The sequence below is a fragment of the Segatella buccae ATCC 33574 genome, assembly GCF_000184945.1.
In the GTDB taxonomy this organism is placed as follows: domain Bacteria; phylum Bacteroidota; class Bacteroidia; order Bacteroidales; family Bacteroidaceae; genus Prevotella; species Prevotella buccae.
In genome coordinates this window covers 657,097-714,767 of record NZ_GL586311.1, presented here as the reverse complement: position 1 = coordinate 714,767, position 57,671 = coordinate 657,097, and the positions used below count along the sequence as shown (strand labels likewise).

32 protein-coding genes (2 of these 32 only partly in view) are annotated in these 57,671 nt (G+C 54.2%); 14 read left to right on the top strand and 18 right to left on the bottom strand.

Annotation, left to right across the window (positions count from 1 at the left end):
* From HMPREF6485_RS02685 to HMPREF6485_RS02645, 9 genes are all read right to left on the bottom strand, one after another.
* On the bottom strand, positions 1–1,414 hold the beginning of the coding sequence (locus HMPREF6485_RS02685; RefSeq protein WP_004344496.1) for a hybrid sensor histidine kinase/response regulator transcription factor. The gene continues 2,483 nt to the left of window position 1, outside the view; 1,414 of the gene's 3,897 nt are visible here — the first part of the coding sequence; its start codon is at positions 1,412–1,414; its stop codon lies off the left edge, out of view.
* 187 nt (positions 1,415–1,601) lie between these two features.
* The gene (locus HMPREF6485_RS02680) at positions 1,602–3,638 is read right to left on the bottom strand and encodes a glycoside hydrolase family 127 protein (RefSeq protein WP_004344495.1); all 2,037 of its coding nucleotides are present in this window, start codon (positions 3,636–3,638) and stop codon (positions 1,602–1,604) included.
* A 417-nt stretch (positions 3,639–4,055) separates the two neighbouring features.
* On the bottom strand, positions 4,056–4,244 hold the full coding sequence (locus HMPREF6485_RS02675; RefSeq protein WP_004341419.1) for a hypothetical protein: 189 nt from the start codon (positions 4,242–4,244) through the stop codon (positions 4,056–4,058).
* 2 nt (positions 4,245–4,246) lie between these two features.
* On the bottom strand, positions 4,247–8,788 hold the full coding sequence (locus HMPREF6485_RS02670; RefSeq protein WP_004344494.1) for a LamG-like jellyroll fold domain-containing protein: 4,542 nt from the start codon (positions 8,786–8,788) through the stop codon (positions 4,247–4,249).
* A 230-nt stretch (positions 8,789–9,018) separates the two neighbouring features.
* Positions 9,019–9,894, bottom strand: coding sequence for a discoidin domain-containing protein (locus HMPREF6485_RS02665; protein WP_004344492.1), 876 nt, complete (start codon positions 9,892–9,894; stop codon positions 9,019–9,021).
* A 29-nt stretch (positions 9,895–9,923) separates the two neighbouring features.
* Entirely contained in the window at positions 9,924–11,627 is a 1,704-nt protein-coding gene (locus HMPREF6485_RS02660) for a RagB/SusD family nutrient uptake outer membrane protein (protein WP_004344491.1), read from the bottom strand.
* Between the two features lie 63 nt (positions 11,628–11,690).
* Entirely contained in the window at positions 11,691–14,678 is a 2,988-nt protein-coding gene (locus tag HMPREF6485_RS02655) for a SusC/RagA family TonB-linked outer membrane protein (RefSeq protein WP_004344490.1), read from the bottom strand.
* A 42-nt stretch (positions 14,679–14,720) separates the two neighbouring features.
* A complete protein-coding gene (locus HMPREF6485_RS02650; RefSeq protein ID WP_004344489.1) occupies positions 14,721–16,658 on the bottom strand; it encodes a RagB/SusD family nutrient uptake outer membrane protein in 1,938 nt (645 codons plus the stop codon).
* 40 nt (positions 16,659–16,698) lie between these two features.
* Entirely contained in the window at positions 16,699–19,812 is a 3,114-nt protein-coding gene (locus HMPREF6485_RS02645; RefSeq protein ID WP_004344488.1) for a SusC/RagA family TonB-linked outer membrane protein, read from the bottom strand.
* A gap of 220 nt (positions 19,813–20,032) precedes the next feature.
* Here HMPREF6485_RS02645 and HMPREF6485_RS14100 point away from each other — a divergent pair, with 220 nt between their 5' ends.
* Together HMPREF6485_RS14100 and HMPREF6485_RS02635 are read left to right on the top strand one after the other, a co-directional pair.
* Positions 20,033–20,248: a hypothetical protein gene (locus tag HMPREF6485_RS14100; RefSeq protein ID WP_004344487.1), complete on the top strand. Its 216-nt coding sequence runs from the start codon at positions 20,033–20,035 to the stop codon at positions 20,246–20,248.
* Between the two features lie 217 nt (positions 20,249–20,465).
* A complete protein-coding gene (locus HMPREF6485_RS02635; protein ID WP_004344485.1) occupies positions 20,466–21,110 on the top strand; it encodes a hypothetical protein in 645 nt (214 codons plus the stop codon).
* Positions 21,111–21,155: 45 nt separating this feature from the next.
* On the opposite strand, the gene HMPREF6485_RS02630 is transcribed toward HMPREF6485_RS02635, so the two are convergent.
* The 4 genes from HMPREF6485_RS02630 to HMPREF6485_RS02615 all read right to left on the bottom strand — a co-directional run bounded on the left by HMPREF6485_RS02630 (position 21,156) and on the right by HMPREF6485_RS02615 (position 26,454).
* Positions 21,156–22,436, bottom strand: coding sequence for a glycoside hydrolase family 88/105 protein (locus HMPREF6485_RS02630; protein ID WP_004344484.1), 1,281 nt, complete (start codon positions 22,434–22,436; stop codon positions 21,156–21,158).
* A gap of 25 nt (positions 22,437–22,461) precedes the next feature.
* Positions 22,462–23,724 carry a DUF2264 domain-containing protein gene (locus HMPREF6485_RS02625; RefSeq protein WP_004344480.1) on the bottom strand — a complete coding sequence of 421 codons (1,263 nt, stop codon included), beginning with the start codon at positions 23,722–23,724 and terminating at the stop codon, positions 22,462–22,464.
* 122 nt (positions 23,725–23,846) lie between these two features.
* Positions 23,847–24,947, bottom strand: coding sequence for a glycoside hydrolase family 43 protein (locus HMPREF6485_RS02620; protein WP_244912417.1), 1,101 nt, complete (start codon positions 24,945–24,947; stop codon positions 23,847–23,849).
* A gap of 262 nt (positions 24,948–25,209) precedes the next feature.
* The gene (locus HMPREF6485_RS02615) at positions 25,210–26,454 is read right to left on the bottom strand and encodes an esterase (protein ID WP_004344476.1); all 1,245 of its coding nucleotides are present in this window, start codon (positions 26,452–26,454) and stop codon (positions 25,210–25,212) included.
* 380 nt (positions 26,455–26,834) lie between these two features.
* Between HMPREF6485_RS02615 and xyl3A the strand changes: the two genes are divergently transcribed.
* From xyl3A to HMPREF6485_RS02575, 8 genes are all read left to right on the top strand, one after another.
* A complete protein-coding gene (gene xyl3A / locus HMPREF6485_RS02610; RefSeq protein ID WP_004344472.1) occupies positions 26,835–29,411 on the top strand; it encodes a xylan 1,4-beta-xylosidase in 2,577 nt (858 codons plus the stop codon).
* A 584-nt stretch (positions 29,412–29,995) separates the two neighbouring features.
* Positions 29,996–32,017 (top strand): cellulase family glycosylhydrolase, encoded by a 2,022-nt coding sequence (locus HMPREF6485_RS02605; protein ID WP_004344469.1) that lies wholly within the window; start codon positions 29,996–29,998, stop codon positions 32,015–32,017.
* A 108-nt stretch (positions 32,018–32,125) separates the two neighbouring features.
* Positions 32,126–35,254 (top strand): SusC/RagA family TonB-linked outer membrane protein, encoded by a 3,129-nt coding sequence (locus HMPREF6485_RS02600; protein WP_004344467.1) that lies wholly within the window; start codon positions 32,126–32,128, stop codon positions 35,252–35,254.
* A gap of 11 nt (positions 35,255–35,265) precedes the next feature.
* Complete coding sequence (locus tag HMPREF6485_RS02595) at positions 35,266–37,161, top strand: RagB/SusD family nutrient uptake outer membrane protein (RefSeq protein ID WP_004344465.1); 1,896 nt, start codon at positions 35,266–35,268, stop codon at positions 37,159–37,161.
* A gap of 104 nt (positions 37,162–37,265) precedes the next feature.
* Entirely contained in the window at positions 37,266–40,097 is a 2,832-nt protein-coding gene (locus HMPREF6485_RS02590; RefSeq protein ID WP_004344464.1) for a SusC/RagA family TonB-linked outer membrane protein, read from the top strand.
* Between the two features lie 11 nt (positions 40,098–40,108).
* The gene (locus HMPREF6485_RS02585) at positions 40,109–41,899 is read left to right on the top strand and encodes a RagB/SusD family nutrient uptake outer membrane protein (RefSeq protein ID WP_004341404.1); all 1,791 of its coding nucleotides are present in this window, start codon (positions 40,109–40,111) and stop codon (positions 41,897–41,899) included.
* A 273-nt stretch (positions 41,900–42,172) separates the two neighbouring features.
* Positions 42,173–43,279 (top strand): DUF5627 domain-containing protein, encoded by a 1,107-nt coding sequence (locus HMPREF6485_RS02580; RefSeq protein ID WP_052296828.1) that lies wholly within the window; start codon positions 42,173–42,175, stop codon positions 43,277–43,279.
* Between the two features lie 12 nt (positions 43,280–43,291).
* Complete coding sequence (locus HMPREF6485_RS02575) at positions 43,292–44,968, top strand: endo-1,4-beta-xylanase (protein ID WP_004344459.1); 1,677 nt, start codon at positions 43,292–43,294, stop codon at positions 44,966–44,968.
* A 531-nt stretch (positions 44,969–45,499) separates the two neighbouring features.
* Here HMPREF6485_RS02575 and HMPREF6485_RS02570 read toward each other — a convergent pair.
* Positions 45,500–46,711, bottom strand: a complete 1,212-nt coding sequence (locus HMPREF6485_RS02570; protein WP_004344457.1) for a pepsin/retropepsin-like aspartic protease family protein — start codon at positions 46,709–46,711, stop codon at positions 45,500–45,502.
* Between the two features lie 307 nt (positions 46,712–47,018).
* On the opposite strand from HMPREF6485_RS02570, the gene HMPREF6485_RS02565 reads away from it, so the two are divergent.
* Positions 47,019–48,704 carry a glycoside hydrolase family 43 protein gene (locus HMPREF6485_RS02565; protein WP_004344455.1) on the top strand — a complete coding sequence of 562 codons (1,686 nt, stop codon included), beginning with the start codon at positions 47,019–47,021 and terminating at the stop codon, positions 48,702–48,704.
* A 156-nt stretch (positions 48,705–48,860) separates the two neighbouring features.
* Positions 48,861–49,826 carry a tRNA dihydrouridine synthase DusB gene (gene dusB / locus HMPREF6485_RS02560; protein WP_004344454.1) on the top strand — a complete coding sequence of 322 codons (966 nt, stop codon included), beginning with the start codon at positions 48,861–48,863 and terminating at the stop codon, positions 49,824–49,826.
* Between the two features lie 63 nt (positions 49,827–49,889).
* On the opposite strand, the gene dprA is transcribed toward dusB, so the two are convergent.
* From dprA to HMPREF6485_RS02540, 4 genes are all read right to left on the bottom strand, one after another.
* Positions 49,890–51,017: a DNA-processing protein DprA gene (gene dprA, locus HMPREF6485_RS02555; protein WP_004344453.1), complete on the bottom strand. Its 1,128-nt coding sequence runs from the start codon at positions 51,015–51,017 to the stop codon at positions 49,890–49,892.
* Positions 51,018–51,163: 146 nt separating this feature from the next.
* Positions 51,164–51,574 carry an acyl-CoA thioesterase gene (locus tag HMPREF6485_RS02550; protein ID WP_004344452.1) on the bottom strand — a complete coding sequence of 137 codons (411 nt, stop codon included), beginning with the start codon at positions 51,572–51,574 and terminating at the stop codon, positions 51,164–51,166.
* A gap of 68 nt (positions 51,575–51,642) precedes the next feature.
* Complete coding sequence (locus tag HMPREF6485_RS02545) at positions 51,643–52,941, bottom strand: DUF2851 family protein (protein ID WP_211205714.1); 1,299 nt, start codon at positions 52,939–52,941, stop codon at positions 51,643–51,645.
* Positions 52,942–53,054: 113 nt separating this feature from the next.
* Positions 53,055–55,721, bottom strand: coding sequence for an ATP-binding protein (locus HMPREF6485_RS02540; protein ID WP_248622218.1), 2,667 nt, complete (start codon positions 55,719–55,721; stop codon positions 53,055–53,057).
* A 37-nt stretch (positions 55,722–55,758) separates the two neighbouring features.
* Between HMPREF6485_RS02540 and HMPREF6485_RS14320 the strand changes: the two genes are divergently transcribed.
* Positions 55,759–55,923: a hypothetical protein gene (locus HMPREF6485_RS14320; RefSeq protein WP_248622216.1), complete on the top strand. Its 165-nt coding sequence runs from the start codon at positions 55,759–55,761 to the stop codon at positions 55,921–55,923.
* Between the two features lie 1,431 nt (positions 55,924–57,354).
* Positions 57,355–57,671 carry the start of a TonB-dependent receptor gene (locus HMPREF6485_RS02535; protein ID WP_004344443.1) on the top strand. The gene runs 1,756 nt beyond the window's last position, so 317 of the gene's 2,073 nt are visible here — the first part of the coding sequence; the start codon lies at positions 57,355–57,357; its stop codon lies beyond the right edge, outside the window.

Genomic DNA, 57,671 nt, shown 5'->3' with positions numbered 1-57,671 from the left:
CCATCTTGCGGAATGTTTCGGGTGTGGCGAGAAAACGCCGTGACTGTTTGTCGAAAACCGCCAGATTGGGCCCGCCCACCCATATCCTTCCGCGCCCGTCGTCGCACACCACCCACACGTTGTTGCCCGTGGTTTCCTTTGTCGGCATGGGATATTGCGTGAATGCACCGGTGGACGGGGAGTATTCCACCAGCCCTTTGGTGTAGATGGCCATCCAGAGCGACCGTCCGTCGTTCACGATCGAGATGACATTGTTGCCCGGAAGGTTGCTGTTGGCCGTGTTCAGCGTGTAGGAGGAGCGGCTTGAGAGGTTGTAGAAGCACAGCCCACCGCCATCAAGCCCCATGTAGAGCCGGTCTCCATCACGCACCACGGCTGTTACGATGTCGTAGGGTATGGCACCGTTCTTGCGTGCAAGCAACTCAAACCGCTCGTTGTGGACGGGCAGGAAGTTCACGCCTCCGCGATAGGTTCCCACCCACAGATTGCCGTTGCTGTCGCTCATCAGCGCGTAGACGGCATCGTTGCTCAGATTGGAGTTGGCCGGTGAAAACTGCTGCATGTCGCCACCTCGCTGCATTATGATGCCCCCGCCGTCTATGCCGAAGACCACGGCCCCACGGCTGTCGGTTGTCGCCATCAGGTTGTCGGGCACCGGCGCGTCGGCAAGTCTCAGCCTCCCTTTGTCTATGGCCAGTGCCAGACTTTTGTGCCCTATGCCGTTGCCCACATACACCAATCTTGTCATCTTGCTGTACGACGCCGAGCATCTGAGTGTGGGCGTGAAGTCTATGCGGCAGCGGCTCATCACCCGCCGCCCGTCTGCCGAGAGCATCAGGGCTTCTCCGCGCCCTATTCCCACCACTGCCTGTTCACTGATCTTGCAGAGCGTGTAGAGCCGGTGGGGCAGGGCGGTGAAATAGGTGTCGCCGTCTTTCTTCACGAAACACCTGCCCTTGTGGTCGGCTGTCAGTATGTGGCCGCCCGCCTCCACCATTGCGTTCTGTTGCTCGGTCATGTCGTCGAGCCTGCCGTCGACCCATGCCCGGGCACGGTAGAATCGTCCGCTGTTGAAGGAATAAAACTGCAAGGCACTGTTGGAGGCCACCCACAGACCGTCTTTCATAGGCAGTAGGCAGTGTATGTTGTTGTCGGCCAGCGATGTGGAGTCGGAAGAGCGGTGAAGGAAGGTGGAAAACGAAAGGCCGTCGTAGCGACAGAGACCGCCGGCTGTGCCCATCCACACGAAGCCCTTGCCGTCTTGGCATATCGCGTTCACGGAGTTGTTGCACAGTCCCATGCTGTTGTCCACTACTCTGAACTTCTCCGCGACTCCGGGGGTCGCCGACAGAAGCCATGACAACAGCACGGCGCAGACGGTCTTAATGAATAGTTGTGTGTCAAAAGGTTTCATGCTACATTGGTATTTCCCTACAAACTTACGCAGAAAATTCCAATCGCACAAGCATTGGGGCAAAAAAAGTGGACGAGTAAACAAGTGGACGAGTAGACAAGTTGTTTGCCTGCATTCTTGAGGTTTGCATGAAAAGGGCCTTGCTATTAACTTGTCTACTCGTCCACTTGTTTACTCGTCCACTCCCTTACTTATCCAGCAACGACAAGTTCTGTACAAACCACACGTTCATCTGGTTGGCACCGCGATGGTTCCACGCGTAGTAAGGAATCAGCGTGAGGTCGAGCTTCTCCACCTCCATGCCACCGTCGGCAGACTCCCGGAGTATCTGGGCCGGCGTCTTGATGGCCTTCACGGTGAATGGGGCGGCATGAGCCTCGGTGTTGTCGATGCTGTAGTCGTTGACCACGGCAAAAGCGGGCTTTTTGTTGACTACGGCGTGGAGCACAGCTGCTCCCCCGTTGTCGGCCGCCTCGGCACAGTAGACCAGCGGACCGCGCTCCACAGCCACCTTGCCCCGGTCGTCGGCCACCCGGTCGCTGGCCACCACCGTGCGCACCGGCATGTCGAAATGTATGCGTATCACGTCTCCCTTGCGGATGCCCCTCACGGGCAGATACCCCTTGTTGGCATCGGGATCGCCCTCCACACGCTTGCCGTTGACAGTGACACTGTAGGCCGGCTTCTCATCGTCGCTATACCGATAGAGGTCGCTTGGCACCACCCGGTTGCGCACCCATCCCGGAATGCGGATCAGCAGATTGGCCACCTTGGCGCTGCTTTTGGCCACCTTGATGCTGATGTCGCCCTCCCAGGGATATTGGGTGGTCTCCTCCAGCACCACTTCCTTGCCGTTCACACTGATGGTGGATGTGTTGCCTGCAAAGAGATTGACATAGATGTCGTTGCCCTTCACGCCGTAGAGATAACCCGGCAGCGACGGTATGAAGCGGCTCAGGTTGCTCGGGCAGCAGGCGCAACCGAACCACGGCTGGCGCGTGGTGGTGCCGTCAGCGTTGAACTTGTACTTGCCGTCGCTCGACAAGGGGTTGGGGTAGAAGAAGCGGCCGCCGTCCATGCTCATGCCCGAGATGACCCCGTTGTAGAGTGTGCGCTCCAGACAGTCGATGTATTTGCTCTCACCGTGGAGGAGGAACATGCGCTCGTTGAGATAGACCTGTGCGATGGCAGCGCAAGTTTCGTTGTAGGCCGTCATGTTGGGCAGTTCATAGTCGGCCCCGAAAGCCTCTCCCGAGTGGCGTGCCCCCACACCGCCCGTGAGGTAATACTTCCTGCCCACGATGTTGTTCCATATCCGGTCGATGGCCTTGATATAGGCCGAGTCCTTGGTCAGAGCCGCCACATCGGCCATGCCGGCATACATGTAGCCCGCCCTCACGGCGTGTCCCCAAGCCTCCCGTTGCTCGGTCACGGGCTTGTCGCTCTGGCTGTAGAGGTCGCGTATGTGTGTCTTGCCTCGGTAGTCCAGAAAATATTTGGCCTCGTCAAGATAGCGTTTGTCGCCCGTGACGGTGTAGAGGCGGGCCAAAGCCATCTCCGCTATCTGGTGTCCTGGCACCACGGTGGCTTGTCCCTGTCCGGGGCCCACCTCGCGGATGACACAGTCGGCATACCGTTTGGCTATGTCGAGAAACTTGGTGCTGCCCGTGGCCTGATAGTGGGCGCAGGCCGCGTCCACCATGTGGCCGAGGTTGTAGAGCTCATGACTCAGCACTTCCACTTTCTCCCATCTCTTGGAGCCCGACCACTTGTGCGGTTTCTTGGGATTGATGGTGCGGGCGGTGTAGAGATAGCCGTCGGGCTCTTGGGCTGCCCCCACCACATCGAGTACGCTGTCGATATAAGCCTTCAGCCGTTTGTCCGGATAGGTCTGGAGAATATAGCTTGCCCCCTCGATGGTCTTGTAGACATCGGTGTCGTCGAAGGAGAAGCCCATGAATTTGCTCACGTCATATTTCTCGTCGGGCCGGGCCGCCTTGACAAAGTTGTCGTATCTCCCTTCGCTCTTGCACTTGCTGAAAGCCAAAGGCACCGTCACTTCGCGGGCAGCCTTCAACCGGTCGCCCCAAAAGGTGTTGGGTGCAATCCTCACACTCGTGAAAGGCACTTGGGTGAAGGGATAGCCGTAGTCTGATGTCTTTTGCGCCATGGCAGGCAAGGTCATGACGGCAGCCACGACCACTGTAGAAATGATTTTTCTCATAAGGTTACATGTATGTTAGTTTGTTGATTCAGTCGGTTTCAATTTCGCTGTAAAGGTAGCTAAAATATTCGATATTGCCAGCTCTCCGACCGACTTTTTCCGTATTTTCCCCTCTTTACGGCCCTGTCAGGTTGTTGTCCGGCCCCTTGGGTTTTACAGGAAGGATGCCCGTGGTTTGGTGCAAGGCCTTTGCACACTCCGCGCATGACTGCCGAACGGATGGTGCAAAGCCTCCGCACGGAGCGTGCAAAGGCCTTGCACGAAAGCAGGCGTGGCCTGCCGGAGAATCAATAAGCGTGCATTGCCCCTTTCTGGAAGGCCAATACACGCTTGAGAGTTGGGAGTTAGGAGTTATAACTTGGGAATTGATGGTTGGAGAGAGGGGCCGGAGCCCCGGCAGGTGTTCAGCCTCTTGCCTCAATCTTGCCACTCTCCCTCCCAAATGCTGCGACTCTGCTTGGCATCGCCCGAGGTTATGGGGGCTTCACCGTTGCCGGGGGCGGAAGTGGAACCGCCAGAAATGGGAGTCGACGGACTTGCCGCCAAGACTGTTTCCGGCTCCATACACTTCATTTTCATGCAGGGACTGATATACTTCTTTTCCATGATTATTTTCCTTTCACTTGTTTTTTACCGTTGATGATATATACTCCCTTGTGGGGCTTTTGCACTTTGATGCCGTCGATGGTGTAGGCCTTGGTGGCTTCGGCGGAACTTCTCGGTGTGTCGATGCCCGTCGTGCCGGTGTGGTCGATACTCATTTTCTTGGCACCTGTAGGCAAGGTCTGTGTGACGGCATCCAGACTCGGGAGGTAGGCCCGGTTGTTGCCGAGATTGAACTGAGCTTGGTTGTCCACCCTGTACCACACGTCGTTCCGCAGGATATAAGCCCCGTCGGCCACATCGCCCGCCTTGCTTTCAAACACACCTCGCAGTCCGTTGGCTCCGTCTGCGGGGGCTTCCGCCGGCAGTCCGCTCTCGCGGAACACAGCCAAGTCGCCTTCCGCCCTGAAGATGTAGGGCACACCGGCCGTCATTGTGGCCACGGGTGAGAGGTAGAGCACGCTCCGAGCCTCGTTGATGCCGCTGATGCTGTAGGCCGTCACACCCTCCGCGGGCATCGCTGCATGGGGCAGACAGATGGTGTTCCAGCTGCCGGGCCTGACGGTTCTTGCATATTGCGGGTCGATGGCCGGCTCCCTATCAACATAGAGAGCCTGTACATCGGTCTCGCTGAGAGCGCAATCGTAGATGCGGAAGTCGTCGTAGATGTGGTCGCAATAGGCATCGTTGGCCCACTGTGAGCGGCCGAGCCAGTTTTGTCGGGTAAGGCCCATGTCTTTGGGTTGGATTCCGGAGGCGTTAGTGCCCTTGCCCACTTCCTCGCCGTTGAGGTAGAAACGCACGTCGGTGCCGTTTTGGGTGATGGCCAGATGGTTCCACTCATCGGCCGACCACTTCATGGGCACGGTGATGTCGAAAGCCCCTTTGGCGCAAGTGATTTTATATCTCAGCCCTTCATTGTTGGCTGCGCCAATCATGAAGGTGCCCGTGCCGTTGCCGAAATCGAAGACACGGCCCTTGCCTCCCGGCAGTTTGAGCCATGTGGCAATGGTGAAGTCGGCCAGCCGGCTCACGGCTCCGGCAGGCAGTTCCATGTATGACCGGCTGCCTTTCGCCAGCTTCACGGCCCTTCCGCCGTTGCGCCCTTCGACAAACGAAGCTCCGTTGTGCAGTTCGGCATCGTAGCCGCCCCATTCGTCGTAGGCCGTGTGGCCCTCCTGTTCGTCGAAGGCAAGATGCAGATGTCGCCCGGCCGCCGGCGTGGCCGAGAGCACCGGAGACTCCTCTCCAAAGCCCGCCCCGTTGTAGGGCTGAACCTTATAATAATAGGTGAGTCCGTTTGTCAGACCGGTGTCCACGTAGCTTGTCGCTTCCACCTTGTCGGCCACGACGGTGTATTCACCATCGGCTCTTGTCGCCCGGGCCACTCTGTACTGCGCATCGTAGGCGAAGGCCCATCTCAGCGACACGCTGCCGGTTCCGCCCGAGATGTGCAGACCCGTTACGGGCTCCGGAATGGTGAGTGCTTTGGTGGAGACGGCAAGCACGGTCGATGCCGGGTGCTCGGCGGCAGTGTTGAGCGAATAGGCACGATAGTAGTAGTTGGTGGCCGGTTGCAGTTTCTCGTCTTGATAGGTCGTGGCGGTGAGATTGTCGGCGACAGTCCGATAGTCACCCGTCTCCGTCTCGGCACGCTCTATGCGGTAGGCTTTGGCCCCTTTCACCGCATCCCAAGAGAGCTTGATGATGGAGGTGGAGAGGGCCTCGCCCCGCAGCGTGGGGGCCGGCACGGCAGCGTCGCGGGTGAAGGCTTTCACGCGCGAGTAGATGGACTCCTTGTCCTTATAGCTCAACGCCTTGATGCGATATTCCACTTTGGACAGGCAGGGAATGGCTTCGGTGAATGTCACCGTCTCGCCGGCCCGGTAGTCTTGGCCGAACACAAATTCCTTGTAGGGCGCGAAATCGGCCTCGCCGTCCATCTTGCGTTCAAGGATATACTTCTTTCCCGTCTCTCCGTTGTGGTCATACCATTTGAGAGTGATGTTTCTGAACTCCCCGTCAATGGTCATCAAGGGGAAGGGCGGCGCTATCTTCCACACATGGTTGTAGGCATTGGCCTTGCGGTAGGCCAGTGCCGCCTTGTGCTCGCCATACAGTTTGCCGGCGGGAGTCGGTTTGCCACCGAGCATGAGTGCACGGCAGTCTTGCACCCAGTCGTATTCGAAATAGCGTTCGATGAGGTTGCATTGGTCGAGGGCGGGCAGGGCAGCAGCCATGTAGGCCCGCTGTTTCTCAGCATTCTCTGGTGAAAGCGGGCGGTTGACCGTCTTTGTGGAACCGTCTTCACCATAGATGATATTCATGTCGGCGTCGCGTCGTGGGCCTGAGGCCGTGGGCCAGTATTCGTTGGTCCAGTTGGCACCGTTGTTCCACTCAGTGATCCATACGGGCCGCCCCTTGCCTTTGTCAGAAAGCGTCTTAATGCGGCTCACGAGCGTGTTGGCATCCGTGCTCTCATAGATGTGGGCCACGGCAAAGTCAACCCGGTAGTTGAGCGAGTCGATGGTGTTGAAGAAAGCACCGTTCCATGCCCACACGGAAGAGGGGGCCGGAGAACCCACACGGTAGCCGCCCTTCATCATCTCGGGCCACATTTCCACTATCTGATCCACCGTGGCGTTCGACTGGTCGGGCCGGTCGGGCTCGTTGCAGCCCAGAAGGTGGGTCACTCCCGGCTTGTTGTTGATGTCGTTCCAGCCCGGCCAGTACAAGTTTTGGCGGATGGGCGAATACTCTATGTCGGGATCGGTGCTCATGCCGCCCACATTCCAGTCGTAATTGCAGGTGATGTTGAGTTGGTTTTTCTCTCCGTAACCGTTGGCCTTGCCTTTCTTGGAGACCCAGTTCCAGCGGAACACCCGCACGAACGAGACAAACTGCTCCATACCTTCGGGCAGCACCGGTACTTCGAGGTCGGCATCGTCGGCGATGAACACACGGCTGTAACCCGTACCGTTGGCATTGTTGGCCAATGTGGCCATGTAGCCTTTCTTGAGCTTGAAGGAGCGTATCTTGTTGTCCCACTCGCCCAAGTTGTTGTGATAGATGTTGATTTCAAACGTTTTCGACTTGCCGGTGAAGTTCTCTCCGTCGTAGGCCACGAGTGCCTTATGGTCGTAGACCTGTCCGTTGGGTATCACCACGGTGCCGTTGGCCCACACCGAGACGCGGCAGTTTTTCCCGTTCTCGGCTGCCGCCCCGTTGATTTTCACCGATGGAAGACACTCCTTGATGGTCTTGCTTGGCTTCACGTAGTCGAGATAAAGCCATGCATCTTCCCCTTTCAGGTCGATTGTTGTGTTGGAGAAAGGCGCGGGCCGGCCCGTGAAATGCAGGTTAGTGGTGCCGCTCACGTGCAGGTCGGAATTGAACAGATAGCCTTTGCTGACATCGCCTGCATTGTCCAGGTTGACCACGGTGGGCTCGCCGGAAGTCGTCTCGGGAGCGTAGCCCCCCGATTCGTCGTAAGTGACGGCGGCCACTTCCATGTCGGCTTCCCCTTCATAGTTCTTGCCGATGATGATCATCGGCTCGGCAGAAAGGCCGGCCTCGACCAGTTGGAGATTGGCTATGGCAAACAAGGCCCATGTACTGGAAAAGGAGATGTAGTACTTGCCGGCATGGGGGGTCGTGAAAGTGAACTCTCCGGGCACGAGCACTCTTTCCTTTGCGGTCTTGAAAACATGGCTTGCCAGTGTGGTGTTGAGCGTTTGGCTGTCCGAGACCTTGGCTGTGATGGTCGATGCGTGCCCGTTTGCCCAATAGGCACAGTCCATGGAAAACCTGTAAGTGGTGTTGGCCGCCAACTCCACTTCGTAGGCATAGTTGTAAGTCTTGTAGGAATTGGCATCCCATCTGATGAAGAGACAATTACCGTGATATTGGGTTCCGTCGCTGTTGTAGAGTGTGTTTTTAGGTGAAGATTCGAAGCGTACGTTTGCAGGCCATTCGTTCATGACCTTATTCTCATTGACCAAATACCAGCCTTTGGATGTAGGGGTGGGTTTGTTCTGGCCCCAATCACCTACCGGTATCACTTCGGGATTGATGTTGGGACCATCGGGATTCATCGCTTCTTTGATGGTCTCCAACGGGCGGGTGGCCACGAAATAACCGTCTTCATAGACAGTCACTTTCTTGTCGGCCACGGCGAAGCGGAGTGTGCGCAGTTTCGTGTTGTCGGTGGAAGATAGCGATGAGAGTGTAGCCAGCGGATTGTTCCAGTTGAGCGAGGCGGCATCCATGGCCACGCGGAAGCCCATGCCCGACGCGTCGTTGGCAGAGATATCCAATCCCCGGCCCGTGCCGGAATTGATCTTCCCCTTTACCTCTAAGGTGTATGTACTGCCCGGTTTGGGCGAGGTCAGTTTCGTGATACTGACTTCCCGGCCGTTGTATCGTCCGTTTTGAAGCAGCGTCACGGGCAACTCGTTTTTCTTGGGGAAGGCCGGTTGCTGTTGTGCAAAGGTTTTGTTGGCAACAAGGCATCCCCAGAGCAATAGTAAGGGTATTGCTTTTCTCATGATTGTCAAAAAGTTAAGATTAAAATTAGAAATATAGGTCAGTCAAATCGGAAGAAGGCACTTCCTGCTTGTTCCTCGAAAGTGCCTTCTTTCCTCTTCTTGTTCAGTTGGTCTTCTCCTCATCGGCCACTGCATTTTTCCAGTCCGTCCATACGGGGACGGACGGATCATAGCCGTCGTAGCCGGGATGAATGGGAGCGGTCGGAATCCGATCGGGAGACAGAAAAGCGTCATGTCTCCGGATCGTCGATGATGATTTCGGCATCAAAAAACTGCAATTCGGCCATGTTGAAATACTTCTTGTTACCATAGGTCTTTGTGACCACAAAGCGCAAATGTTTGAAAGATTTGCCGGGTGTGAAGGCCTCGGAAGTATATTCTGCACCGCCACCGGAAGGCAGGCCGGCATCGATGGTCGCCACTTTCTCCCAGTTGATACCATCTGTAGAGATTTGCAGTTCAAGTCCTTGCGGCCCCACCTGTGACCAAGCCCGGTTCTTATACCAGAAAGCAAAGTCACGGTGGTCTTCGTTGAAGTCTATTTGAATATACTGTGGAAGTGGCTTTTGCGGACTGCTCCAACGGGTGTGGAAGAAAGAACCGACATCGCCATCGATAAGATTCTTTATCGGGCCTTCGCTCGGCTCCTGATCGTCGGTGGATAGCTGTGAGGCTGTGAGTGTCACTTTGTTTTTTCTCACCGTGCGAGTGGCTATGGCACGGCCCGACACGGCTTGCACCTCTGCTACCGAACCTCCTTGGTGGTGAGCGTTGAAAGCTTGGAAAGAGAAGGTGTAAGGGCCGTATTTCCGCAACGTACCGCTGACTATCAGCGAGTCTGTGTAACGGGAAACGAGCGTGGTCACCCTTTTGCCATCGGCAGGATTGGTGTACCATATCTTCATGTACTCGAAGTTGGAGTCGGCCGGCTTTGTCCATTTCAGCTTGATGCTGCCCGGAAGTGAGTCGCTTGTCACGGCAGAGGAGGAGATGGTGACGGGAGTACCTTCATATCCGCTTACCTCCATATTGGTGAACTCGTCACCACAGGAAGCCATGAACGCCATTGATGCGAACGCCAAAGTGAAAAATTTTATCTGTTTCATAGTCTGCTTTGTTTTGATTGTTATGCCATCTATTCCCAGTTAGGATTCTGTGGGAAATTCACTTGTCTGTGTTTCAGGATTTCAGACTGCGGTATGGGGAAGAAATACATCTTGTCGCTCCACACCCGTTGCACCGGGCGGCGAGTGTAAGTGAAACTGCCATCAGCGTTTTTGGTGATGTGCATCTCCACGATGGAAGCCAGCTTGGAACCTTCTTTCCATCGACGAAGATCCCAAAAGCGATGTCCTTCGAACGCCAGTTCCACCATACGCTCGTTCTGATATTTCTGCCAGAATTCATCGTTGGAAAGCCCGGTGGCCAGAGCGGGCATCTTCACGTCTTCACGCGCCCGAATCGTATTGACAGCTTCCCGAGCCGATAAAGGGAACTCAGCCGTTGTGGCATCGGCATTGCCAAGATATTTAAAAACGGCCTCAGCATAGTCAAGGTAGAATTCTCCCAGTCTGTAAGTGATCCACGAGTGTCGCTTATTATTGGAGTTTGTGGCCGATACGTTGACCGATACATCAAGATATTTCTTCAGGTAATATCCCGTAGGGGTGGCTCCGGATATGGGCAGACCGTTCGCTCCGCCATAATAGGTCTCCAGTGGTTTCGTGTTGTAGGCGGGCCATCCTTTGTCCCCATTGAGTGCGACGGTCATCTTCAAGCGTGGGTCGCGTCCTTCGTAGGGCTTTTCGGGGTTGTAGCCGCTCCCGCTTTCATTCCAGTGTTTGCCTGTCGTCTTCATCTCGTAGGCATCCACGAGATTCTGCGTGGGGCAGTTGCCGGAGTATCCGCCTTCCACGCCGATGGGGAAGTTGCTGCTTTCCAAGTAGTTTAAGTCGCCGACCCTGCGCACGAAGATCATTTCCGATTGCTTCCAGTTGTCCACTCCCCAAAGGGCGGAATACTTGCCTAATTTTACTCCGTACTTTCCGCAAGAGTCGATGACGGCTTTACCGGCAAGGGCTGCCCTGTGCCAGAGTTCTTGATTGTCGGTGCCGGCAAAGAGCGGACTTGCCCGATAGAGCAGCGTGCGGGCTTTGAGTGCCAGTACGGCCAGTTTGCTGGCTCGTCCAGTCTCATTGGCTGCGGCATCGTTGCCTAAGCGGGAATAGTCGGCAGGCAGACTGTCACAAATGTCGTCACATTCTTTCACGATAAAGTCGAAAACCTCATTGGCAGGTGTGCGTTCCAGTCGGTTCGCCTCTGCTTCCGATAGCACCGTAGTGGTGAAAGGCACAGCGCCATACTGCCTCACCAAATTGAAATAATAGTAGGCTCGCAGGAAGCGCACCTCAAACTTCAACCGGCGAAAACGGGCCATCTGGGCCAGATAATCCTGATTGAACTTCAGCTCCGAGAAGTCGCATTGGTCGCAGACAGAAAGATAATAGTTGGCCTCTCGTATGGCATTGTAACTCTCGTTCCAGATGTTAGCCTTGGCATTTGATGGCCCCCATGCACCGTTGATGAAATCGTTTATACTGCCCGACCGCCAGGCATATTCGGCTTCATCGCAGGCCGATGCCAACATGCCGTTGCCATAGGTGCCGAAATCATAATCGAGCATACCGTAAATGTAGGATACAAAACCCACCGTGTTGTCGAAATTGGTGAACACGTAGCTTTTGCCGTAGTTGTTGAACTCTTTGTAGTTGAGTTCGTCACTGCATGCCGTGAACGCCAACAGGCAGAGTGTTCCACCGATGATATGATGTATTTTCATTGTGTTTCTTATTTTTGTTGTTACTTCTTGACTCTCTGGTCTCTTTTGTCGGAAAGGAGACGGTTAAAAGTTCAGTGCCAGCCCTATCACTACCGAGCGTGTGAGTGGATAGGTGGTTCCGTATTGCTCGGGATCGACTTCTTTAATATGGTCGAAACAGAGCAGGTCGATGCCACGCACATAGAATTTGGCCCCGTTGATATATTTTGTCGCCCTGAGCAGACCTTTAGGCAGCTTGTAGTAGAGTTCCACATTGCGTAACTTCAGGAAAGAGCGGTTGGCAAGCCACACGGAATTGGTGCGGAAATTGTTTTGGTTGCCCTCTGATGTGAGCCTTGGAAACTTGGCGTTGGGAGTCTCGGGTGTCCAACGGTTATCATAGTAGTATTGGCTGATGTTGGTGGTGCCGAGTGTCGGCCAGAACATCGATTGCGCGTTGAGAATGGCTGTATAGTTGCCAGCTCCTTGGAACATCGCGTTGAAGCCTATCCCTTTATATTCTGCTCCAATATGGAAGGAGTAGTATATTTCCGGGCAGTAAGAGTTATATCCCATCTTCACCTCGTCGTCGGCATTGATTACATTGTCACCGTTCTGGTCTTTATACTTGATATCGCCGGGTCTTACTTCAGAGAACTGTTGGGTCGGATTATGGTCGATATCTGCCTGATCGGTGAAATAGCCGATGGCTTGCAGACCGAAAATCTGTCCAAGAGGTAGCCCCGTTCGTTCCTGATACTTGTATGCTCTCGGTGTTTCATATTCTTCCACGATCTTGTTCTTGGCGAGGGTGAATTTGGCACCGGCATTCAATAGCAGGTCGTCGCCTACTTTTTTGGTGTAGTCGGCACCGGCTTCCAATCCCCAACTGTCTACGATACCTCCATTGACATAAGGATTCTCAATACCAAGCACAGCGGAATTACGTCCACTGGCATTTACCCAAATATCGGAACGCCGTCGGTAATATCCATCCATCGTGAGGTTCAGACTGTTGAAAATCGTTGCGTCAAAGCCCACGTTATATTTGTTGTCACGCTCATGAGTGACATTTGTTGAGGCCAGCCTTCCCTCTCTCCAGCCTCCCGACCATTGATAGTTGCCGCCAAGGCTGTACCCTCCTTCACTCACGAACGCCTGTTCCCAATAACCTTCTGTCGGGATATTGTCGGTGTTGATGATGCCCCAAGAAGCGCGCAGCTTGAGGAAATTCACAAATGAAAGGCTGCGCATGAAGTTTTCTTTCGAGATGACCCATGCCGCAGATAGTGTGGGCGAGAATGACCATTTGTGTGAAGGGGCCAGCTTGTTGGAACCTGCCAGCGTCAGAGAAAGGTCGGCAAAATAACGATCTTTATACCCATAGTGGTTGTAGAGTGAAGCGGCCGTGCGGTACCAAGTGTTGTTGATGCCATTCCAGTTTCGGTATTCATAGTTCCACATCAGCAGCGATGAGATGCTGTGCAGGCCGAATCTGCGGTCGTAGTTGGCCCCTATCCCGAAATTGAAGTTCTTGTTCTGCCAGTCCAGCTTACTGTCCTTACTGAGTGCCCCGTCCTTTCCGCCTGTGAAATGGTCGTAGGCAGACGGTTCGCCATTGGCCCATTCCGAAACGACATCCATTCCATACCGGTATTCTCGGGTGTGGTTTTCCCAATAGGCAGAAATGTTGTCATAGGCCAACCGTGTCCATGCGCTGAGTCCGTCAGTCAGTGAGGAGAGGTCTTGTGTGAGTGTCATGTCGGCAAAGAGAGCCCGTGTGTGAGCCTTGCTGTAGGCCCGGCCCTCGGTGAGAGCCACGGGGTTGTAATATCCGTCCCACGTGGCGTTGCCACCCCAGAGCCCGTTTTGGGTCTTGATGGGGAAAGCAGTAGCAGGCACGGTGTATATCTTCCCCCACAGATTGTCGCTGGAGAGGCCCGGTCGCAGCGATTCCAAGAGCACTCCGTCGATGTTCACCTGCACTTTGGTAGTGGCGGTCAGGTCGATGTCCAAGTTGGAACGCAGGTTGGCTTTCGAGTATTTGTTCTGAGTCGAATAGCCATCATTCTTGTTGGGGTGCGCGATGAAACCACGGTCATCGGTGTAGTTGATGAGCGTATAGTAGCGCATGCGCTCTCCGCCCCCACGGAAACTGAGGTTGAGAATGCTGTTGGCACCATTGTCGCGGAAAGTCTCCTTGATCCAATCCACATTGGGATAGCTATAAGGATATTTGCCCGACTTAAAGGCATCGAGTTCAAGAGCCGAATAGCGCGGAGCCTTGCCGTCGTTGGCAAAGGCCTCGTTCATGGCATTGGCATAGGTGTAGGCATCGACAAATTTCGGACGGCGGGCCTCCCATGTGATGGCGTGGTCGAAGGAGAAGTTTATTTCGTTCGATTTATACTTGCCGCGTTTGGTAATGATGTTCACGATGCCATTGATGCCCTTATATCCGTAGAGAGCCACGGCGGGAGCATCTTTCAGCACGATAACATTTTCCACTTCTTCGGGTGTGATGTAGGAGATGTTGCGCTCTATACCGTCTACCAATACAATGGGGGAGTTGCCGGACATTGACTGTAATCCTCTTATATAGAATGTCGGCTCGTAGGAGGAGTAATCGCCGGTTCCCTGTAAGGTTGTCAGACCCAGCACATGTCCGAAGAGTGAGTTGCCGATGTTCTTGGCCGAACGGTTATTGAAGTCGCGGTTGGCTGCTCCTGCCACCGACATGGTGGACTCTCCTACGGTCTGCCGGATGCCGAAGCCGATGTTGATGGGCTGTGAGGCATAGTCCATGACTATTCTCAAAGGTCCGGTTCCTTCTATGCTGACGATTTTCCTCGACAGGTCGGGCGCGTCCACGGTCAGCTGATCGGTGCCGGTGCTTATGGTGAAAGAGCCTTGTCGGTCGGTGTATGCTTTGATGAGACCTCCCTTTGCTTCCACCTTTGCCCCTGATACGGGATTACCGGCTTTGTCCACCACCACTCCGGTCACGTTGTTTTGCGACGAAGCGGCGAGGCCCGTCATCAGGGCGATGGTCAATAAAATATGTCGTTTCATGTTCTTTTTCCTTTATAGTTGATTATTCTTGTCATTCCCCATTTACCATCCGGGATTTTGTGTCAGTCCATAGCCTTTGTTGATTTCCGTAGGCGGGAATGCAGACAGATACCATTTCGGGTCAAATTCCTTCCACCAAACGCGTGCAATGTTGTTGAGCGGGAATTTCGTGTAAGTGAAATGTCTCGGCTGCGTGGCCTCATACCCGTCTTGTCCGGGCTGCTTGTCGGAATAGGAAAAGTCGTAGTTGATTCCATCCTTTTGCCGGTGTATCTTGAGACCATGCAGCTGTTGTCCGAAGAGGTCGGCACGCCGATAGCGTATCATGTCGAAGAAGCGTGTTTCCTCAAATCCGAGTTCGCAGGCTCTCTCGTCCATAATGGCCTCAATGAGCGTGTTCTTGTCATTAAAATTCCGGTTGGGCTGGCATTCCCTGAGTCCTCCCATGCCCACTCTTGCACGCACCTTGTTCACCTGCTCCACAGCCTCGTCGAAGTGTCCGTTCTGTGCCAGTGCCTCAGCATAAATCAGGTAGAGCTCCGACAGTCGCAGATAGGGCCACAACGTGGTGCGGCCACGGGCATCGTCTCTATTCATATAGAACTTGTTGTTGGCAAATCCCGTGGCATATTGTCCAGCTTCGGTGTCGGGACCGTTTCCGGCGTCGCGTCCGTTTATCCACGTCTCGGTGCGTCGTCCGCTCATGTTGCCATTGTCGGCAAGGTGTACGGGCACGTTATTCACGATGATGGTTTCATAGAGGCGCGGGTCGCGGGTGAGTTCCCAATCCTTATCCGGGTTCACGAACATGGTGTCCTGATTGCCCTGTTTGGCCAGTTGGTCGTAGTCGAAGGGCCGTCCGTCTTTCCAAGCGAATTTTTCCACAAACTCTTCCGTAGGCGTGTAGCCGCCGAAGTTGTTCCATTCGCTCACAAACTTGTAGTTCCACTCAAACGTCTCCTTGTATCTGACACGTGTAGAGATCAGCATTTCTGTCGTTCCGCGCTCGTCGTAAGCCTTGCGAAATGCCGCCCGGTATTGGCCCGGTGTCTTCCCTTCGGCCTGCACGAGTGCATAGAAACCATTGCTTTGCACAGCATCGAAAAAGTCTTGGCAGGCTTTCAGGCACTCCGTCCACAGTTCTTGGTCATACCGGCCTATCCATGCGTGGTGCTTCTCATTGGCCTCTTGGCTTCCGGTTGTGCAGTATGGAGTGTCTGAGTTGAACAGAGGTGAGGCCTCGAAGAGCAATATCTTGCACTTGAGTGCCATGGCGGCTGCACGCGTAAAGCGCCCGTCCCAGTTGGAGCGGTCGGCTTCGTCGAGCACCCAAGGCAGTTTCGGGGCGGCATCGTCCAGCAGACTGTCCATGAAGTGTACCGTCTCTCTCACGGTGGCGCGAGGCAATTCGTATATGCCCTCCGTGCCGGCGTAGGCCTTGCGGACGATGGGCAGTCCGCCATAGTGGCGGAACATGTCGAAATAGCGTGAGGCGATGATGCACTCGGCTTCAGCTTTCAGGCGTTCTTTCTCCGAAGTTTCCATGCCCGGAACCCTATCCACGTTTTCGATGAAGATGTAGGCGGCGCGCACGGCCTGCCATACATTCTCACCACGGAAGTTGAACTTGCCGTTGTTGCCCGGCACGTAGCCTCCCGAGTAGAACTGCCGGTTGACTTCATCCCACGAGTTGTGGCTGTGCCAGCAGTCGGACAGGGCTTCGAATACGCCCGTATTCATCTTCACAGCTACGCCGCCATCCCAGTAATAGGGCAGTCCGTAATACAGCTTGCTGTAAGTGTTCCAAAGGAAGCGGCGCGTGTATTCGGCGTTGTTGAATACCGTGTCCTGTGTCACATCGCTACCCGGAGCCTTGTCCAGGAAGCTGTCGCCGAATTGCACTCCGTCCACGCAGCTTGTCGATGTGGTGGCCAATGCCAGCATGGTGGCAAAGCCGTATATTATATTTTTCAGTTTCATATTGTGTTTCCTTATAAAATCACACGTTTTTTGTTGATTGTCAAAATCCGAGCTTGAGGCTCACTGAAAATGAACGTGTCAGCGGATAGGAAGGCCGGTCGCTGGTGCGCGACTCGGGATCGCCCCACTCGAAGCCGGTGAATGTGAGCAGGTTGTAGCCACTCAAGGCCAGTGTACACTGATCCATACCTATCTTCTTCATGAACGGGAAGTCGAAATGGTAGGCCAACTGCATGCTCTTCAAACGCAGGTAACTGGCATCCACTTCATAGAGCGTGGAACCGTAATAGTTGTTGCGGGCGTGGGCTTGCGTTGCACGTGGATATTTACCGTATGGATGTTCTGGGGTCCAAGTGTTGTCATATTGGTATTTGAGCAGTCCTTTGTTGGCCGTGTCGCCCAAAGGCTGGCGGAATGTCTCGTCGAGCATGCGACTCACGTTCCACGCTCCGGTCCACTGCATGCTCAATTCCAGTTTTTTCCATTGGAAACCGAGGTTGACACCCACGGTGTATTCCGGGTCGTCGGTGTGGCCGAGTTCATACGACTGGTCGTCATTGTCCATCACACCGTCGCCGTTGAGGTCTACATACACGCAGTCACCGGGAAGCAATCCTCCCGACGGCATGGCAATATGCTTGCCATACTGGGCGAAATACCGGCTGTCGGCATCGTCGCTGTAGAAGCCCCAGAACTGTCGGATGGAGCGTGAACCGATGCGGTGCCCTTTCTGATACATGTAATCGTAGTTTTGAGGCATCTCGTACATCTCGATGATTTTGTTCTGGTTGTAAGATAGGTTTGTACCCACCCAGTAGTTGAAGTCGGCATTGACTCTGTCTTGCCATTTCAGTGATATTTCGTAACCCCAGCTTTCCACCTTTCCGAGATTGGCGAAAGGTAGTGTGAATCCCAGCACCGAAGGGGCCGTTAGGTTCTGCAACAGAATGTTCTTACGATTCTCGCGATAATAGTCGAAGACGGCTGACAGGCGGTCGTTCAGGAAGTTGATGTCGATGCCGTAGTCTTGTTTGAAGGCCGTTTCCCAAGTCACTTCGGGATTGTGTTTCACGCCCTCGTAGGCTCCCGCTTTGAAAGCAGCCTCGTCGATGCCAAAATTATATCCTCCGCCGAGTGTGTAGGCATCGGATGTGTAGTAGAAGCGGTATTCGCTGCCTATCTTGTCGTTACCCACCAATCCCCATGAGCCGCGCAGCTTGAGGTGGGACACAATCTTGTTCAGCGGTTTGAAGAACGGCTCTTCGCTCACAAGCCAACCTGCCGAGCCGGCGGGGAAGAAGCCGTAACGCTTGTTGGGGGCAAAGTTTTCAGAGCCGTTATAACCGGCGTTGAACTCCACCATGTAGCGATTGCTCCAGTCGTAGGTGACGCGTCCAACCACTCCTACATAGCCCGAAGGTATGTCGTCGAAGGGCTTGCCGGGATAGTAATGCTTGCTTTGGTTGTAGAGCAGCAGTCCTCCCACGTGGTGCTTGTCGAAAGTGCGAGTGTAGTTCAAGCTGGCTTCCACATACCAGTTGCGCCCCTTGCCAAACTCCTCTTTGTAACCCAACTGTGAGTCGTTACCGTTTTTGCGGTATTCCATCTTGCTGTCGGGTTGCAATACAGGTGTGTAGGTGGCCACGGAGGCACCGCGGTCTTTGCGCATGTTGTAGTCGCTATTGTAGGAACCTTTCAGCCTGAAAGAAAGTCCTTTGGTAAGGAAGTCGAGCTTTTGGTTGAGAATGAAGTCGGCATTCAGTGTGTTGGTGCTGGTGGAGCGGTAGCCCATGCCGTAATAGGCACCCAGTCCGCTGGCCCCGGTGAAAGGCAGCTGATAGTCGTCGTAGTTGGTGGCTGTGGTGACGAACTTCCCGTTTACGATACCCGGACTTGAGAATGGGGTGGACCAATACAAGTGGCGGAAGAGCTGGTTGTTGTCTTCGCCCGAGAACGGCATGTTCTTAGTGTCCACGCGACCACCGATGTTTACCGAGAGCGTGGTGGTGGGTGTCATGTCGAAGTCGAGATTGGCGCGATAGTTGAACCGTCGGTACTTGAAATTGAAGTCGTAGGGAAGGGCCATCTGCTTGAAAAGACCGTCCTGTGTGAACGCACCGGCCGAAATGAAGTAGCGCACACGCTCTGTCCCGCCCGAGATGTTCACGTTGTGTTGGCTCTGGAAGGCCACGTTCTTGAAACAATAGTTTATCCAATCGGTATCGGGAAATCGGATGGGGTCGCTGTGATCTTTGAATTTCTGGAGTATCTCGGCGGAGAAAGGCACCTTCGTGTCTGATGCGTCGTTCTTGAGCATCTGATTATAATAGGTGGCATACTCGTAGGCGTTGGCAAGTTTCAGCATGTTGGTAGGCAGCACCACGCTGGCCGAGGTGGTGACCGAAATCTTGGCCTTGCCCTCCCGGCCTCTCTTGGTCGTGATAAGGATCACGCCGTTGGCACCTCTCACGCCGAATACGGCTGTAGCACTGGCATCCTTCAGCACGGTGATGTTCTCGATCTCATTCGGGTCTATCTCGTTGAAGTCGCGCTCCACACCGTCCACTTGTATCAGCGGCGCGGAGTTGCGCCATGTAGCCTTTCCGCGCACAAGCACGGTGGCAGCATCGGAGCCCGGTTCGCCGGAATATTGTATCGACGACAGACCCGGCACGGCACCCGACAGCATGTTGGTCACCGAGCCGGTGGGCGTCTTCAGCAGTTCCGCCCCCTGTATGCCCGAGATGGCTCCCGTCACGGTCACTTTCTTCTGCGTGCCGAAAGCTACGACTTGCACGTCTTTCAGCATGGTGGCATTGTCTACCAGTACTATGCGCAAGGGGTGGTCGCCCACCTTGACAGTCTGCGGGTCATAGCCCACAGACGATATTTGCAGGGTGGCTCCTGCGGGCGCATTCAAACGGAAATGGCCATCCATGTCAGACACGGTGGCAATCTTCGTGCCCACCACACGGATGGTTGCTCCAATGACGGTCTCACCATTGGAGTCCAACACGGTTCCCGTGATCGTCACTTCACGCTGCTGGGCGATGTTGGCATTCGATGAGGCTGCTGCACTCACTGCCAATGGAAGCGTGAGCCCCAGGCCTATGCACAACAACCACTTGCCGATGCAGACAGTGACATTTGTCATACAAACATGTTTCATAAACAATTCAAGTTTTTAGTTATGGTTATTCTTTTTCTCTTTTCTGGTATTTACAGGAGAGTGATGTCCGTTCCTACACGTGAGTATCGTCTCGGTAGCTGCAAACCGACGTTTCCGGTCAGTCAGGACAGATGGTATTGGTTGCTTCTCACGTTTTTCAGGAAGATTCCTTATTTCGGTTTCATATATAGTTGTTGATTAGGTGATGCAAAAGTATAAAAAGGTTAAATACTATCAAAATGATTCGGAAGGTATTTTTCGCCATGATGAAAAACACCCCTTTTTATATGAATTAGCCGATAGGACAAGGGCTGTGACCGGAATTTGTCGGCAAAGGGGCGACGGCGTAGGCATGGTGCAAAGACTCTGCAATATGGCTTTTGGCGGAAAGTTGTTTGGATATATCGGTAGAATCATTTAAATTTGCAGACATCGGTGCGAGGGCTTTGCACCGCCCGTGCATGGCTGCCGAACAAGTGGTGCAAGGCCTCCGCACAGATGGTGCATGGGCCTTGCACCAAAACGAGAGAGGCCCGGCGGCATTCCTGCAAGAGGAATGGAAACGGGCGACAGGGATGCTATCGGTCTGTCGCGGGGAAGAAGTAACAATGTCAATCGGAAACGTGTAAGCAAAGAAAATGAAGATAGATAGACACCGGCTCTATGGAATGGCTGAAATCGCGATGCCGATCGTCGTGGCGGTGGTTGTGGCGTGGGATTATTTTTCGTTCTCAAGCCACATCAATGGTGACGGCTATGACTATGCGGAGACTTACTTGCGGCGGTCGAAGGTGGTCAGAGTGACCATTCCAGAGTGGTATGAAGAGAAGTCGGTGTATTATCAGGTGGACTGGGCTTTGAGGTTTGCTACACGGAGGGAGTACCGGCAACTTGTCTTTTATGCTCCCAAATACCGCAAATATATGGCCGTCGTGTCGTTCAGTGGGGTGGATGAGGTGAAGAATTTCGACTTCGATTTCTCCCGGAAGCCGTTCGACCGGGAGTTCTCGCGGGAGGGTATCTACAGGGCGCAGCCCACGATTCTGGCCTATGCCAACACCACCCAGTGGAACGATGTGCGGTATGGCACGAAGGAATGTCCCATGCCGATATTCGTCTTCAGAATCACCCGCCTGCACAATAACCAAGAACCGATAGGTGCTTGGAATTGTGCCTACGGTGAAGATAAGGTGGCATACGATGTGACTTCTCAATACGTGGGGCAGTATCTGTCGCACTTCATGCCGGAAGCGGAGTTTGAACGGTTGTTTAAGAAGAGATAGTCTTATACCGTTGTCGGCCTCCCGGTTGTTGGCTTTTGTCCTTTCTCATCCTCCGATGCCGGCCCCGGCAGACACAAACCAGCCGTTGCCGGCGGTGCGCTTGCGGGGCTTTTTGGCCTTGCCGAAGCCTTGGTAGCGGGCATACTCGCAGGCGGCGAGCAGGAAAGCGCCTACGCCGAAGTTGGCCTGCGAGTTGGCATCGAGCTGTTGGCCGGGGATGGCTTTGTCGCCGATGGGCTGCACGTAGCCCACCTTGCCGTCGCTTTGCAGAGCCGTGCCGGTGAGATATTTCCACGAACGCTTGACGACGGGGGCAAACTCTTTAGCCGACAGATAGCCGTTGTTCATACCCCAAAGGAGGCCGTAGGTGAAGAAGGCCGTGCCGCTTGTTTCGGGCCCTTCGGCTTGAGCGGGATCCATCATGCTGCGAGTCCAGTAGCCCTCTTTCTGCTGGAGGGCTGCCACGGCGCGTGACAGGCGCACAAACTTATCGGCGAAAAATCGGTGGTGGCGGTAGCTGTGGGGCATGTCTTGCAGCACCTTGGCCAATCCGGCAAGCACCCAACCGTCGCCACGCGCCCAGAAGTCTTTCTTGCCGCTGTTGGTCTGGTGGCGGGGATAGACGTATCGGCCGTCGCGGTAGTAGAGTCCGGTCTCTTGGTCGAGCATGATGCTGTCGGAATAGAGGATGTTCTCGTAGAGTTTGTCAAGGTAGATCTCGTCGCCCGTGAGGCGGTAGAGTTTGGTCATCACCGGCATCACCATGTAGAGCGCGTCGGCCCACCACCAATAGTCGTTGGCCCGGGAGCGGGCCTCGTAGCCCATCACCTCCAAGGCGCGGGCTATGCGGTAGCGATAGGCCTCACCGTTGCCGCAGCCCCGGGCGATGTTGTAGAGGTCGATGTAGGTCTGGAAACAAATTTGCCAGTCGCCGAAAAGCACATAGTCTTGTCCCTCGCCATAGTTCTTGTATCGCCACTTGGCCGGATCTGTCTCCGTGGCCCCCTGCCAGCGGTTGTGCTCCGCCCATCGCAGGGAGTATTGCAGAAACTCGCGGTTGCCCGTGAGGCGGTAGGCCTCCATGTTGCCCGTGTGATAGGCGGCATTGTCCCAGAAGGCGCGCACCTCAGGCTTGTTGTGGGTCTGCCAATAGTTGTTCACCTTATTTATAATGGCTGTGACCGCTTCCACCTTCCGGTTTTGAGCCTGCAAGACCATCGGAAGCAAGAACAGGAATAGAAGCAGCGGGCACTCGGCAATGCCTTTTGGCAGGAAAGAGGCGGCCCGGGAAAGCAGGCCGGAAGATGGTTTTGTGTCTGTGGTCATGTCTTTTGTTGTGGATAGGGTTGTTTTACCATTTGTCTTTTGTCTTGATGTCGTCGCTCCAGTGGTGGTCTTTCGGGAAGGGCATACCGCCCCAAGCCTTCACCTGTGTCCATGGTTGGGGCGCATCGGTCCAGAAAGGAGCCGTGGCAGGCAGTCCGAGCGGCATGAAGGCAAGGGAGGTCATGTAGAGCGAACCGTTGTTGGTGTACCAGTCGGCCGTCTCGGGCTGGTGTCCGCAGAAGCCGATGGTGAGATACCCTTTCTCATTGTAGTTGTTTTGCGTGTCGAACATGCGGTGCATCACCTGCGTCAGGGCGGCACGCACCTGTCCGTTGTTCAAGTCTTTGGGCAGCTTCTCATACCAAGCCATGAGGGCCAGCGGCTGCATGGCAGCCATGCGGTAGGGCGTGCTGCGACCGATGACGGGGAAGGTGCCCTCGGGCGAAATGAAGCGTTCGAGGACAATGGCGTATTTCTGTGCCCGCTTCAAGGCCCGGTCCCAATACTTCGGGTAGTCGATGCGGGTGTTGGCCTTGGCATCGGTCATGGCCTGAAGGGTCTCAAGATACATGGCATGGAAGACGTAGCTCGAATAGTAGTCGAAAGCGAAAGTAGGCCCGTCGGCATACCAGCCGTCGCCCACATACCATTCCTCCACCTTGCGGCAGGCCGTATTCACCCTGAATTCATCGTAAGGCGCGCCGGCTTTGGCCATGAAACTCTCGATGGTGGAAGAGAAAAGAAGCCAGTTGGTGTAGGGCGGATCTATCTTGCGCAGGGCCGTGAACTCCTTGATGTAGCGCTGTTTGGTGGTCTCGTCGAGCGGCATCCACAGACTGTCGTAGGCCCGGAGAAAACTCTCGGCGATATAGGCCGCGTCGACAAGATTCTGCCCCGAGACTCCCCAACATAGATAGTCGGGGCTGGAGGGGTCTACGGCATTGCGGTAGCTTGCCAGTGCCCACTCACGCAGTTGTCTGCGCTGCCGGCCTTCGGGTGTGTCGTCGTCGGGCAGAGACAGCCAGGGAGCGATGCCGGCCATCAGTCTTCCGAAGCACTCCATGTAGACAACCTTCCGGTTGCGGTTGTCAAAACTGGGGCTGAACTCCGTGAGCATGTTCTTCTGGAGTTCGCCCTTGGCCATGTTTTCGAGCACCGGCCGGGCCATGTGGTAGGCCAGTGCCGTCCAATACTCGCGGTCGGTCTGCTGCACTTTAGCCTTCTTCTTGGCCGAGATGCCGCAGGGCAGCAACGCTGCGAGCAGTAAGATAAATAGCTGTTTTTTCATTTTTCCTTATGTCTTTTGAGTTAACAAGTTGACGAGTGAACGAGTAGACAAGTTGCTTGCATGAGCATTTGTTCATACTCTTTTGCCGTTAAAACAGTCCACTCGTCTACTCGTCCACTCGTTTACTTGTCTACTTTAAAATACTCCAATGTCCATTCGTCCCGCCATTCCACGACCGGAAGCCCGTTCTTGAAGTCGATGGGCAACCAGATATACCGTGCATCGCTCGGGTGTTTGGGCCGCCAGATGTCTGCCATGAAGATGAAAGCGTCTCGTCTGCCCTCCACTTTCAGCACGTAGGTGCTTTGTCCTCCGAAGGTGAGGTCGGCTTTGGGCCCCACGCACGGACTCTCATGCTGTTTCCAAGGCCCCATGATGTCGCGGGCCGAAAACATGCGGGCCTTGTTCGGTTCCCATCCCGTGCATCCGCTGGTTATCATCCAGTAGGTTCCGTCTTTCTTGAAAATGGCAGGCGCTTCGTTCTGTCCGCCGGCCGCCACACGCACAAACCGCCCCGTGTGGAAGGTGTAGTCTTCCGACAGTTCGGCTATTTGCAGTGTCAGATTGTCCTCCGACGAGAAGATGTGATAGGCCTTTCCGTCGTCATCCACATACACCGTCTGGTCGCGTGCCATCTGTCCCGTGGACAGGTCGCGTTGCAGGAAGAGGCCTTTCTCTATCGCCCTGCGCCACTTCGGAGTCCACCATTCGGCATAGTCTTTGGGCTGCAGCTTGGCCATGGCAGCCTTCTCGCTCTCTGTGACGTTTAGTGGATAGCGGTAGGCGTTCACCCGTTGGGATCGCAGAAAGTGATAGGGCCCCGTCACTTTGTCGGCCACGGCCACGCCGGCCCGTGCAGCCCGATAGCCGAGACCCTTGAGTTCCAGGTGAAACCACATCACAAACTTGCGTGTCTTGGCATTGTATATCACTTTGGGACGCTCCAGAATGCATCCTTTTTCAATGTCGCTGCCCTGTTCGTCGCTCACGGCCAGTGCCACTCCCTCGTTTTTCCAGTCGGTCAGGTTCTTCGACGAGTAGCACGTCACGCCCACCATCGCATTGCTGGTGTTTTCGGCCTTGTGTTCGCCAAACCAGTAGTAGGTGCCCCGGTGGTAAAGTATTCCGCCGCCGTGAGCATTCACATGCACGCCATGATTGTCGGGCCACAGCTGTCCCGACCTTATTTCTCCTTTGGCATGGGAAAACAATGGCACTGTCATAAGCACGACGGAGAGTAACGACTTCTTCATTTTCATCGGTTGGTTTTTAGATTGTTTGTGGTGCAAAGTTACGCAATAATCCGTAAACCATACGGCCCGGAATCATTCAAAAAAGAATAGTTTTTGAGAAAAAAGAGGCGGAATTGTCGTAAAACAATCCCGCCTCATGTCATCTCTACGTTTATATCGGTGCTTTGTCATATAGCCGTTGTCTGTCATGACAGCCTTGGAAATGCACTTCCTCTTCCCGTCTCGGCGGTCATTACCTGAACAGTTTTTGAGCAAAGTCGGTGAGATAGATGCGCCAGTTGCGCCAGATGTGTCCACCGTCTGTCTCCACATATTCGTATTTGTAGCCCTGCTCGTCGAGATAGCGGCGCAGGTCGGCATTGTTTTGGTATAAGAAATCGGTTTTTCCGATGGCTATCCAGTAGAGTTTGGGCTTGCTGTCAAAGAGCGTCTTGAGCTGTTGCCGGGCTTGGGCATTGGCTTTGAGACGGTCATAGAAAGACACGTTGGACTGAATGTCGCGGAGACCGTTGAATTGCAGACCTGCAGAGAAAAGACCGTAGTAGTCGAAAACGGTGGGATAGAGGCGTCCGATGCCGAACGTGTGGCCGCCCCCCATCGAGAGTCCGCACACGGCACGACCCTCACGCCGGGGGATAGTTTTGTAGTGGCTGTCCACGAATTTGACCACATCCATGAAACTCTCTTCCATCGAAGCCACTGCCGGCTGCTTGGGGCCGGTGTCGCCCATGAATGAAGGCGTGTACATGCCAAACGACCATTCGCCCGGGGCCGCCTGGCAGTTGGGGTTGCCATTGGGCATCACCACGATCATGGGCCGGGCCTTACCGGTGGCTATGAGGTTGTCCATGATTTGTGCCGCGCGTCCCAGTTCGCTCCACGCGTTTTCGTCACCGCCTGCCCCGTGCAGCAGATACATCACGGGATAGGCCTTGCCCTCGTCATATCCGGCCGGCGTGTAGACCGTCATGCGGCGGTTCATCTTGAGTTTCGGGCTCGGATACCACACCTTGGCAACGTTTCCGTGCGGCACTTCGTTCACACTGTAGAGGTCGCCCCGGTCGCCTTTCCCGTTGCTCACGATGAAGATGCTCGAGTAGGTGGCGATGTCACGGTTCTGATATACGTTGCCCGGGTCGGTCATGTTGATGCCGTCCACATTGAATGTGTAGGAGTAAAGTTCCGGTGCCAGTTTGCCCGAAGTGATGCTCCAGACACCCTTGTCGTCTTTAGTGAGCTCGGCCACACCCGCCTGTTCCACTTCGCCCATAGGCGTTTGTACCTTCTGCACGGGCAGAAAGTCGCCGCTCACCGTCACTTTCCGTGCCTCGGGGGCAAAGAGATTGAGCGTCACGGTGCCGTCGCCGTTCTTCACGGGCGACTGTACATTCACACCATTGAAGAGTTTTTCCTGTGCCGATGCCCCCGTTGCCATGAGCAGGCAGCAGAGCACTGAGGTAATCATTCTTTTGTTCATAGTCGTTAAATTTTCAGAGAGTTGACTTTTATGTAGCCAGGTCGTAGGCGTAGATGCTTACAGCTGTTGCCGACACAAAGATAGAAAAGAAATGTGGTAAAAGCTTAAAACAGCATGAAAAATTTAAGAATAATAAGCAGTTGGGGTCATAATCTTTCACCTTACGGTCTCCCCTTAAAGTTGTAGTCGGAAGTTATAGCCTCGAAATAGTGGAAACATGAAACCAAACGAGAAGTTTGTGAGACATATCGCAAGGTGGAATTGCCGTTTTTTTCTTATTTTTGCGAGGAATAAAGTGCAGGAAAAACCGGCCGTCAGGAATGCGGAACCGACCGTGTGTACAGGTGGCCTTCAGATACTAACTCATCAATCACAACAACATGAAAAAACTCCTATCCATCCTCTTTTCTCTGGGCCTGTCGCTCTCTGCGACCGCCCAGTTGTTGCCCTATTGCAATCCCGCCCTCTCGGCCCGTGAACGTGCCCGAGACCTTTTGTCCCGGCTCACCCTCGAAGAGAAAGCCCGGCTCATGCTCGACGAGTCGCCCGCCATCCCCCGGTTGGGCATCAAGAAGTTTTTCTGGTGGAGCGAAGCGCTCCACGGAGCGGCCAACATGGGCGGCGTGACGGTGTTTCCAGAGCCCGTGGGCATGGCCGCCTCGTTCAACGACGGCCTGCTCCGCCGCGTGTTCGATGCCGCCAGCGACGAGATGCGCGCCCAGTACAACCGCCGTATGCTCAATGGCGGTGAAGACGAGAAGTTTCACAGCCTCTCGGTATGGACGCCCAATGTCAACATCTTCCGCGACCCGCGGTGGGGGCGCGGGCAGGAGACCTACGGTGAAGACCCCTATCTCACCTCCGTGATGGGCACGGCCGTGGTGCGCGGTCTGCAAGGCCCCGAGACGGCGAAGTATCGTAAACTATGGGCCTGCGCCAAACACTATGCCGTACACAGCGGGCCGGAGTACACCCGCCACACGGCCAATGTCGCCGATGTGTCACCCCGCGACCTGTGGGAAACCTATCTGCCGGCTTTCAAGACGCTGGTCACGGAGGCCAAGGTGCGCGAAGTGATGTGTGCCTACCAGCGGCTCGACGACGACCCTTGTTGCAGCAACAACCGCTTGTTGCAGCAAATCTTGCGCGACGAGTGGGGCTTCAACTATCTGGTGGTGAGCGACTGCGGTGCCGTGACCGATATCTATGCCAACCACAAGACCTCTTCCGATGCCGTGCATGCCGCCGCCAAGGCCGCTGTGGCCGGCACCGATGTGGAGTGCGGCTTTGGCTATGCCTACAAGACGATTCCCGAAGCCGTGCGCCGCGGACTCATCACCGAGGCCGAAGTGGACAAGCATGTGCTCCGGCTGCTTGAAGGACGCTTCGACCTCGGCGAGATGGACGACCCGAAGCTGGTGGAGTGGTCGAAGATACCTGCCTCGGTGATGGATTCCAAGGCCCACCGCCAACTGGCACTCGACATGGCCCGGCAGAGTCTGGTGCTCCTCCAGAACAAGGGAGGGGTGCTCCCCCTCAAGGCCGGTGGGGATCCCATCACCGTCATCGGGCCCAATGCCGACGACGGACCCATGATGTGGGGCAACTACAACGGTACGCCCAACCGCACCGTCACCATCCTCGACGGCATCAAGGCCCGCCACACGCGCGTGACCTATCTCAAAGGGTGCGACCTCACCGACACCAAGACCGTCAACTCGCTGCTGCCCCAATGCGCCATCGACGGGCGGAAGGGCCTGCGCGGTACGTTCTGGAACAATACCGGGATGCAGGGCCGCCCCGTCGCCACACAGTTCTACACGGCTCCCGTGGCTGTCACCACAGCCGGTATGCACAACTTCGCTCCGGGTGTGAACGTGGAAGACTTCTCGGCCAAATACGAGACCGTGTACACGCCGAAGACCTCGGGCGAGGTGGTGGTCAACGTGGAGGGATGCGGTGACTTCAGCCTCTACGTGAACGGCAAGGAGCAGGTGAAGCACCACACATGGCGCACCACGCCCACCCGCACGCCCCTTCAGGTGAAGGCCGGTGAGGAGTATCGCATCGAGGTGCGATTTGCTTTTGTCAAGACGTGGGGTGCCAATCTCAAGATCAACATCGGCACCGAGCATCCCATCGACTATCAGGCCATCATCCGCAAGCTTCAAGGCATCCGCAAGGTGGTGTTCGTGGGCGGTATCTCCGCCGCTCTTGAGGGCGAGGAGATGCCTGTCGACATCGACGGCTTCAAGGGTGGAGACCGCACCAACATCGAATTGCCCAAGGTGCAGCGCGACTTCCTGCGTGCCCTCCACGAGGCCGGCAAGACGGTTGTCTTCGTCAACTGTTCGGGCTCGGCCATTGCCCTCGAGCCCGAAATGGAGACTTGCGATGCCATTTTGCAGGCCTGGTATGCCGGACAGGAGGGGGGCACGGCTGTGTCCGACGTGCTCTTCGGAACTGTCAACCCTTCGGGCAAGCTCCCCGTGACATTCTACAAGCGCACCGACCAGTTGCCCGATTATGAGGATTACTCCATGCGTGGCCGCACCTACCGCTACTTCTCCGACCCGCTCTTTGCCTTCGGTTACGGCTTGAGCTACACCACTTTCCGCTTCGGGCGGGCCCGTGCCGAGGCAGCCGAAGGCGGTTATCGGCTCTCCGTTCCGCTCACCAACACCGGCACTCGTCCCGGCGAGGAAGTGGTGCAGGTCTACATCCGCCGGGTGGCCGATACCAACGGCCCGCTGAAGTCGCTCCGCGCCTTCCGTCGGGTGGCCTTGAAGGCCGGCGAGAGCACCACTGTCGAAATTCCGCTCAGTCGCAAGAGTTTTGAATGTTTCGACGAAAGCACCAACACCATGCGCACCCTTCCCGGCGACTACGAACTGATGTATGGCAACAGTTCGCGCCCCAAAGACCTGCAAACGCTGACGGTGAGTGTGGTTGAATGAGAGGTTTGATATGTCAAAACTATTGACTTTGTGTTTGCAAAAAGGCATTAAATGTATTATCTTTGCATGAGCAAGGGAAGCACGCCGGTGCTTCCCTTTTTTAGTTTCCAATCCACCAACAGCCCCCCAACCCCCTGAAGGGGGCTTTTCATCCCTGCTATGGAAGATCGTTCGGCCCGAATGGCTTTGCAAAAGGGCCTCTTTGAGGTTGTCATCCGGCCCGAGTGAGCTTCCAAGTGTGGCCGTTTTGCAAGGTCGTTTGGGCTTGGCGGGAAAATTGATGGGACGGATTGGGCGGATAAGGCGGATGAGATTGAAGGGAGAAATGGGCGTGGGAAAATCGCGTGTAAGGCTTTTTCGAAATCTTTAATAGTTGATGCTATATATGGCTTTATCCCTTGTTCAGCCCCCTAAATTAGGGGGCTTTAGACACTCCATTAACACCTACCACCCATCACCTACCACCTTCCTGCCCCTACTGCAGGACGATATTTTGCAACTCTCCGCAAAGTATATGAGACGCAGGGCAAAGGAAATGTAGCCTGATTGTAGTATCTTTGTAATTCAATCAACCAACAGTGACCATGAAACGAATGTTTACTTCTTTGCTCCTGATGCTCTCCACCTCTCTGATGATGGCGTGGGAGGGTGGAGCTCCGCCCCGTCTGCATGTGGACGGGCGTTACTTTAAAGACCCCTCTGGCAACATCGTCAACCTGCACGGATTTGCACAAACCTACAGTCCGTGGTTTAACGAGCGGGGCACGAAATGGGACAACTACGACGTGCAGGCTTGTCTGGCCTACAACAAAGGGCTGATAGACAAAATCATCGCCGCCGGATGGAAGATGGATTTCGTGCGCCTGCATTTGGACCCCTATTGGAGCAACACGCCCGGTGTGCCCCATCAGGGCGAGAGCGACATTTCGGCTTTCAGTTTCGAACGCTTCAAGAAATATCTCGACGAGGTGTTTGTGCCCATGACGCAGTATATCGTGGGCAAGGGCATGTATGTAGTGATGCGCCCGCCGGGCGTGTGCCCCCAAGAGATAAGGGTGGGCGATGCCTACCAGCAGTATCTCATCAAGGTGTGGAGTTATGTGGCCGGGCATCCCGCCCTGAAAGACAACCCCTGTGTGATGTTCGAACTGGCCAACGAACCGGTGCGCATTGTCCATGCCGACGGCAGGGTGGCCGGCGACCGGGAGATGACGGAGTATATCCAGCCTGTGGTGGATGCCGTGCGGGCCCACTGCGGCAACATCGTGCTCATACCCGGCTTGGGCTACCAGTCGCACTATGCCGGTTTTGCCGACTATCCCGTAAGGGGAGACAACGTGGGCTATGCCGTGCACTGCTATCCCGGATGGTACAACGGTGCGCACGACGGCAGCAAGGAAGTGAAGGTGGACTACGAGAAGTTCAAGGCCGGATGGCAGAGACAGATAGGCCCCATCTCGGCCATTGCTCCGGTCATCGTGACCGAGATGGACTGGGCTCCGGTGAAGTATGATGCTTCTTGGGGCAAGTCGACCACGGGCACGGTGGGCGGCACCGGCTTCGGAGCCAACTTCAAGGACATCGTAGACCGAGACGGCAACATCAGTTGGCTCATCTTCACCGGGCCTGACATCTTGGCCCGCTACGATGGTGTGCCGGCCACGGGCGAGGCCGACAAGACGGTGGTCAACGACCCCGAGGCCTGTGTGTGGCCCGCCTACCATTGGTATCAGGACTATGTCAAGACGGAATATCCCTCCACGCAGCCCTACGGGCGCACACTGGAGCAGGGCAGGGTGGTGAGCATCGCTCCCGAACGGGCCGGCTACACGCTCATGCCCTCGTCGCGCTGTCCCGTCAACCTGCTGGCCACCTACGAGAACGGCATGGTGGAGAATGTTTCGGGCAATGCCACATTTGTCTCATCGTCACCGGCTGTGGCGGTGAACCGCTGGAGTATGGCCGGCGTGAGCGAAGGACAGGCCACGGTGGAGGCCGCTTATACCACTCCCGACGGCCGCAGGCTCACCACCTCCTTCCCCGTCAGCGTGAAGACTTTTCCCCTGAAGGCGGGCGTGTTCAATCCCGACATTTGGGAGAAGGGCTCCTTCGATGAGGCCACGGGCACTTTGCAGACGGGCCGGTGGGGCTTCGGCGGATGGAAGTATAGCGATGGAATCGACCTTTCCGGTTATAAATATCTTGTGGTGGAACTCAACCGTGCGCAGGCGTGCAGTGCTTCGTTCCGCCTGTTTGACGAGAGCAGCTACTGGAGCAAGCCCGCCAAATACGATTTCGGCGACAAGACGCGCTTGGTGATAGACCTGCACAAGATGGTGAAAGACGGCACCTCGCAGAAGTGCGACCCCTCACATATTTATATAGCAGGCTTCTGGACCACCGGCAGTGCGGCTGTCAGCATCAAGGATGTGTATTTGAGCAACGACGGACTCTCTCCCACCGGCATCGGGAGTGTGGGCAAGGCCGTGCAGCTGACGGGTGGCCGCATCTACTCGCTCGACGGTCGGGAGGTGCGCACCGACGGGCGCAGCGGCCTTTTGCCCCACGGAATCTATATCAAGAACGGTAAAAAGGTGAAAATGTAACAAATGGCAAAGTCTATGAAACAAACTGCAATCTGAATTTAAAAAGTATTAAATATCTTTGCACGGAAATCAAATGGCAAAAACCAATCTTAACCTAATAACGTAAAAATGAAACAAGCAAACAGACTTTTTCAAGTCGTTTCTCTGACAGCGATGCTGTTGGTGCTGTCATCGATGGCAGCCTGGGCGCAGTCGTTCGCGATCAAGGGAAACGTGACCGACGAAAGTGGCGAGCCGCTCATCGGTGCGACGGTCGTCATGAAGGGCAATGCCCATGTCGCTGCCGTGACCGATTTTGACGGCAACTTCACGCTTCAGGCGCCCCAGCGCCACATTACGATTGTCGTGACCTACGTGGGCATGTTGCAGCAGGAGGTGAAGGCCACGGCCGGAACTAATCTCAACATCACGATGAAGAGCGATGCCCAGATGCTCGAAGAAACTGTGGTCGTGGGCTACGGTCAGCAGAAGAAAGCCAGTGTAGTGGGCTCCATCACCCAGACCACGGGCAAGACGCTCGAGCGAGCCGGCGGTGTGAACAACATCGGTGCGGCTCTGACGGGCAACTTGCCGGGCGTGGTCACCATGTCTTCCACCGGTATGCCGGGCGAGGAAGACCCGAAAATCATCATCCGCGGTGTGAGCAGCTGGAACGGTAGCGACCCACTCGTGCTCGTCGACGGCATCGAACGCCCCATGGGCAGTATCGACATAGCCTCGGTGCAGAGCGTCTCGGTACTGAAAGACGCGTCGGCCACGGCCGTCTATGGTGTGAAGGGTGCCAACGGCGTGATTCTCATCACCACCAAACGCGGACAGGAAGGCAAGGCCAAGATAGAAATAGGAGTGAACATGACGCTTAAAACGGTGTCGAAGCTCCCCGGTTCGATGAGCAGTGCCGATGCCCTCACCATCCGCAACCAGGCCGCAGCTCACGAACTGGGCCTCAAGCCCGAGTCGTGGCTCAAGATGACTCCGATGGACATTATCGGTAAATACCGCAACCCGGCCAATCTGGAAGAGGCCGAGCGCTATCCTGATGTAGACTGGCAGGATGTGGTGTTCAGAAAGACGGCCATGGCCTACAACCCCAATGTGAACATCTCCGGCGGTACGAAGTTTGTGAAATATTTCGCCTCGATCGACTTTCTGCACGAGGGTGACATGTTCCGCCGGTGGGACAACAACCGCGGCTATAAGGCCGGTTATGGGTTCGACCGCATCAACGTGCGCTCCAACCTTGACTTCCGGCTCACCAACACCACCACGCTGAAGGCCAACATCTTCGGTTCCCACGGCGTGAAACAGGGCCCTTGGGGCGTGCCCACGGGGTCGTTTGGCGAGTCGCAGCTGTGGCAGGCCGCTTACAGTGCGCCCCACAACGCTTTCGTGCCCCGTTACTCCGATGGCACGTGGGGTTACTACCCCGCCGACTCGCAGGGCGCTCCCAACTCCATTGTGAACCTGGCCATCTCGGGCGTGGAGAAGACCACCACCACCCGCATCAATACCGACTTCACGCTGGAGCAGGACTTGGGTTTCCTCCTGAAAGGCTTGAAGGCCAGTGCGCTGGTGTCGTGGGACAACACGTTTGTGGAGGCCGGACGAGGCATCAACGACCTCTATCACAAGGCACAGTTCAAGTGGATCAATCCCGACACGGGAGCCACCGTGTGGAAGGAGCCGCAGGAAAGCAACACCAACTTCGACTTTCAGGAAGGCATCAAGTGGACGACAGCGGGCGGCAATGTGAACAACGGGCTCACCCAGCGCAATCTGTTCTATCAGGCGCAGCTCTTCTGGGGCAACAAGTTCGGCGACCACGACATCACGGCGATGGGCGTGTTCAACCGTCAGGAGAACGCCCGGGGCAGCGAATTCACCCACTATCGCGAAGACTGGGCTTTCCGTGCCACTTACAACTATGCCGGCCGATACTTCGCCGAGTACAACGGTGCCTATAACGGTTCGGAGAAGTTCAGCAAGGACAACCGCTTCGCTTTCTTTAATTCTGGAGCCCTCGGTTGGCTTGTGAGCGAGGAGAAGTGGTTCACACCGGTAAAAAAGGTTATGGATATGCTGAAGCTGCGATACTCCTACGGTGAGGTGGGCGACGACAATATCTGGGAGCGTTGGCTCTATGCCACCCAGTGGGCCTACGGAGGCAATGCCCACAACGGCCTTTACGAAGACAACAGCCCTTACACATGGTATAAAGAAGCACGCATCGGCAACTCCGATGTGCATTGGGAGAAGGCCGTGAAGCAGAATTTCGGCGTGGACTATTCGTTCCTCGGCGGATTGCTGGCCGGAAGCCTTGAGTTCTTCCATGAGAAGCGTTCCGACATTCTCATACCCGGCGACAGGCGTGCCGTTCCCTCCTATTTCGGAGCCAAGGCACCAGTGATGAACTACGGACGGGTGCGCACGGCGGGCTATGAACTGGAACTCCGGGTCAACAAGACCATTGCCAACGGCATGCACTTCTGGGGCAACTTCAACATGACCCATGCCGAAAACAAGATTCTCTCCTACGACGACCCACAGTTGAAGCCCGACTATCAGAAGCAGCAGGGATTTGCCATCGGGCAGGACCACTCCTATATGTCGGCCGGTTTCGCCAACACCTGGGACGAGGTTATCGGCATGACCCGCCACGACACCAACGACGACCAGAAACTTCCCGGCCAGTATGTCATCACCGACTACAACGGCGACGGCGTGATCGACTCCAACGACAATGTGCCTTATGGCTACACGGGCACGCCGCAGAACACCTACAATGCCACCATCGGATGGGACTGGAAGGGCTGGAGCTTCTTCATGCAGTGGTATGGCGTGAGCAACGTGAACCGCTATGTGGGATTCAACTCACTGGGAAAGAATCTCGACACGGTGTTTGATGAAGGCTCGTTCTGGACAAAAGACAATACCAACGCCGATGCTCCCATGCCACGCATCAACTCCACGCCGAGCTATTACAGTGGTTCGCGCTTCCACTACGACGGCAGTTTCATCCGTCTGAAGAACATGGAAGTAGCCTATACGTTCACTAAAGGCTGGGTGAGCAAGATGGGGCTGCAGAGCGTGAAGCTCTATCTCAATGGCAACAACCTCTGGGTGTGGAGCCGTATGCCCGACGACCGCGAGAGCAACTATGCCGGCACGGGACTGGCTTCGCAAGGGGCTTACCCCACGGTGAAGCGTTTTAACTTGGGTCTTAAAATCAACTTGTAACAGTAAGGACAATGAAACAGCATTTCAATAAATATATCGTAGCGGCTTGCAGTGTGCTGGCGGTGGGCTTTGGTCTGACAGCTTGCACCGATTATCTCGACAAGTCGCCTGACTCGGACATCTCGGATGTGGATGCCTACAAAGACTTCAAGAACTTTCAGGGATTCACCGAAGAGCTTTACAACTGCATTCCCGAATTCTACAAGGGTTATTGGACCAACTCGTGGAACTGGGGAGAAGACGAAATACAGAACGTGGGCATCAACTATCACATGGTCTACAAGATAGACAACGGCGATTTCTGGGGCTGGCAGAGCAGCTTCGACGGCTGGCAGAGCGGTTGGATGGACCGCAACGACTTCCAGCCCGGGGGCGACCGCTTCCGCCACAGCTTGTGGCCGGCCTGCTGGTATGGCATCCGCAAGGCCAACATGGGCATAGCCAACCTTGACAGGTTTACCGGTACGAAAGAGGAGAAAGACCTCTTGGCCGGGCAGCTCTACTTCTTCCGCGGATGGTTCCACTTCGAACTGATGCAGTTTTTCGGCGGTCTGCCTTATATTGACAAGGCCTTCTCGGCCGACGACAAGCTGAACCTGCCGCGCCCCACCTATCAGGAATGTGCGGAAAAGGCGGCCGAAGACTTCCGCAAGGCGGCCGACCTGCTCCCCATGGACTGGGACCAGACGGTGGCCGGACGTAACACATTGGGCAAGAACCAGCTGCGTGTGACCAAGGCTGCCGCCCTGGGCTATCTGGGCAAAGACCTGCTCTTTGCAGCCAGTCCGTTGATGAATCGCGACAGCGGGGGCACTGCCGACTATAACAAGGAACTGTGTAAACGTGCTGCCGAAGCGTTCGGCGAACTGCTTGCCGCCGTGGAAGGCGGACAGACACAGTTTGGCTTGCTGCCTTTCGAGGAGTATTCGCAGAACTTCTACACCATCGACCAGAATGGCAAGATTGCCGGACAGACGAAAGACAACTCCATCACAGAGGCCATCTTCCGTGGCCCCGACTACGGCTGGAACAATACCAACTGGGGGTTGAGTAAGCAGTTCTTTGCCTGCAACGCCGACCTCAACGACGGCGGTGTGCTCACTTTGCCCACGGCCAACTACGTGAATTACTACGGCATGGCCAACGGTCTGCCCCTCACCGATGCCGAATCGGGTTTTGACAACACGCATCCGTGGAAAGACCGGGATCCCCGTTTCTACAACGACATCAAGTTTGATGGTTGCCGGCTCATCAAGGGCGACCTTGGCAAGCAGCCCGCCTCTTTGAAGACGGCCGACTTGCAGACCGGCGGGGCCTACCGTTCGGAGGATAAAGGCAGCCGCACGGGCTATCTGCTCTATAAGTTCATCGACGTGACTTGCAACAAGATAGACCAGGGTTATGGCTATTCCCACCATTTCAACATCCACCTTCCCTGGATGCGCTTGGCCGATGTCTATTTGATGTATGCCGAGGCGGCCGCCGAGGCTTTCGGCAGTGCGACCGGCAAGGCAGCCAACTGTCCGCTTACAGCCCTTGATGCCGTGAACAAGATACGCAAGCGTGCAGGAGTGGCCGATGTGGCCACCAAGTATGCCGGGAGTCTGGAAGGCTTCATGGGCGAGCTTCGCCGCGAGCGCGCCGTTGAACTTTCCTACGAGGGACACCGCTTCAACGACCTCCGCAGATGGTTGTTGTTGGACAAGTCACCTTATAATATAAAAACCTCGCAGGAGTTCACCCGGGTGCAGCTTGATGAGAAAGACCCGAAGAACAGCACTGTCAGCGGATTCAGGGAGAAGCTGATACTCAAGCGCAACTTTGCGGCCCGCCACTATTGGCTGCCTTTGAAGAAGAGCGACACGCAGCTTTATATCGAGTTCAAACAGAATCCCGGTTGGGAATAAACGTCGGGAATGAATGTCCCTCTCCGTTCTGCCACTTACGGTGACAGACGGGAGGGAAGAAGCAAAAGAAAGAAACATCAGATTATGGAATAACATTTCAAACCATGAAGATAAAGAAAACTTATATAAACACCATGCTTGTCGCCGGCTTGTTGGGCTCTGCGACAGCCACGCAGGCACAGGCACTTGCCTCCGATTCGGCCAAGGTGAACGTGGCTTTCCGCTCTGTCGACAAGGACGACTTGATGGGCGGAGTGTCTGCCGTGGACATGACCGACCTCACGAGGAAGAACTATTCCACCTACAGTCTGGACAACATGCAGGCCTATGTGGGCGGTTACAACGGTCAACTGTGGAACATGGGCGAGGCGCTGGTCGTCGTAGACGGTGTGCCCCGCGACGCCAACAACGTGCTGCCCACGGAGATAGAGCAGATCACATTCCTCAAGTCGGCCAGTGCCGTGGTGCTTTATGGCAGCCGTGCAGCCAAGGGGGCCGTACTCATCACCACCAAGCGCAGCCGTGTGGACGGCCTTCAGGTGAGCGTGCGGGGCAATGCCACGCTCTTCACTCCGAAGCGCTATCCGAAATATCTGGGTGCTCCCCAGTATATGACGCTCTACAATGAAGCGCTGGCCAACGACGGCAAGTCGCCTGTCTACAGTGACGAAGACATCTACAACTATGCCTCAGGTGTGAATCCCTATCGCTATCCGAACATCGACTTCTTCTCTTCCGACTATGTGAAGAAGGGTTTTCAACGTTATGAGGGCATCGCCGAGTTTCAGGGCGGAGGCCGTTTTGCGCACTTCTATGCCAACATAGGCCTCTACAACGTGAACGACCTGATGAAGTTTGGAGAGGGAAAGGACAATCACACCACGCGGTTGAACATTCGCGGCAATGTGGATTTGCGGCTCAACGACTGGATCACGGGATGGGTGGATGCCAATGCCACATTCTATGATGCGCGCAACGACAACTCCGACTTCTGGAGCCAGTCTGCCACTTTGCGCCCCACCAGCCAGTATCCGCTCACACCGCTGATCCCGCTTGAATATATCAACAAGTCTGTGCCTTCGATGAAAACCATGATAGAGAACAGCAACTATGTCATCGACGGCAAGTATCTCATCGGTGGTACGCAGAGTTTGCAGACCAATCCTTTCGCGTCGATGTATGCCGCAGGCTATCACACCTACACGAGTCGCCAACTACAGTTCGATGCCGGAGTGAAGATGGACTTGGCAAGCGTGCTTAAAGGCTTGAGTTTCAAGACCCAGTTTGCCGTAGACTACGCCACATCCTACACCACCAATCTGAAGAATGAGTATGCCTGTTTCGAGCCGGTGTGGAGCAATGTCAACGGTAAGGACGAAATCATCGACCTCAAGAAGTACGGCACCGACAAGCGCACGGGCATTCAGAACATCGAGGGTTCTACCAGCCGGCAGACGATTCTCTATTCGGCCCAGTTCGACTACGACCGCCAATTCGGTGATCACGGTGTGGCTGCCTCGCTTCTGGCTCACGGCTATCAACGCACCGTCTCGACCGAATACCACAAGGTGACCAACGCCAATCTCGGTTTGCAGATGAATTATAACTACCTGCATAAATACTACGCCGACCTCTCCATGGCCGCTATCCATTCGCCGAAGTTGGCCCCCGGCCATCGCGAAGCTGTGTCGCCCGTACTCTCCGTGGCCTGGAGGTTGGGTAAGGAGCGTTTCATGAAGGATGCGGAATGGATAAAAGACCTGAAGCTCACGGCTTCTTACGGCATCGTAAACGAAGATCTCGATATTGAGAATTACTACATGTACGACCAGATATTCACTGCCACCGGAACATGGTGGGGATGGAGCGAGAGTGCCAACTCCATGCAGACCTCCGACTCTCAGCGCGGGGCTAACAACGATTTGACCTTCGTTAAGCGTAAAGAGTTCCGTCTGGGGCTCAATGCCAATCTTTGGGATGGGCTGATAACCTTGGAGGCCAACTACTTCAGTGTAGCCACCAACGGTCTGCTCACCACTCCCTCGACTTCCTATCCGAGTTACTTCATGACCTACTGGCCCAAGTCGACATTCCTGCCCTACATCAACTACAACAATCAGCGGCGCACCGGTTTTGACTTCACCGTGAATGTCCACAAACGCGTGGGCGAAGTGGACTTGCAGGCCGGGTTTACCGGAATGCTTTATTCCTCCAAGAACACCCGCGTCAGCGAAAACGTAGAGTATGACTGGTTGAAGGCCGAGGGTGGCCGCATTGACGCGCTTCGCGGCTATCAGTGCCTCGGCTTCATCGGTGAGGAAGATGTCGTAAGGGGTGCCGACGGCAAGGTGACCGGCTATGCCGACGGTGTAGCCGTGGTGAACAACAACACCAAGCCCGGTGATTTGAAGTATAAAGACCAGAACGGCGACGGCAAGATAGACAGCAAGGATGCAGTGGTTTTGGGGCATTGGACTCCCGACTTCAACCTCGGTTTCCACTTCACGGCCAAGTATAAAGGCTTCACGCTCTTCCTCAACATGACCGGCAACTTCGGTGCAACAGCCATTAAGAACAATGCCTACGCATGGGCTTATGGCGACCGTAAATACTCTGACATGGTGCTGGGCCGTTGGACACCGGCCACAGCTGCCACGGCCACCTATCCCCGTCTGACCACCGAAGGGGGAGAACTCAATTTCGTGACCTCCGACTTCTGGACCTATAGCACCGATGCCGTGCGGCTGAACAAGGTTCAGCTCACTTACGACTTGCCCGGCAGTCTGTTCTCAGGCAAGTTTGTCAAAGGTGCCACGGTGTATGTGAGCGGCGGCAATCTGCTCACCATCGCCAAGGAACGCAAGTATATGGAGACGGCTGTCGGCAGTGCGCCGCAGACCCGTGCCTACAATCTGGGTGTAAAAGTCAACTTCTAAAATCGATCGACATGAAAACAAAGAATATCAAAATCCTTCTGGTTTCGGCAGTGGCGCTCGCATCGTTCAGTTCGTGTGACGAGATGTTTGAGCCTGCTTTGGAGAACAATCTCGGCATCGACTACATGACCAAGGACGCTTCCTATGCCGAAGGCGTATTGGGGAACGGCTATACGCGCATCCCCTGCAGGGACTTCCCTTTCAGCGAGGTGGCTACCGACGATGCCGTGAGCAACGATGCCGGCAACAGCTACCGCCGCCTGACGGCCGGTGCATGGACTTCCGACAACAATCCCGCCGAGCGTTGGCGTGACTGCCGTTCGGCCATCATGTATCTCAACCTCTTTTTGAGCAAGGCCGACCAAGTGCATTGGGCCGACGACAAGATAGCCTCGCAGATGTATTGCAACCGTGAGAAAGGGGAGGCCTACGGACTGCGGGCCATGTATATGTACTATCTGTTGCAGGCCCACGGCGGCTACGACGAGCAGGGCAATCTGCTTGGTGTGCCCATTGTGACTGAGCCGGAAAATTCCGCCTCCAATTTCAACGTGCCCCGCAACACGTTCGCTGACTGCATGAAAGCCATTTATGACGACTGTGCGAAGGCTCTCGAACTGTTGCCCGCCAAATATACAGACATTACTTCTGAGGCGCAAATCCCCGAGGCCTGCAAGTCGTTGGGGGCCGATGTCAGCCGGTACAACCGCGTGTTCGGTGTCAAGTTCAACGGCCGCATGGACGGCTCCATCGTTGAGGCTTTCCGCAGCAAGGCTGCCCTCTTGGCCGCCAGCCCGGCTTACAGCGACCAGTCGGGCACCGACTACCAACAGGCAGCCGACTACGCAGCGCAGGTGCTCGACCGCATCGGGGGCGTTTCCGGAATGGATCCCACAGGCTGGACATGGTATTGCAACAAGAACGAGATAGAGGGATTGCAGAACGGTTCAAACCCGAAAGAGGTGTTGTGGCGCGGAGAGAAAAGCCAGAGCAACACGCTTGAGTCCGACAACTATCCTCCTTCGCTCTATGGCAAAGGGCGCATCAATCCTACGCAGAACTTCGTGGATGCTTTCCCGGCCGCCAACGGCTATCCCATCACCGATGACAAGAGCAAGTTCAATGCCGCTACACCCTATGAAGGGCGCGACCCGAGATTGGCAGCCTATGTGGTGGTCAACGGTTCGAAGGTGGGTGTGAACAACTCCGTGATCAACACAGCAGCCGACGGCACCACGAAAGACGCGCTCGACAAGGAGACCGGCTCTTCCACCCGTACGGGCTACTACCTGCGCAAGCTCCTCCGGCAAGACATCAACCTCGATCCTGCCAACAAGAGCCAGCAGTACCACTACACCCCACGCATACGCTTCACCGAGATATTCCTCAACTATGCCGAGGCCGCCAACGAGGCTTTCGGTCCCAAGGGCAAGGGCTCTCATGCCTACAGTGCCTACGATGTAATCAAGGCCATTCGTCATCGTGCGGGCGTCGGCGGCACGGACGACGGCTACTTGGAGGAGTGTGCGCAGAGCAAGGAGAAGATGCGTGAGCTCATCCGCAACGAGCGGCGCATCGAACTCTGCTTCGAGGGCTTCCGTTTCTGGGATCTCCGCCGTTGGAAGGCCGATATCACTTCGCCTGCCACGGGCATGAAGATCACGGCCGGAACGGGTACCACCTATGTCTACACGCCCATCGAGGTGGAGCCCCGCAGCTTCAAAGACTATATGCTCTACGGTCCTATACCTTATTCCGAGACGCTTAAGTTCTCCGAACTCAAGCAGAACAAGGGCTGGTAGTTTCTGAATTTCTGCAAGTTCGGCAGGAGTTAGAGGAGAAGGTCCTTGAGCAATAGTAGAAAAAAGGAGCAAAAGGGGGAAGTGCCTTGAACGTAAGCGAAAAAAGGCAATGGCTTTTCTTCCTAACACAATGAAGCAGTCAATCAATAAAGCTGTTGTCTTAACTCCTAACGAGCGAAGCGAGTGCTAACTCCCTTTAACTCCTTTAACTCTAAAGTTGAGCTTGCGAAACTTAAAAAAATACAAACGATTGAACAACCATTTCAAATGATCATGAAACAGAATATGATGAAATCCGTGCTCGCACTTTTCGCCACGACGCTTCTTCTGGCAGCCACCTCGTGCGAAAACGGCGATATAGAATTTGCCGACTATAAATACCAGACGGTGTACTTTGCCAATCAAACCCCGATACGCACCATCACGCTTGGTACAGACGAGCACCCTAACGAACTTGACAACCAGCACAAGTTCAAGCTCTTTGCCACCTGTGGCGGTGTGTGGACCAATAAGCAAGACCGCAAGTTGGAGATAGCCGTGGACAACTCGCTCTGCGACGGCATCACGTTTGAGGACGGAAGTCCCGTTGTTCCGCTGCCGCAGGAGTATTACACGCTGGCCTCCCACACCATCACCATTCCCGCCGGCCAGTTGATGGGTGGCGTGGAGGTGCAGCTCACCGACGCCTTCTTTGCCGATCCTAAAGCTACCGGGGTGCATTATGTGCTACCCATGCGCATAGTGGGCAGTCAGGACTCCATCCTTGTGGGCAAGGCCAAGCCCACCTCGCCCAATCCCTACCGGCTGAATGCCGCCGACTGGGATGTCGTGCCCCACGACTATGTGCTCTATGCGTTGAAATACAAGAACAAGTATCATGGAGCATGGCTCAGCCACGGCACCGACGAGATAGACCTTAACGGGGTGGTGACCACCGTGGTTCGCGGCAACCAATATCGCGAGAAAGACGAGACTCGCTATCTGCGCACCGTCGGTCTGGACAAGTCTACCTACGAGTTGTCCACACAGGTGGATGTCGACACGACGAAGTATGACGACAAGGCGAAGAAGATGGTGACCGTCAGGGAGAAGAAGACGCTCAAATGCACTCTTGAACTTACCTTTGATGCTTCAGACAACTGCACCGTGCGGGTCGCTACGCCCGGTTGCGAGGGCAGTGGCACGGGCAAGTGGGAGTTTGAAGGAGCCAAGAAGGCATGGAACAATGCCGATCACGACCAAATCTCGCTCGACTACACCGTGACATACCATTACACGGACGATGGACGTCCGCGCTACAAGACTTTCAAGAGCAAGGATATCCTCGTGATGAAGACTCGCGAGAACCGTCGGGAGGACTTTGCATATAAACTCAAATAACCGAACTGAATCATGAAAACAGTCAAAACCATTTTTATGGCCGCCACAGCCCTGATGCTGGCTGCCTGCGCTGATACCGATATACCCGCATTCGAGGTGGAAAAACCGGCCGGGATGCATCTCACCGACTCGCTCAACGCCTACGGTGTGCTGAAAAGCTATGTCGATCGTGCCAAATATCCCGTCTTTAAGATGGGAGGGGCCACCTCGGCCGGTGAATTCAACAAGAAAGGCGTGCGCTATGTGCTCGACAAGGAGAACTTTGAGGAACTGGTGACGGGCAATGCCTTCAAGTATTCTTCCGTGGTGAAAAACGACGGCTCGATGGATTTCTCCACCATCACCGACTTCCTCGACAATGCCGCTGAGGCCGGTCTGTCGGTCTATGGCCACACGCTCTGCTGGCACTCGCAGCAAAACATGGTCTATCTCAAGAACATCATCACCGACCCCAATGCGGCCAACTATCTGCTCCATGCCACAACCTCGGAGCCTAAGGCCAATCCTTGGGACTGGGAACTCTATTACGACCTGAAGACACCGTTGGTGAAGGGCGTCGAATATACCATCAAGATGAGGGCCAAGGCCAGTGGCGACTGCGAGATGGCTTTCTGGCCGGGCGACGGCACCAACACCCAATATCTGCCTTCGTTGAAGGCGGGCAAGGAGTGGGCGGAGACTTCGCTCACCTTCACGGCCAACATTCCCATCACCCGTCTGCGCTTCTGTTTCGGCAAGTTTGGCGGCGACCTTTACATCGATGATGTGTCGCTCACGGCCAAGGGGACGACTGCCAATCTCGTGGCCAACGGTGGTTTCGACGAAGAGGACATCTCCTCATGGACGAAAGCAAGTTGGCTGAACTTCGTCTACAAGCGGGAAAAGGATGCCGACCAGGCCGGCGGCGGATCGTTTACCGAGCAGACGGTCAAAGACACGCTCACCTACGCGATGGGCAACTGGATAAAAAGTATGATGGAGGCCTGCAACGGCAGGGTGAAGGCATGGGATGTTGTCAACGAGCCTATGAGCGACGGCAAGCCCTCAGAGCTCAAGACGGCCGGGCGTGACGGCGACCCCAAGAAAAACTTCTATTGGCAAGACTACTTGGGCAAGGATTATGCCCGGGTGGTCATCAAGTTGGCACGCCAATACGGCGGTGACGACCTGAAGCTCTTTATCAACGACTACAACCTTGAAGCGGCCTACAACCGCAATGCCAAATGTCAAGGTCTCATCGATATGGTGAAGTATTGGGAGAGCGACGGCGTGACCAAGATCGACGGTATAGGCAGTCAGATGCACGTCACCTACTCCATGAATCCCGAGACGCAGAAGCGCAACGAGGAGGCCTACGTGAACCATCTGAAGTTGCTCGCAGCCACGGGCAAGCTCATCCGCCTGTCAGAACTCGACATGGGGCTTGCCGATGCCAAGGGGAATACCGTCCACACAGCCGATGTGACGGCCGAGCAACACCGGTTGATGGCAGGTTACTATAAGTTCATCGTGGAGAAATACCTTGAGATTATCCCTCCTGCCCAGCAGTATGGCATCACCAACTGGGGCGTGACCGACAGTCCGGCCGGCAGTTTCTGGCGGGCTGATGAGCCCATCGGTCTGTGGGATGTCAACTACAATCGTAAGCCGGCCTATGCAGGATTTGCCGATGGCTTGGCAGGAAAATAGAGCGTAATTATCGATAATCATGAATAGTATTTCATGAGCATTTGGTTTCTTTGAAAGCTGCGTCGCGACGATGCGGCTTTCTTTTTGCCCTTTGGGGAGAGTGGGGGTGATGTCTTTTGTGTTGTCAATATTATTCGCCGCCGATTTGCATTTTCCCCGTTTTCATCGTATCTTTGCATTGGCAAGGGAAGCACGCAAGTGTTTCCCTTTTTTAGTTTCCAATCCATCTAAGGACTCCCAACCCCCTGAAGGGGGCTTCCCATGCCTGTTTTGAAATGCGATTCGGCCTGACTGATCCGATGAAACGGCCTCTTTTGGATTGTCATTCGGCCTGAGTGAGCTTCCAAGTGTGGCTGTTTTGCAAGGTCGTTTGGGCCAAGTGAGAAAATTGATAGGGCGGATTTGGCAGATAAAACGAATGGGACGAGATGGAAAAATGGGCGTAAAAAAAACTCCATGTAAGGCTTTTTCTCAATCTTTAATAGTTCGTGCTATATCATGTGCCCACTCTCTTTTGCTCATCTATGGCCCCTATCTCTTTATCGTCATTTCCTTTATATGGCCTGACTTGTCAAGTAGTTTGAGCGAATAATATGGATTGTCTTTGTTTTTCCACACCATGTCGCTGAAGGTGCAAAAGTCGGATATGGACATACTGTCCATTTCAATCAATTCGTCCCCGACTCTTGCCCCTTTCATGTAGGCTTCGCTTTGTGGATTGACCAATCCCACAACAGTTTTGTTGTTTTCAACCACAAACAACAGATTCGTGGTTTTTCCGTCTATGCTTATCCTGTCTGATTTATTGTAAGGTTGGAAGGTGAACGTGTGATTGTATGGGTTGATAATCAAACTGCCGTATTCAAGGATTTTGCTGCCGTAGGCACAAAATCCGTTTCTTACTTCTATGTTGACATTGGATAGTGTCAGTTTCCCTATGCTCAAGTTCCTAAGATTCATAAACACATGTTCTTCTGCGGGAGTAACGCCGTTCGCGCCTATTTTAGATACACCATAACCGCTCCAGACCACTTGGCTCAAAAAGTCAGAATCGCCCTTGGAATTGTTTCGTTTGGCAAAAAAATCATATACTTCTTTCTTGTTCATTTCAAATAATGTGGGCCTGCCGGTGTCAAATAAAGAATATACCGTACCCCCTCCGGATATGTTGGTTTTAAAATATGGCTGCCCGGATTTGGTTATATATTTGAAGCAAATACCCTTTTCGTGGTTGAAAAAGTTTCTTTTGTCTGTAACTATCAGTAAGTTTGTCTGTAAGTCAATCTTTATGGTATAGCCTTTATCTATAAGGTTGAACCCAATCAGGCCGTCATTGTAGCAACTGAAGATTGGTTGTTGGGAGAGCAGCCCGGTTGTGTTTTTTATAAGTATATTCCCCATATATAGGCTGTCTACTCTGGCGAGGTCATGTTCTTTGGATAGGTTGGAAACATCACTGACCACTTCTTTGATTCCGGCAGGCCGATGCGGGATGTCCCTGTCTGCATTGAAAACAAAGCAGTTGGTACCCGTATCCAAGCAAAAGCGAAACTTCTTGCCGTCAATGCTTACAGGCACAAGTATTTGACCTTTTCTATATTCAATAGGGATGGTATCGACGAAATTGCTTTTCTCAACCGTAAACAGATCCAATTCTTTAGCTCTGCCAAAAGCAGATAGGCAGGAAGAGACACAAATGGCCACTATGAGAGTTGATAGTCTGGGTAAATAAAGTCGTATCATAGATGTATTATGAAATTTACCCGTTGGTGGAATTAGTTTAGTGCGTGCTTAATTCTACCGATGGGTTTAATCCTGTTTATCGGCTCAAAGATACGATATTATTCTTGGATATCTGTTCGTCTTGAGCCGATTTTGTGCTTGTTTTGTTCGGAAATGAGCCGATTGCTGCATTTTTAAGACAGCTTTTTGCCAAGGCTGCCCAAAATGATAGATACACGAAGTTTTATGAAACAAATGAGAGGGAGTTTTGAGGGGATTTGTTCTACCTTTGTCCACGGAAATATCAATGGAAAAATAACGATATATCATGAACAAGAAGACTCTCTTAGGTGCTGCGCTGCTGTTGGTTTCGCTCGCTCCGCGGGCACAGCAGGCCACTTTCAGTTATTTCAGCTATCAAGGCGACGAACCGCGTTTCCGGAAACAGATAGATGCCGGACGCGAATTTTTCAACCCCATTCTGGCCGGTTTTTATCCCGACCCGTCGATATGCAGGGTGGGGGATACCTATTATATGGTCAACTCCTCGTTTTCCTTTTTCCCCGGTGTGCCGCTCTCCACGAGCAAAGACCTTGTACACTGGACACCCGCAGGTCATGTGCTTGACCGTCCCTCGCAAGTGCCCTTGGCCCGGCAGAAAGTGAGTGGGGGCATCTTCGCCCCGGCCATCAGCTACAACCCCAAGAACAAGACGTTCTACATGATTACCACCAACGTGGGGGCAGGCAACTTCTATGTGAAGTCGAAAGACCCTGCCAAGGGTTGGAGCGAACCGATATACCTGCGCAAGATAGACGGCATCGACCCGTCGTTTTTCTTCGACAAGGACGGCGCGGGATACATCGTGCACAATGCGCCCGTTGACGGTGGGGCCGACTATGAGGGCCAGCGGGCCATCCGCATTTTCCGTTTTGACACCGAGGGCGACAGCATCGTCGGCGACTACAAGCAGATTGTGCGTGGAGGCACGCATGTGGAGAAACGCCCCATCTGGATTGAAGGCCCTCATCTCTACCGCATCGGCAAATACTATTATCTCATGTGTGCCGAAGGTGGTACGGGCGATTGGCACAGTGAAGTGATTTTCCGGAGCAAGAGCCCCATGGGGCCGTGGGAGGAGAACCCTGACAACCCGATACTCACGCAGCGCACAGGACTTGACCCCAACCGGCCCGACATTGTGACGAGCACGGGACATGCCGACCTCGTGCAGTCGAAAGAGGGTGACTGGTGGGCCGTGTTCCTCGGTTGCCGACCCTACGAAGCTGACTACTACAACACCGGGCGCGACACCTATCTGCTGCCCGTGGCGTGGAAGAATGGGTGGCCCGTGATTTTGGATAAGGAGAAAGCTGTGCCCACGGTGCTCGCGATGAAGCCGTGGCAGCAGAAAATGCAAAAGGCCGTGCCGGTCGGAGCGGTCGCAACCACGGGTAATTTTGCCTATACCGACCGTTTTGCCGGAGACAGACTGGACGGGCGTTGGATGTTTCTCCGCAATCCGTCGCAGTTTTACAGTCTCGGAGCCGATGGGTTGACTATCAATGCCCTGCCCGCAGACATCTCGCAGCGTGAGCCTCTCTCAGCCGTGTTCTGTCGCCAGCAGCACACCGTGTTTTCGGCCGAGACCCGTGTAGCTTTTCACCCTGCCAGCGACAAGCAGTTGGCCGGACTCGCGCTCTTGCAGAACGAGGAATATAATTTTGTGATGGGCAAGACTCGACTCAACGGGCGTCTCGCTGTGGTGCTCACACGTTCCGAGCGTGTGAATGCCATCATCGCTTCAGCTTTTCTCGACGAGGCCGACGCCGACAAGCCCTTGCGACTGAAAATAGACGGTCACGGTCGCTACTACGACTTCTATTATGCCGTGGCCGACGGTCCGTGGCAGTTGCTCGCCCGCGGTGTCGATGCCGTCAATCTGAGTACTCACAGGAGCGGCGGATTCATCGGAGCCTGCATCGGATTATACGCTACGGCTAAAGGCTCTTAAAAACAAGAATAGCTGTATCGGTCAAAGAAAGGAATATACATAGAGCATAAACCTTTTCTTGACCGATACAGCTATCAGATATTTTTTCCTTTTAAACTTTTAGATTCCCTTTTGAATCTTTAAAAATTCCTTTTTTCTTTGTAATTTTGCAGCCAAATGAAGATAGGCAATATAGAATTTGGCTCCCGTCCGTTGTTCCTCGCTCCGATGGAAGATGTGACGGATATCGGTTTCCGGATGCTTTGCAAGCGTTTCGGGGCGGCAATGGTGTACACGGAATTTGTGTCGGCAGAGGCACTCGTGCGTTCCATCAAGTCGACGGTGTCGAAGCTCACCATCAGCGATGAGGAGCGGCCCGTGGGCATACAGATATACGGGCGCACGGTGGAAGATATGGTAGAGGCTGCCCGTATTGTGGAACAGGCGCGTCCGGATGTCATAGATATCAATTTCGGTTGCCCGGTGAAGAAAGTGGCCGGGAAAGGGGCCGGAGCCGGAATGCTGAAAAACGTTCCGCTGATGCTTGACATTACGCGCGAAGTGGTAAAGGCGGTGAAGGTGCCCGTGACGGTGAAGACCCGGCTGGGTTGGGACAGCAACAATCTCATCATCTCCGAACTGGCTGAACAACTGCAAGACTGCGGCATCCAAGCACTCACCATTCATGGGCGCACACGCAGTCAGATGTACACGGGAGAAGCCGACTGGTCGCTCATAGGCGAGGTGAAAAACAATCCGCGCATCCATATTCCGATCATCGGCAATGGTGATATTGGCTCCATTGCCGAGGCCCACGAGGCGTTCGACCGCTATGGAGTGGATGCCGTGATGATCGGACGGGCGACATTCGGACAGCCGTGGCTGTTCTCGGAGCAGCCGCTGACGTATGAAGAAAAAATAGGAGTGCTTGAGGAGCAACTGCGCATCAATGTGGAGCGCATTGGCGAATATCGGGGCATTCTGCACACACGCCGCCACTTGGCGGCCAGTCCGATATTCAAGGGTATTCCCAATTTCCGACAGACGCGTATTGCCATGCTACGGGCTACGACGGTGGAGGAGTTGATGGGGATATTGAAAAATCTCACCCCCGACCCTTCTGTGAAAGACCGAAGGGAGTAAACGGGCTTGGGTTGGAAAAAGAATGTTTGTGTTTTGAAGAGTGTTTTATACCTACCCGATTCCTTACATCAGCAGATGATACATTCCGCCGGCCAAAGGCTTTATCACGCCTTTCATTTCTAATTGGAAGAGAAGGGCGGTCAGTCGACTGATAGTTAGCCCCGACTGTACACTGAGCATGTTGATTTGCAGGTCGTTATTGCGTTGCAATACATCTACCACCGCTTGTTCCTCTGGCGAGAGAGAGGGGAATAGCTGGCGTTCGATGCCTTTGCGATGGGCCTTTTGAATGGCGGCATCAGTCTGCCATCCCATCGCCTTAACGAAGTCTTCGGCCGATGTGATGAGGGCTGCACCATTGTCGCGGATGAGGTTGTTGCAGCCTGCAGAGTAGGGGGCACCCACCGCTCCGGGAAAGGCAAACACATCGCGGCCGTAGCTTTGTGAGATGCCGGTGGTGATGAGGCCGCCGCCACGGGCGGCACTTTCCACGAGAATGCAGGCATCTGACATACCTGCTACGATACGGTTGCGCCGCACGAAGTTCACTTTGTCGGCGTTGGTCTGGGTGAGAAACTCGGTAACAAGACCTCCGTGACTCACCATCTCTATGGCCGTCTGCCGATGGCGTGGTGGATAGAGGTCATCAAGGCCGTGGGCCAGTACCCCCACAGTAGGAAATCCATTGGTCAGAGCCTGCCTGTGTGCGTTGATGTCTACGCCGTAGGCCAACCCGCTTATGATGAGCACCTCGGGGCAAAGTGCCCGCAGGTCGGTCACGAAACGGCGTATGAGGTCTTGTCCGTAGGTCGTGCAGTGGCGTGTTCCCACGATGTTGATCACCCGCTTAGGGTTGAGGTCGGTGTTGCCGAGGTAGAAAAGTATGAGCGGTGCATCGGGACACTCCTTCAGGCGTTGCGGATAACGTGGGTCGTTGAGCGTCAGCGGCTGGATGTGGTGCTCAAGGTCGTAGGCCAGTTCCGCCTCAGCCCGTTTCAGCGGTTCGTCGAGACGGGCCAGCGAGTCGATGAGCCGGTCGCCGGCATCGGGCAGTATGTCACGAATGTTGTGGCGGTGGGTTATCACTTCCGTGGCCGACCCGAGCAAACGGTAGAGTTCGAGCAGCCCGGCAAGCGTGAAGTAGTTGATGCGCGTCAGGGCGATGGTGTTGATGATTTCCTGTTGATCCAAGGGCTATGTTGTGATTGAAAGGTGGAGAATCGGGAATATAGGAGCGTGGTGGAAACGTTGCACGAGAAGGCAGAAAGGTAAAGGATGGGAAGAGAATGAGAAATATTCTTCCCTTTGTTCTTTTACATTTCTGCCTTTTCCTGCTTTTACTTTTCCCCGATGTAGGGAGCAAAAGCGCGGTCGTATTCGTCACTGTTGGCCAATCGGCCATTGATGAGACACACCAATTCTACGGTGGCCCGGAACGAGATTTTCTCATCGGAAGCCCGGAAGATGTCTTGATGGAAAACGTAGCGCAGTCCCTGTTTCTCCATCCACAGGCGCGAGATAAACTCGTCATCACAACGTAGCGGTGTCTTGTATTGCAGGCTCATACGGGCTACCACGGCATCAACGCCGCGCTGATGCATCTCGGCGAAACTCAGTCCCGTGCTTTGTAGAAAGAGATGGCGCGTATGTTCCGTGTAGTGCAGATAGTTGGCATTGTTCACGATGCCTTGGATGTCACACTCGTAGTCACGCACTTCCATGCGGGTTTCAAAGATGTACTTACTCATAATTGTTCTAATTAAAAATGTGTTTAGTTATTGTTTGGTGTATGTGTTGTGTCAGTTGTGCGCCCTGTTTATGGCGTAGCGCGCATATATTCGTAGCCTATCCGGCATCGCAGGCACTCACGGCGGTCGCAGTATTCCTTTTTCAGTTGTATGAGTGCCTGCGAGTCGCCGGCCGTTTCCACGACAAGTCCGCACTGCTGCCACATTCTGACGATGTGGTTGTTTTCAGCCTTGAGCTGTTCGAGAAAGTCGAATGCACGGTTGCAAAGTCTTTCGTCCGATTTATAGCGGCCGTAAGCAAACAGCATGGGTATGGCCGTGTTGATGAGCAGCAGGTTGAGCGATTGCCGTGAGAGATTCTTCTCATTGTGGGTGCTGGTCGAACCGAAGGTGTAGTGCGTCTCCCAATAAGGTGTGACGGATGTGCGGAGCACTTCCTCGGCAGCCTTCACCGTGTCGGCTTCGAGCAACAGTCTGAGCCTTGTGCGGTGCTTGTAGTAGAGGTTGGCCAACTGCGATATGCGCACATGCGGAAAGTTTTGTGGCCGCAGTCGCAGGAATCGCCACAATGACGGGTCGATGGGGCGAAGCGAAAACTTGTGGGCCAGATACTCATATTCGCTGCGAAGACGGTTAAAATAGCCTTCCTCCAGCGCGTCTTGCCGGCAGTGGGCAGGAATGGTCTCGGGATCGAGCAGTCCCGCTTGGCCCATGAAGATGGCTTCCGTCTGGAAAAGATCATCCCGATGGTGGTCGGCAGCGTGCAGCGGAATGCTGAGAGCCCACTGCTCAAAAGCGTCTCCGTTGATACCGAACCCATAGTTACGGGCCATAGTCACGAAGTAAGCCGCCTCCCAGTCGCCGTCACATTGCGACACGCGCCGGTTTATGGCCTCGGTCTTCAGCTCCAGTCGCTCCGTCTGTAGGGCACTCATCCACGAGTGCATCATCAGTCGTGTGAGCGAAGGTATCACCGCGTGACAAGGCGGGTAGGCGTCGGCAGCAAGCAGTTCGCTGTAGTGGGCCTTCACGTGTGGCGGAACTTCGAGGCGCATCTGCGGCACAAAATCTCCCTTGCTCGTGCGCACATCGGCATCAATCTCTCCCGCCACATGTAGCACCACGTTGTCGTAATGCCCGTCGTGGTCGTGTCCGTGGGCAAACCAGTCGCTTGCACGGTCGTGAATCTCCACGTTTCCCACCCACACGGTGTCGTTGATTTTGACTTTTGCATTGAAAAAGTCGGGGCCGGCATTGGTGTTGTGCAGCCCCGGATCGAGCACTTCCACAGCGTGTCCGTCGGTGGTGGTGAGGGGTGATAGTGGGAATATCTTGTGTTTCCAGCAGTAGTGCAGCAATAGTTCCATGCGTTTTCTTGTCTTAGTATCGGCAGACAAAATTACAAAGAAAAAGCCGAAAGACAGCATCTTTCGGTCGATTTTTTCCCATTAGTATATTCCTGTGATATCTTTTTATATGGCTATTCTTTTCCGTTGTTTTCTTCCGCACTGCAATCGGGGGCTCCCCGTTTCACATATTGGGTGGGCGGCACACCATATATCTTTCTGAAATTACGGGTGAAATTGCTGGGCTCGTCAAATCCGCAGCTCGTGGCCACCTCAAAGATATTCATCTCGGGATGGTTTTCCAGAAGCAGACGGGCGCGTTTCATGCGCAGCTGCATGATGTAGGTGGCGGGTGTTACCCCTGTGAGCGATACGATTTTGCGATACAGTTGTTGGTGACTCATGCAGAGTTGTGATGCCACGTTGTGTACGTCTACCTGTTTGCGGTCCATCAGAGTGAACACGCTGTCCACCACTTTGCTCAAAAACCGTTGGTCGGCATCGCTGCACTGAACATCCTCCTCCTTTCCTTCTATAAGAGTCTTTTGGAACTTTTCGCGCAACAGTTGGCGCTGTTCGAGCAGCTTTTCCACCCTCACGCACAGTTCATCGCTGTTGAAGGGCTTGTCGAGGTAGGCATCGGCACCGGCTTCGAGTCCCTTGATGCGGTCGGCTTCAGAAGTCTTGGCGGTGATCACGATGATAGGCACGTGGCTGATAAGTTCCGTTTTGCGCACGTGCCGGCAGAGTTCCAGACCGTCCATCTCGGGCATCATCAGGTCGGTGATGATAAGGTCCGGCACGATGCTTTCTGCCTTCTTTACTCCCAGTTTGCCGTTGGCGGCATAGAAAAGGTCATAACGGTCGGATAGCAGGCTGCCCGTATAGGCAGCCACATCCCGGTTGTCTTCAACGATGAGTATGCGTGTGCGCCCTTCATCTGTATTGTCACTGTCTTTCAGTTCAGAACTTTTATACGGTTCGGCAACCTTCTGCGGACAGACATCTCCGGTGGTTTTCCACTTGCCGTCGCCATGTTTCATCGGCATGGTGACGATAAAGCGCGAACCTTTTCCCGGTACGCTTTCCACACTGATGTTGCCGTTGATGGAGTCCACGAGTTGTCTTACAAGTGCCAGTCCTACTCCTGTTCCGAGGTGTTTGCTGTCGTTATTCACTTGGAAGAAAGGTTCGAAAAGCCGTCGTGTGTTCTCTTCGTCCATCCCCGGTCCCGTGTCGCTCACACTCATCACGGCTTGGCCTTTCTCTACTTTAGCTGTCACTTCTATACGCCCATGCTCGGGAGTGAATTTGAGAGCGTTGGATAGCAGGTTGCCCACCACCTTATTGATATAGTCGGGCACGAAATCCATCTCCATCGGTCCTTGTGCGATGAAATTCAGTTCGATGAGTTTTTCGTGTGCAAATTGTCTGTAGCCATCTACGATCGTTGCGATATGAGCTGTCAGGTTGCCGTGTCGCCAGTCGGGTTCGCCCACGACCGACTTCACTTTCGATATTTCCAGCAGTTGGTTGATGAGTGTAAGCAAGTTGTTGCCGTGGTGCTCGATCGTTTTTCCTATGCCGCGTGTTTGATCATCCGGAGCCGTCTGTTGGAGGTTTCTGCACAGTCCGAGTATCACGGTGAGGGGTGTGCGAAACTCATGGGTGATGTTGGTGAAAAACGTTTCACGCATACTGCTCAACCGTTGCATGGCCCGTTGGTTGCGAGTCTTTATACGCATCATGTAGTACATCTGTGCCAGTCCCACCACGAATATCACGATGATGAGTGCAAATACGAGGAAGAACACCCGCTTGCTGGCACGCTCGGCCTCATATTTCTGTTTGGCTTCGTTCACCTTCTTCATTTGTCTGTTGCGCTCAATGCCCAGACTGATATTTTGAATCTGGTTTACCTTCTTGATGTCCATCACGCTGTCTTGCAGCACTGCGGCCTTCTCGTGGTAGAACAAGGCCAGCCTGAAGTCGCCTTTTCTTTTGTAAATGAAGTAATAGAGTTCGAATATCTCGGCCTGATATTCCACCGATTTGATGTCCCGGGCTTTGGACAAGGCCTCTTCGAGTATGGATAGTGCCATTTCCGTATTGCCCATTTTCTCCTGTATGCGTGCCATGGCAAGCATCGTGACGAGTTCGTGCCATTCGTCTTTCTGTTGCTTCATCGATTCGTAGGCGATGTTGTATTCCACGATGGCATTTTCATACTCTTGTTCATCTTCATACAGTGAGCCGAGGTAAGTGTGGCAGAGAGCCATCCCCAGTTCGGAATGGGCTTTTTGGTTAAACACCATCGCCCGCCGGTAGTAGACCCATGCCGAGTCCGTTTTCCCCTTTTGGCGGAATATGCTGCCCAAGTTGGCATAGTTGATGGCCTGTCCCAAGTCACTGTGCTGTTTTTTCTCTCCTGCCAGTGCGATGCGCAGCACACTGTCGGCCCGTTCAAGATTGCCCATCGTCAGGTAGATGTTACCCAGTCCGTTGAGCGAGACCACTCGGTTTCTCTGGGCCTGCGAGGATGTGTCGTTGTGCTCTTGGCTCATCGTCAGTGCCCGGTAATGGTAGTCGGTCGCCACATCGAGCACGCCCAACCGGCGGTAGTCAGTGCCTATGTTGTTCAGTGCCTTCACGATTTCGAGCGTGTCATGCACGTTTTCAGCCTGTTTCAGCCCGTTGAAATGATATTTCAGTGCTTTGTCAAACCGACTCTGGTTGCGCATCCGCCTCCCCAGTTCGCGCAGGGCAACGATGCTCCCCAGCCTGTCGCCTCGCTGTTCCATTGTCTTTTGGATCTGCGCCAAGGAGTCCTCTGTGCCAATGGAAGAAATGATGCTGTCGGTGATTCTGCGTTTTTCCGGACTGAAACGGGTGTCCCTCTTCCCGCAGGCAAAGAAAGCGGTCAGCGTCAAGAGCAACAGTCCCAACTCTGTCGTTGGTCGGGCTATGAGTTTTTTAAAAGTCGTCGTCAGAACGGTCATCTGAAATTGTTTGGTTTATAGATTCCGGGGGTGTCCTTTGCTTTGAGTTTTTAAGCGACGAATCGCTTTTTTCTTATGGAGTCGGTCTTCGTTATATGTTAATGTAAGGTCGTGCAAACGGGGACAATTAGAGCTCGTTCACAACATGTCGGACCCAGTCTATCTCATGCAAAGGTAATAAACTGTGTGTAATTTTCCAAACAAACGGCTGTATTTTTTCTATAAATCGATGTGAAATGTTCTTAAAAAGGTGGTGTCGGGAGTGGGTGTATGTGAAATTTTGCAATGCCGTTTTGTGTGTTTTGATAAGCTGTAACTTTCTTTTTATCAGTGTTTTATATGTTTCTTGTGATGAAAAATGACTGATATCGAAAGTCGCTTTGACGAAAAATTAATAGCATTTTGAAGAATATTGATAAGTGAGAACTCCGATTTGTTCCGTAACTTTGCACCGAACAGAAACGAAAACGATATTACAAGATATGTTCAAGACGAAAATAACAGACTCGAAGTTGTAAAGCAGGAAGAAGCGGAAGGCCAAAGGGGCATACTGTTAGGTAATGTGCATTTGTAGTCGTACGATGCCGTTTGTCATAATGACGAAATGTAGAAAACAGTCACCTCATGCGAAATGGTTGTGAAAAAGTTTTCTATCATCGTTGCCCCCACAGGCCTTTTCTCCGGCTTTAGAAATCCCGATTCGTTTTCCGGCAGTGATTGCCGGGCGTGTCCGGAAGTAGGAAAAAGAGCTAAAGACATCAGAAGAAACGAAAGAACATGAAAGACCGTATAAACAGATGATAACTGAATGGGATAACAGAAATGATGATGAGGGCGAAAGGCAAAAACCGTTGTGTGCTGCCTTTCGTCCCTATTTTTTTCCTTTTGTAAAAATGGCATGAGCCGATGTTTGGCAGGGACGGCCCGGAGTATAATTGTTAAACTATTTATTCATTTTCGGTCTCTCATATTGCGATATTCGCGACGAACGCCCCGTTTGTCGCAAATGCGCGATTTTTGGCGATGCTTTTAAAGTGTTGACTATCAGTGGTTTGAATTTTATTGACGCGTAATTGGGCCCGAAAACTGGTTTGAAAAGGCCCAACCGGGCTTGCAAAAGGGTCACAGTTGCACGCCAACTGTGGCTTTTCCGGCTCTCAAATGTGGCTCTTTTGCAAGCTTGAAGAGTCCGGATGAGAAGAGCAGGGGGCTTTTCCGGTGGATTGAAGCCGGCTTGCCGTTCTGGTTGGAGAATTTTTGCGGAGGTGTTTTTGTTGATATTATTTGCCGCTGTCCCATCTCTTGCGAGGGCACATCCTCCTTAACTTCCGTTTACATATATTTGTTTTTCTTGTCAAATATAGACGGTTCCGAAAAATATCGTACCTTTGCAGGCGTTTTGCGATAGTGCAAAGCGCGATTTTTAAACAACTTTATGTACAAAACAATTTTCAACAAGCGCAGTAGCTTCAAGTTCAAACACTTCTCGAACAAGGGCTACGCTCTCTTCTCATGCTTGGGCAGGGAGGTGATCATCGGTACGTTGAGCATTGCCACGCTGACCTATGCCAAGGCCGAAGGCGTGAGCGTCGACGTGGACAAGGTGACCGCCGACTCCGCCATCAGCTACAGGGAGACACTCGACGAGGTCAGCGTGACCGGGACGAGGGCGCCGCTGACACGCAGTCAGCAAGCGAGAATGGTAACTGTACTGAGCCGGGAAGACATTCAGGCGGCATCGGTGCAAAGTGT

Coding starts and splice junctions, on each gene's coding strand:
- HMPREF6485_RS02680 (WP_004344495.1), bottom strand. CDS start 3,638: ATGAGAAAAATCATTTCTACAGTGGTCGTGGCTGCCGTCATGACCTTG.
- HMPREF6485_RS02675 (WP_004341419.1), bottom strand. CDS start 4,244: ATGGAAAAGAAGTATATCAGTCCCTGCATGAAAATGAAGTGTATGGAG.
- HMPREF6485_RS02670 (WP_004344494.1), bottom strand. CDS start 8,788: ATGAGAAAAGCAATACCCTTACTATTGCTCTGGGGATGCCTTGTTGCC.
- HMPREF6485_RS02665 (WP_004344492.1), bottom strand. CDS start 9,894: ATGAAACAGATAAAATTTTTCACTTTGGCGTTCGCATCAATGGCGTTC.
- HMPREF6485_RS02660 (WP_004344491.1), bottom strand. CDS start 11,627: ATGAAAATACATCATATCATCGGTGGAACACTCTGCCTGTTGGCGTTC.
- HMPREF6485_RS02655 (WP_004344490.1), bottom strand. CDS start 14,678: ATGAAACGACATATTTTATTGACCATCGCCCTGATGACGGGCCTCGCC.
- HMPREF6485_RS02650 (WP_004344489.1), bottom strand. CDS start 16,658: ATGAAACTGAAAAATATAATATACGGCTTTGCCACCATGCTGGCATTG.
- HMPREF6485_RS02645 (WP_004344488.1), bottom strand. CDS start 19,812: ATGACAAATGTCACTGTCTGCATCGGCAAGTGGTTGTTGTGCATAGGC.
- HMPREF6485_RS14100 (WP_004344487.1), top strand. CDS start 20,033: ATGCAAAAGTATAAAAAGGTTAAATACTATCAAAATGATTCGGAAGGT.
- HMPREF6485_RS02635 (WP_004344485.1), top strand. CDS start 20,466: ATGAAGATAGATAGACACCGGCTCTATGGAATGGCTGAAATCGCGATG.
- HMPREF6485_RS02630 (WP_004344484.1), bottom strand. CDS start 22,436: ATGACCACAGACACAAAACCATCTTCCGGCCTGCTTTCCCGGGCCGCC.
- HMPREF6485_RS02625 (WP_004344480.1), bottom strand. CDS start 23,724: ATGAAAAAACAGCTATTTATCTTACTGCTCGCAGCGTTGCTGCCCTGC.
- HMPREF6485_RS02620 (WP_244912417.1), bottom strand. CDS start 24,947: ATGACAGTGCCATTGTTTTCCCATGCCAAAGGAGAAATAAGGTCGGGA.
- HMPREF6485_RS02615 (WP_004344476.1), bottom strand. CDS start 26,454: ATGAACAAAAGAATGATTACCTCAGTGCTCTGCTGCCTGCTCATGGCA.
- xyl3A (WP_004344472.1), top strand. CDS start 26,835: ATGAAAAAACTCCTATCCATCCTCTTTTCTCTGGGCCTGTCGCTCTCT.
- HMPREF6485_RS02605 (WP_004344469.1), top strand. CDS start 29,996: ATGAAACGAATGTTTACTTCTTTGCTCCTGATGCTCTCCACCTCTCTG.
- HMPREF6485_RS02600 (WP_004344467.1), top strand. CDS start 32,126: ATGAAACAAGCAAACAGACTTTTTCAAGTCGTTTCTCTGACAGCGATG.
- HMPREF6485_RS02595 (WP_004344465.1), top strand. CDS start 35,266: ATGAAACAGCATTTCAATAAATATATCGTAGCGGCTTGCAGTGTGCTG.
- HMPREF6485_RS02590 (WP_004344464.1), top strand. CDS start 37,266: ATGAAGATAAAGAAAACTTATATAAACACCATGCTTGTCGCCGGCTTG.
- HMPREF6485_RS02585 (WP_004341404.1), top strand. CDS start 40,109: ATGAAAACAAAGAATATCAAAATCCTTCTGGTTTCGGCAGTGGCGCTC.
- HMPREF6485_RS02580 (WP_052296828.1), top strand. CDS start 42,173: ATGAAACAGAATATGATGAAATCCGTGCTCGCACTTTTCGCCACGACG.
- HMPREF6485_RS02575 (WP_004344459.1), top strand. CDS start 43,292: ATGAAAACAGTCAAAACCATTTTTATGGCCGCCACAGCCCTGATGCTG.
- HMPREF6485_RS02570 (WP_004344457.1), bottom strand. CDS start 46,711: ATGATACGACTTTATTTACCCAGACTATCAACTCTCATAGTGGCCATT.
- HMPREF6485_RS02565 (WP_004344455.1), top strand. CDS start 47,019: ATGAACAAGAAGACTCTCTTAGGTGCTGCGCTGCTGTTGGTTTCGCTC.
- dusB (WP_004344454.1), top strand. CDS start 48,861: ATGAAGATAGGCAATATAGAATTTGGCTCCCGTCCGTTGTTCCTCGCT.
- HMPREF6485_RS02550 (WP_004344452.1), bottom strand. CDS start 51,574: ATGAGTAAGTACATCTTTGAAACCCGCATGGAAGTGCGTGACTACGAG.
- HMPREF6485_RS02545 (WP_211205714.1), bottom strand. CDS start 52,941: ATGGAACTATTGCTGCACTACTGCTGGAAACACAAGATATTCCCACTA.
- HMPREF6485_RS02540 (WP_248622218.1), bottom strand. CDS start 55,721: ATGGAACAGCGAGGCGACAGGCTGGGGAGCATCGTTGCCCTGCGCGAA.
- HMPREF6485_RS14320 (WP_248622216.1), top strand. CDS start 55,759: ATGGAAGAAATGATGCTGTCGGTGATTCTGCGTTTTTCCGGACTGAAA.